37 protein-coding genes (1 of these 37 cut by a window edge) are annotated in these 45,065 nt (G+C 39.3%); 25 read left to right on the top strand and 12 right to left on the bottom strand.

All coding sequences use genetic code 11. From position 1 onward, the window contains the following. Positions 1 to 388: 388 nt before the first annotated feature. From ACF8EG_RS17275 to ACF8EG_RS17250, 6 genes are all read left to right on the top strand, one after another. A complete protein-coding gene (locus tag ACF8EG_RS17275; RefSeq protein WP_392419661.1) occupies positions 389 to 3,817 on the top strand; it encodes a hypothetical protein in 3,429 nt (1,142 codons plus the stop codon). A gap of 156 nt (positions 3,818 to 3,973) precedes the next feature. After that, a complete protein-coding gene (locus ACF8EG_RS17270) occupies positions 3,974 to 5,266 on the top strand; it encodes a ParA family protein (RefSeq protein ID WP_025767588.1) in 1,293 nt (430 codons plus the stop codon). Between the two features lie 3 nt (positions 5,267 to 5,269). Beyond that, positions 5,270 to 6,616 (top strand): hypothetical protein, encoded by a 1,347-nt coding sequence (locus ACF8EG_RS17265; protein WP_086048481.1) that lies wholly within the window; start codon positions 5,270 to 5,272, stop codon positions 6,614 to 6,616. A gap of 446 nt (positions 6,617 to 7,062) precedes the next feature. Further along, positions 7,063 to 7,347: a hypothetical protein gene (locus ACF8EG_RS17260; RefSeq protein ID WP_025767586.1), complete on the top strand. Its 285-nt coding sequence runs from the start codon at positions 7,063 to 7,065 to the stop codon at positions 7,345 to 7,347. A gap of 211 nt (positions 7,348 to 7,558) precedes the next feature. After that, positions 7,559 to 8,950, top strand: coding sequence for a hypothetical protein (locus ACF8EG_RS17255; RefSeq protein ID WP_392419657.1), 1,392 nt, complete (start codon positions 7,559 to 7,561; stop codon positions 8,948 to 8,950). 531 nt (positions 8,951 to 9,481) lie between these two features. Next, positions 9,482 to 11,464 carry a hypothetical protein gene (locus ACF8EG_RS17250; protein WP_180208928.1) on the top strand — a complete coding sequence of 661 codons (1,983 nt, stop codon included), beginning with the start codon at positions 9,482 to 9,484 and terminating at the stop codon, positions 11,462 to 11,464. A gap of 28 nt (positions 11,465 to 11,492) precedes the next feature. Here the strand turns inward: ACF8EG_RS17250 and ACF8EG_RS17245 are convergent, their stop codons facing one another. Both ACF8EG_RS17245 and ACF8EG_RS17240 read right to left on the bottom strand, forming a co-directional pair. After that, positions 11,493 to 12,401: a DNA replication terminus site-binding protein gene (locus ACF8EG_RS17245; RefSeq protein ID WP_138937720.1), complete on the bottom strand. Its 909-nt coding sequence runs from the start codon at positions 12,399 to 12,401 to the stop codon at positions 11,493 to 11,495. Between the two features lie 182 nt (positions 12,402 to 12,583). Beyond that, positions 12,584 to 15,025, bottom strand: a complete 2,442-nt coding sequence (locus tag ACF8EG_RS17240) for a HipA domain-containing protein (protein WP_258486233.1) — start codon at positions 15,023 to 15,025, stop codon at positions 12,584 to 12,586. Between the two features lie 105 nt (positions 15,026 to 15,130). On the opposite strand from ACF8EG_RS17240, the gene ACF8EG_RS17235 reads away from it, so the two are divergent. After that, positions 15,131 to 16,369: a hypothetical protein gene (locus ACF8EG_RS17235; RefSeq protein ID WP_138937722.1), complete on the top strand. Its 1,239-nt coding sequence runs from the start codon at positions 15,131 to 15,133 to the stop codon at positions 16,367 to 16,369. Positions 16,370 to 16,419: 50 nt separating this feature from the next. On the opposite strand, the gene ACF8EG_RS17230 is transcribed toward ACF8EG_RS17235, so the two are convergent. Further along, complete coding sequence (locus tag ACF8EG_RS17230; RefSeq protein WP_180208925.1) at positions 16,420 to 17,181, bottom strand: hypothetical protein; 762 nt, start codon at positions 17,179 to 17,181, stop codon at positions 16,420 to 16,422. 85 nt (positions 17,182 to 17,266) lie between these two features. On the opposite strand from ACF8EG_RS17230, the gene ACF8EG_RS17225 reads away from it, so the two are divergent. The 7 genes from ACF8EG_RS17225 to ACF8EG_RS17195 all read left to right on the top strand — a co-directional run bounded on the left by ACF8EG_RS17225 (position 17,267) and on the right by ACF8EG_RS17195 (position 22,466). Then, positions 17,267 to 19,837 (top strand): ATP-dependent helicase, encoded by a 2,571-nt coding sequence (locus ACF8EG_RS17225; RefSeq protein WP_025767579.1) that lies wholly within the window; start codon positions 17,267 to 17,269, stop codon positions 19,835 to 19,837. Positions 19,838 to 19,854: 17 nt separating this feature from the next. Then, positions 19,855 to 20,367: a hypothetical protein gene (locus ACF8EG_RS17220; protein ID WP_283658515.1), complete on the top strand. Its 513-nt coding sequence runs from the start codon at positions 19,855 to 19,857 to the stop codon at positions 20,365 to 20,367. A gap of 248 nt (positions 20,368 to 20,615) precedes the next feature. Further along, entirely contained in the window at positions 20,616 to 20,849 is a 234-nt protein-coding gene (locus ACF8EG_RS17215) for a hypothetical protein (RefSeq protein WP_180208922.1), read from the top strand. Positions 20,850 to 20,863: 14 nt separating this feature from the next. After that, complete coding sequence (locus ACF8EG_RS17210) at positions 20,864 to 21,304, top strand: hypothetical protein (RefSeq protein WP_392419651.1); 441 nt, start codon at positions 20,864 to 20,866, stop codon at positions 21,302 to 21,304. A gap of 65 nt (positions 21,305 to 21,369) precedes the next feature. Continuing rightward, positions 21,370 to 21,567: a hypothetical protein gene (locus ACF8EG_RS17205; RefSeq protein ID WP_392419649.1), complete on the top strand. Its 198-nt coding sequence runs from the start codon at positions 21,370 to 21,372 to the stop codon at positions 21,565 to 21,567. 8 nt (positions 21,568 to 21,575) lie between these two features. Beyond that, positions 21,576 to 22,034 carry a hypothetical protein gene (locus ACF8EG_RS17200; protein ID WP_392419648.1) on the top strand — a complete coding sequence of 153 codons (459 nt, stop codon included), beginning with the start codon at positions 21,576 to 21,578 and terminating at the stop codon, positions 22,032 to 22,034. 132 nt (positions 22,035 to 22,166) lie between these two features. Then, the gene (locus ACF8EG_RS17195) at positions 22,167 to 22,466 is read left to right on the top strand and encodes a helix-turn-helix domain-containing protein (RefSeq protein WP_392419663.1); all 300 of its coding nucleotides are present in this window, start codon (positions 22,167 to 22,169) and stop codon (positions 22,464 to 22,466) included. 58 nt (positions 22,467 to 22,524) lie between these two features. Here ACF8EG_RS17195 and ACF8EG_RS17190 read toward each other — a convergent pair whose 3' ends face one another. The 5 genes from ACF8EG_RS17190 to ACF8EG_RS17170 all read right to left on the bottom strand — a co-directional run bounded on the left by ACF8EG_RS17190 (position 22,525) and on the right by ACF8EG_RS17170 (position 27,487). Further along, entirely contained in the window at positions 22,525 to 23,154 is a 630-nt protein-coding gene (locus ACF8EG_RS17190; protein WP_392419646.1) for a hypothetical protein, read from the bottom strand. Between the two features lie 189 nt (positions 23,155 to 23,343). Then, the gene (locus ACF8EG_RS17185; protein WP_138937728.1) at positions 23,344 to 24,150 is read right to left on the bottom strand and encodes a hypothetical protein; all 807 of its coding nucleotides are present in this window, start codon (positions 24,148 to 24,150) and stop codon (positions 23,344 to 23,346) included. 22 nt (positions 24,151 to 24,172) lie between these two features. Continuing rightward, positions 24,173 to 25,711: a hypothetical protein gene (locus ACF8EG_RS17180; protein ID WP_180208921.1), complete on the bottom strand. Its 1,539-nt coding sequence runs from the start codon at positions 25,709 to 25,711 to the stop codon at positions 24,173 to 24,175. A gap of 3 nt (positions 25,712 to 25,714) precedes the next feature. After that, on the bottom strand, positions 25,715 to 26,938 hold the full coding sequence (locus ACF8EG_RS17175; RefSeq protein WP_392419644.1) for a hypothetical protein: 1,224 nt from the start codon (positions 26,936 to 26,938) through the stop codon (positions 25,715 to 25,717). Positions 26,939 to 27,037: 99 nt separating this feature from the next. Further along, complete coding sequence (locus ACF8EG_RS17170) at positions 27,038 to 27,487, bottom strand: hypothetical protein (RefSeq protein ID WP_283658509.1); 450 nt, start codon at positions 27,485 to 27,487, stop codon at positions 27,038 to 27,040. 75 nt (positions 27,488 to 27,562) lie between these two features. Between ACF8EG_RS17170 and parM the strand changes: the two genes are divergently transcribed. The 7 genes from parM (at position 27,563) to ACF8EG_RS17135 (ending at position 32,638) form a co-directional block, all read left to right on the top strand. Further along, the gene (gene parM, locus ACF8EG_RS17165; protein ID WP_025767569.1) at positions 27,563 to 28,654 is read left to right on the top strand and encodes a ParM/StbA family protein; all 1,092 of its coding nucleotides are present in this window, start codon (positions 27,563 to 27,565) and stop codon (positions 28,652 to 28,654) included. A gap of 2 nt (positions 28,655 to 28,656) precedes the next feature. Beyond that, a complete protein-coding gene (locus tag ACF8EG_RS17160; protein ID WP_180208918.1) occupies positions 28,657 to 29,199 on the top strand; it encodes a hypothetical protein in 543 nt (180 codons plus the stop codon). 19 nt (positions 29,200 to 29,218) lie between these two features. Then, positions 29,219 to 30,337 carry a hypothetical protein gene (locus tag ACF8EG_RS17155; RefSeq protein WP_392419641.1) on the top strand — a complete coding sequence of 373 codons (1,119 nt, stop codon included), beginning with the start codon at positions 29,219 to 29,221 and terminating at the stop codon, positions 30,335 to 30,337. Beyond that, positions 30,334 to 30,780 (top strand): hypothetical protein, encoded by a 447-nt coding sequence (locus tag ACF8EG_RS17150; protein WP_392419640.1) that lies wholly within the window; start codon positions 30,334 to 30,336, stop codon positions 30,778 to 30,780. Before ACF8EG_RS17155 ends, ACF8EG_RS17150 begins: the two co-directional genes overlap by 4 nt. After that, positions 30,773 to 31,690: a hypothetical protein gene (locus ACF8EG_RS17145; RefSeq protein ID WP_138937734.1), complete on the top strand. Its 918-nt coding sequence runs from the start codon at positions 30,773 to 30,775 to the stop codon at positions 31,688 to 31,690. The genes ACF8EG_RS17150 and ACF8EG_RS17145 overlap by 8 nt, the downstream gene beginning before the upstream one ends. Next, complete coding sequence (locus ACF8EG_RS17140; RefSeq protein ID WP_180208914.1) at positions 31,687 to 32,214, top strand: 3'-5' exonuclease; 528 nt, start codon at positions 31,687 to 31,689, stop codon at positions 32,212 to 32,214. The genes ACF8EG_RS17145 and ACF8EG_RS17140 overlap by 4 nt, the downstream gene beginning before the upstream one ends. Before the next feature lie 106 nt (positions 32,215 to 32,320). After that, positions 32,321 to 32,638 carry a hypothetical protein gene (locus ACF8EG_RS17135; protein ID WP_025767563.1) on the top strand — a complete coding sequence of 106 codons (318 nt, stop codon included), beginning with the start codon at positions 32,321 to 32,323 and terminating at the stop codon, positions 32,636 to 32,638. A 42-nt stretch (positions 32,639 to 32,680) separates the two neighbouring features. On the opposite strand, the gene ACF8EG_RS17130 is transcribed toward ACF8EG_RS17135, so the two are convergent. From ACF8EG_RS17130 to ACF8EG_RS17120, 3 genes are all read right to left on the bottom strand, one after another. After that, positions 32,681 to 34,612 carry a replication initiator protein RctB domain-containing protein gene (locus tag ACF8EG_RS17130; protein ID WP_392419638.1) on the bottom strand — a complete coding sequence of 644 codons (1,932 nt, stop codon included), beginning with the start codon at positions 34,610 to 34,612 and terminating at the stop codon, positions 32,681 to 32,683. 1,274 nt (positions 34,613 to 35,886) lie between these two features. Beyond that, entirely contained in the window at positions 35,887 to 37,635 is a 1,749-nt protein-coding gene (locus tag ACF8EG_RS17125; protein WP_086048471.1) for a hypothetical protein, read from the bottom strand. Positions 37,636 to 37,637: 2 nt separating this feature from the next. Next, a complete protein-coding gene (locus ACF8EG_RS17120; protein WP_392419636.1) occupies positions 37,638 to 38,285 on the bottom strand; it encodes a hypothetical protein in 648 nt (215 codons plus the stop codon). A gap of 108 nt (positions 38,286 to 38,393) precedes the next feature. Between ACF8EG_RS17120 and ACF8EG_RS17115 the strand changes: the two genes are divergently transcribed. The 4 genes from ACF8EG_RS17115 to ACF8EG_RS17100 are packed head-to-tail and all read left to right on the top strand — an operon-like array spanning position 38,394 to position 44,723. Then, entirely contained in the window at positions 38,394 to 39,344 is a 951-nt protein-coding gene (locus ACF8EG_RS17115; protein WP_258486270.1) for a hypothetical protein, read from the top strand. 11 nt (positions 39,345 to 39,355) lie between these two features. After that, positions 39,356 to 41,275 (top strand): hypothetical protein, encoded by a 1,920-nt coding sequence (locus tag ACF8EG_RS17110; RefSeq protein WP_392419634.1) that lies wholly within the window; start codon positions 39,356 to 39,358, stop codon positions 41,273 to 41,275. Between the two features lie 2 nt (positions 41,276 to 41,277). Continuing rightward, on the top strand, positions 41,278 to 43,554 hold the full coding sequence (locus ACF8EG_RS17105) for a hypothetical protein (RefSeq protein WP_392419632.1): 2,277 nt from the start codon (positions 41,278 to 41,280) through the stop codon (positions 43,552 to 43,554). Between the two features lie 17 nt (positions 43,555 to 43,571). Beyond that, the gene (locus ACF8EG_RS17100) at positions 43,572 to 44,723 is read left to right on the top strand and encodes a toprim domain-containing protein (protein ID WP_180208909.1); all 1,152 of its coding nucleotides are present in this window, start codon (positions 43,572 to 43,574) and stop codon (positions 44,721 to 44,723) included. Here ACF8EG_RS17100 and ACF8EG_RS17095 read toward each other — a convergent pair. Then, positions 44,692 to 45,065: the 3' portion of a hypothetical protein gene (locus tag ACF8EG_RS17095; RefSeq protein WP_180208908.1), read on the bottom strand. Its footprint extends 337 nt past the window's final position; only the last 374 of its 711 coding nucleotides appear in the window; the start codon falls outside the window, past its right edge; the stop codon is at positions 44,692 to 44,694. The two genes, ACF8EG_RS17100 and ACF8EG_RS17095, sit on opposite strands and share 32 nt — an antisense overlap.

The raw sequence follows: 45,065 nt of genomic DNA, 5'->3' as shown, positions 1-45,065 counted from the left end.
GACAGAAGTCGCCATTCTCAATGAGAATATCGTGAAGGCGTCAGGACGTAGGTCGCTATTCTCAATGAGAACATCGTGAAGGCGTCAGGACGTAGGTCGCTATTCTCAATGAGAATATCGGGATGTTGTCAGGACAGAGGTCGCCATTCTCAATGAGAACATCGGAATGTTGTCAGGACAGAGATCGCCATTCTCAATGAGAATATCGGGATGTTGTCAGGATGTAGGTCGCTATTCTCAATGAGAACGGCGTTTATGTCTCAGGATATAGGGAGGTATTCTCATCAATGTAGAGCGATGAAATAAATCTACCAATAAGACCTAATTCTTTGAACGATGGAAATTGCTCATATTATCTTTAATGAAGGTTCGATTTAGGAAGCTCTGCATGAAAGACTTATTTAACTTAGCGAAAGCGATTGATAGTTCGGAGATCATCAAAACAGTAAACAGCGAAGTTTTGGAACATCACTATGCACTATACGATCAATTTGAAGAATTGGTTTCAGGTACAATGAAAACCTTAAATCATGCAAGCAAGCCTATGTACCGTTCTGCATTATCAATGGGGAAAGATAGCTTCACTACATTTGCAATTATAATTGAAGCATACCGTCGCTCTATTAAGTTAGGCTTGATTGAGAGAGAAAGACCATTACTGGTGAACTGCGTCGACACAGGCGTTGAATCGCTACCTATGGCTATGTTTTCAAGATATGCAAGTGAGAAGCTAATTGCTTACGCAAAAAAAATTGGCGTTAACGTTTTATTCAAATTTGTTCGACCAAAATTAGCAGATGAATATTTCATTCGCTGGGCTAGTGCATCTAAGATTATCCCGTCACCGACACGCTCGTCTGATTGTACAGTAATACTCAAAGTTGAACCTTCAAATCAATATGAGAAAAACATCATTGAGAACCTTCAAAATGAAAGATATAAACCCAGTCCGATTATATTAGCTTTAGGAAGCCGGAAAGATGAATCAGCTAAGAGAAGCCTAAATATTAAGAAGCGGAACTTAGATAATCGATATTCCGAACTGATGCATCAGTTAGATCAAGGAGAGTCCAAATTACAAGTTGCACCAATCAGTGATTGGTCAACTAAAGATGTTTTTTCATTCTTGGAAATATGTGGACGTGACCCGATTACTAGGACGAAAGGTACTATAAACACGTTTCTCGATAACGGGGCAGTTCTTCTCGAGATTTATGGAGATGGAAGTAATGATGTTTGTGAACTCATTACTGGAAGTGGTCGTCTAGGGTCATCTTGCGGTGGTAAAGCTGCCCGTTACGGTTGTTTTACCTGTACGCTGTCAAAGTATGATGCTTCAGCAAGAGAGAACATAAAAAGGGAAAGATGGCGTGTTCTAGGGTCTGAAAATGCACTTCGAGTGAGAGACTATCTCTTCCGAATTGGTCATGATGGTACTAAGCGAGCATACATGCCAAAAGCCTATGACCCGGTTTGTTTTAATAGAGTATACATGCAGCCAAATTGTTTAAAGGTAGCCTACTTGGAAAAAATGGTTTGGTACGCCAGTCAGCTAGCTATTGATAGTGAAAAAGCTGCAATGGATTTTCGCTCGTATTTAGAGAGAGGCGATATTGAAAATCATCCTGGCTATAAAGAAATTCTAGAAGATATTACACTGAGTTCGAAAGCTAGAGCAGGGATGTTGGAAATGTATCGCTCGCAAGCAGGGAAGCCACTGATTAGATCATTTTCTGAAAAGCACGCTTTAGTTTTATCATTTCAGTGGAGTTTGTACGGTTTGGCTGCTGCGCCATATCGACCATTAGCCATTTGGGAAAAGGTAAAACGTGGTGAAAGAATTGCATACCCTAAGCTATTTGATGAGTATGAATCTCTACATGGGGCATTTGAAATAGACCGTGATTTACCAAACGTTGTTATGATGAAAACTATGAATGAACAAATGCCACTACGAGATTACTTCAAAATGAATGTTGATCTGACGGAGTGTTACCCATTGCCAAGCCACTTGTTAACAATAGATGAAGCCGACCGAAATTGCACGATGGAAAATTATTGTGATGGGGTTGATGCCGTAGCCAAAGTTCATTGTGATTTTTCTATTAATAATGACGACTTGCCATTAGTCCATATCTTCTCGGTACAGACTCCGGATAAGGTAGAGCAAGTGAAATGCCATGTTGATTTATCGATCGATGGTTTAAGCGTCGGTGGGAAAGCTAGACCAGAACTGATTAAGCATGTCGAGAAAGACATACGAGACATAGTTATAAATAAAATTAGTACAGAACTAGATGCACAGGAACACGACTTTATTGGTAAGGTCTATCTCAATTGTCGTGAGGCAATCGAAGAAATAGAACAAGCTCTACTTTCAAAATCAATTAGTACCAAGGTAGTGACTAAAATTCCTAATGTTTCAAAACAGGTGGTAGGTCAAGTTGGTCGAGTTAATGAAATTAAAGTAAAGAATAAGAAGAGATTTACACGTCGCGTTGTTCGGCTTAAGGCTAGTAACTCCGGAAGAGTCTTAAAAGGTGGTAAGCGGTTTTCGGTTGTTCATTCAAATACACGTATTAAGCCATATGCGATAAAGCAGAAATCAAACATGGAAGAACGCTGCTTAAAGGACATTGAACTATATGGCGTTGAATTTGGAACAGAACAACTACCGTTACTTGATACAAAAACAACTAAAACAATGTTTGAGTTTGAATCAGATAATTTAGATGTACTTATCGATGAATTAGACCTAGGTCTGTATCAAGAACAAAAGAAAAAAATGTTAGATGAACATGACTTTTATTTAGGACAGAAAGTGTTGTATGCAAGAAGATATAAGCAGAGCTTGCGTACATCTCAAAGTCCTCTGGTTGCCATATCTCTAGTAAATCAAGGGATCATTCAACTAAATGACAATTACACTAGTACGTTTTTTAAAATAGTTAAACGCACACATGCATTCCATGAGATTGGTTTGCTTGACCTAGCAAATTGTAATTTAAATGTTCTTATTAACCATCCACTAGCAACAACTGCATCAGACTTTAGAACATTTAAAGCTCAATGCCTCATAGAACTTAGGGCGATGATTAATGAAAGTCGGGTAAAAGCAAAGTCGTACATGAACGACTTACATGAAATGAATAAAGAATCTGCAGTGTCACTGTTAGATGCTTATGTAAAATCCCAAATCAATAATGTAATGCACTCACTCGAACATTCGTTTGTAGGTCGAGCAAAATGTGCATTTATTGATGAGCCTATTACTCAAACTCAAAAGGGTAGGGCATACATGTCATGTGCATTATTAAACAGTCATAAAGATCTAACCTCGGCATTGAACTCATTGATTGGTAGAGCACAAACAAATCACCTGATTGAAAATAATGAGCTATTAGCGATCGCAACCAAAGTGTACGAACGAAGTGATCTTACTACGTTAAAAGTGACGTTGTATCATTTTAAAAAGTTAGTAGGTGAGCTTATGGAACTGCAAGATGAGTTGAATTGCGCGTTGGATGAAAGTCAGAAGCAAACAGCACTAGTTTCAGTTAAAGCTAGATGGCAAGCAATCATGGATGAATATCACCCTTACAAGGAGTGCTACCTGGGTTACTCAAGCATCAATAAACAGGGGTATCAGTATTTTAAAGATGCTTTAACCCGTCTCATCGTGAATACTCAAAGTGATATTGAAATGGCACAAGAAGTCGAGGCTAGTCTTAGTAACTTAATTAATACAGCCCTCGATATTGGTGTAAAAAAAGCATCAGCAAAATCTGTCCTAAAACTTTTCTCTCTTGCTAGTTGAGAATTAATATCAAGTCAAACATACCATCTACAGTGTGACACTGCTCAAGGTAATTTTACATTACCTTTTGCAGTTGTAATTTACCTTTTGCAAATGCATGTGCGAAAGGCTATTATCTACTGTAAAACGTCCACCACCACTCTTTAGGGAATAAAGATGAATTTCAAACTTGACCAACTAAAAATGCTACTAGCAAATTTGATTACTAGTGCAGAAAAGATTAAGGCTAAGAAAACACAGTTAATTAGCGATAAGCATAATATCTCTGTTGTTAAACCTACCTTTAAAACTAAAGAACTTGCTAAAATTTTAGATGTTGATGAATCTGCGGTCCTTAGTGCCATCAAAGAAATCAACGATAATAACCCAGATTTCACAATCGAACGTAGTTCGCCTTATAACAAAGCCCCGTATGTGCTTACTTATGAGGACTGCCTTGAAATCACTAAAGAGCTGGGTATTTTATCTCTTCAACAACGTCGAGAAAAAGGTGAAGAAATTGAATGTAAGGTAATTTCTGTTCACAACGGAAAAGGTGGGGTAGGCAAATCTACAACATCAGCAACAGCAGCTACTCATTCTCATTTTGATTTTAAGAATCGCCCAAAGACGTGTTTATTAGACGGTGATCCACAAGGTACATTAAGCCATTTATCTGATGAAGAGATCCGCTCATCAGAAGATACTATTACCACAATTATGGCAGACAACTTTCATGTACCTCGTGATGTTCGTTTGAGCGATGAAAAGCAAAGCGAGTATCGTGCAAAACTTGAAAAACTGATGATCCCTCATAAGCTAGGTTCGATTACTATCCTGCCTTCATTGTCTGTAGATAAGTTTTTTGTTGTCCAATATTGTGAAGCCTTTACGAAGTATGGCGTTCCAGAAGCAACGTTAGAAGGATTGACAGAAGAAGCTCAATCACAAGCACACCAAGACTCGCTTGATAAGGTTAGAAACCAAATAATGACAGTGTTTAAAGACTGTATCATTGAACCTTTAAAGCCTCTTTTTGACCAAATTATTGTTGATACAAACCCAGATACTAATTTAACAACTCTTATGTATCTATATGCTTCAACACACTTAATTGTTCCGGTGACTGGACGTAGTGCAGACATTGATGCTTACAAATCATTCTTTACGGTCTTAGAAATGCTTTCTGAGAACATGATGCCTGATGATTGTGGTTTATTCGAAGTACGTTCATTGATTACTTTAAACCGCCGTCAACCAAAAGAAATTGATGATAACGCAAACAAGATTATGATGAACATGAATTGTTTTAGCGCAAAAATACAATATTCAACAGCATATGAAACCGCATCTGAAAAAGGCGTACCAATTCATTGGCTAGAGCGCAAACGTGGTGGTGCTGTTAGTCCTGCACTCGAGCAAATCACTAAGTTCTACGATGAATACAAGCTATGGTTAGGCTGGGAGTAATAAATGATTTCTAAAAGTTTAAAATCTCGTGCTGTAAGTACAATGGCTAAACACGACAGCTCAAGTGCTAAAACCATTGAAGAAAAGCAAAAAGATGGCAAAAAGAAACAGTTTTTCGAGGAACATGGGAAACGCTTAGACTCTTTAAAGCGATTGATTGAGAATCGTGATGAATCGATACCATTGGATGATGTTTTCTCTGAACTGGGGATTAAAGGCTTCAATGAAATGATGTCCTCGACTCAAGGAGCAAACGGTGCACTATTTACCATTTCCTTTGAAGGAAAAGAATATCGATTACGATACAAAGAGCTTTCAACCCCTGAAGATATTGAAACATATACAACAATATCTGAAGAAAATGGTCGTCGAGGTGGTGTTACCAAAGAGATTTTAGGTGATCTTTATAACCAAGTTGTTTTAACTCGTGGTAATGCGGTTCCTGCATTTGCTATCAAAGGTACGCATGAAGACGGGAAGGATGAAGTTGTTGATGGTCAATGTCGACGTTTCATTTGTAAAGATGCGAACCTAAAGTTCCGCTACTTTGTATCGATTGATGAGATGCCAGCGAGCGTAGCGCGTAAAATTGCGCACATGATCCAGCAATCGGGCAATCAGCATTCGCTATTACAAAAATCTCAACAAATGGTTCGTGTTTTCCGACAAGAGAAGTACACATCTTTTAATGTTTTCCAACAAGAAGAGATGCTTTTCAAGAGTGTTCGAAGCCTCGATATTGCAAAGAAACTGACTCGTTTACCGCAAGATTTGTTTGAATTGCTTAATACATTTCTTGAGAAGGATATTAATACTTGCAACGAAGCTTTCTTCTCGAATGTTGCTAATGCACTCAAGCCATTTTTAGTTCAGGTGTCTGAGTCATCTGAAGTTAAAACAGCGGAGCAAAACAAGCGAGCTGTTGGTACACAGAATGTGACTCATGAACTTGCAGTGGCTGTTGAGGATGCGTACTCGAACTGCAGCAATGAAATGTGGAACAATTACCGAGACGATGTAAAAGGTATTATTGCTGACCATATTAAAAACACTAAATCAGGGAATAGTGATGGTGACTTAAAAGTTGAGCCAACTGAACTTATTAAGTACCTTAAATCAGCAATTAAAACCGTACTTTCTTCCGTTCCAGAAGGTAGTAATGCGTCAGGTTCAAAATCAAACGAACCAATTCTGTTTGATGTCCCTGCCACAGAGACGCGTAAACCTACATACGCAGTTGGTGGTAGCAAGAAGAAGCCAAAGGTAACTCTAACTCTTCCTGGATTTACTGAGGATGAGATTCAGGATGCACTCAAAGCTTTCCAGACTTACCTACTTGGTAAAAAGTAATTCAAAAATCATGCTTTAATAACGCCGCTCCTAGGGAGCGGCTTTGCTATTTCTGGATTGGTAGGGGAGAGTAATAAGCAATGAACATAATTTAAATATCAAAGTTAACTTGGGTGCTCTACGAACTTCCCTCTAATGCCGCTCGATCAAAGTGCGGCATTCCTTTCACTCTTTACTGCTCAAACAATAATTATCAGCGCGGTGCCCACTAGTTCAACCGGAAGCCATACAGGTCGTGTGGTGTTTATGGCAAACGGAATTGATCACTTTTCAAATGCAACAAAGCCCAACTGATGTCGGGCTTTGCGCTTATCTGCCTATACAGAAATCTGCTATTTAGAACTTCAGGTCTGACAAATGCCCCGATAAGACGGAAAAGATACTTTTCGTACCTACTTTGACGTTAAATGATTTCAACGTAACCAGGAAGAGTAAATGAGGATTCCATGTACGCATTAAAAATTCACCGAGTAACCGGTAACTCTCAAGCAGAGCTAGTACCTATCTACGAAGATAAAAAAGTGGAGGTGCATTTTGAAGAAGGTAATAAGTCTGTCGATGTTTTTGCCACTGAAGAATTCGAAGTGCATCAATCAAAGGTTGGAGATGTATTGATGTATAAAAATCGCGAATTAACACTACCAATTGTCGTTGTGTTCCAAGGTGTAGAAGACCGCCGCGATGTAGCAAGATTAGCTGAACAATTTATCAAATCATCTAAGCCGTCATAATCGCCTTACTCACTCGCGTAAGGCGAAGTGAGGAGGCTAAATGGTAGATCATTTATTTACTCTGGTTTTGGACAACGGAGTAACTTTACCAATGCTCTTTTTAGTAGTCCTAGTACTACGGGTTCGGGTTACTGTTGTGTTAACCAGGGGGGCAGACGGTTTAAATTGGACTGTAACATTAACTCTATAACTGACAAAATGGAGTAGTCGTATGCAAAATTTACTTGATATTTGGTTATCAACTTCAGCATTAAGTGAGGAAGATATTAACCATATCAAATCCGTTGTAACGGAAGAAAAGCTAGCGCTAGTAAAATTATTCATGACACCACATGAAGTGAAGTACTGTGCTAGTTTACTCCCGTTCATCTTTGAAACATCGGCTAACCCTTCTTCTAGTTACGAGCTATCAAATGAGCAAATCCTTATTTCTCATCGTGCACGCTGTCATATTCATAATGTGATGGAGCAAGTAAGATTTCTGTCGGAATGCTTTTTTGATACAGAAGCGATTGAATTCAGCAAATTAAACCTTAATACAGAAGATGGTGATGCAATAGAGAAAGCAATGCAGACCCGGAGTCGTTTTGAGTCTGAATTGGAATCGGTTACACCTGAAGTCAAAATTGAGTACTTACCATTATTCAGATCGCTTGAGCATGATGGTTGGGATGTCAACGGAAAGGCAGTTGTACCAGTTGGAAATAAGTTTAGTGTTGGAGAGCAAGCATTTGATAATCTTGAGCTGGCATTTAACTTCGCAGCAAATGGTTCTGACGAGGTATCTGTTGTAGCAGATAATCACGGCGTCATTAGTGAAGTCCCAGACAACCCTCAAGACGCGTTGGCTCAATATACCAACCTAACTAATAATAAAGAAAATGAGCTGGATTTCAGAGATGCAGAGTTTTTAGCTCAACACTTTGATGATCAATTTGCATTAGCTTTGGTTGCAAAACTCAATGGCTATAAGCGAAAAGGCAAGCACTTTAACTCAACCTTGAACAAACTCAGACTCCATGTCGAGCAGCATCTAACCCCACAATTAGAAACTAAAACTGAAGAATACAGCCCAGATGTAACTGTTGATAGCAATGATGAGATCTTCAATATCGATACATCACCGCTTAAATTAGCTTCTTCTCAAGATTTGGTTCTAACTAATACTGAATTTAACTTAACGACAGACCCCAATGATGAAACCTACGCTGAATTGCTGTTTAGTGCTCTTGATGAAGTAAATGAGACACGCGAGGTATCCATCCTTGGCAAGCCACTGGATGTAATGTTGGACGAATCAATTGAAGATGTAGAACGTCGTGCATCTATTTTGATTCAGAACGCTAAAGGGTGTCGTGAGAAGGTGAAAGACATTTGTCAGCGGGTCATGAAGTCCGGAGATCTTGCCTTGATTACCAAAGATATGGAGATAAATTACCCCGACATAGTTGAATCTTTGTATTGTCGGTTTTACCAAAAGGAATTTAACTCTTGTGAAGACGATGCATGTAGTACTAAATCTTTTAGTGAAACAGTACAACGAGTTCCTTTGTCCACCAGCTCGAGCCAGGTAAGTAAAAGAGTATTGGTAGATTTGGTTTGAACTAAAAGAAACGGGCTGCAAAGCAGCCCGTCATGAAGAATCTTGTGTCCACCAAGCCACCGATAAGGTGAATTACTAACAATCGAGAGATTGATCAATAACTTTCTTCGATGGGCAATTTAGCAAGAATGCTGCACGGTTTCAAATAATTTAAAACATGTAAGTTATAGGGTCACTGGTCTGACGTTAGCTCCTGATGTTGATACGACTTCAAGAATTTTCATAAAAGTCCCATTTTTGGTACAAATTAAGACTGAAAAGTGCATAATAACTTCGCCCCCAGATATTGCTGAAATAAGCATCAAAATGTTTGTTGTCATTGCAATACCACATATAAAAAGTACAAATATTTTTGGTTTTATGAATGGAGCGGTGACGTATAACAAGTGTTTATCTATGCAATACTGTCTCGTTTTTGAGAATCGCAAGTGGAAGGTGTGATTTTAATACATAGTTGGCGACTTAATTTAAGATAAACCTCCACGAAATTGTATAATGTAATGCATAACTGGAAAAAGTGAGATTTTGAACATGAACACAGCTCACAGCTTACAAACAATCAATACAGAAAGTGATTTTGCACATCCCGGCGAGATAGTTGCGAATCATGAGTTTTCTTCACTTAAAGTGATGTACCACGGCTTTGATGGTTTGAATTTTGATGACGTGGAATCCTTAGAAGACATTGATGTAGCCACAATTAAATTGGAAAAGGAGTTTGGTGATTTTTCATTAACTCTTAATCTTCTCGATTGGCTGCATGTCGTATCAGCATATGGAATTAATTACAAATTCCTTAGCTTCTCAGACAAGTTCTCTTCTTTGAAAGGCACAAAATTAGAGCAGGTGGCTACTGATCTAGTTTCATGTCTTGATAAGCGAGATATTGACTATATCTTTAAAGGTAAAGTTTTAACTTTGCTTCTTGATGCTCTCGGTCTTGAGCAATCCTCCTTTAGCACATTAACGAAGATTCAGTTCTCTCAGGTGCAAAAAGCTCAGTCTGAAAAAACCGATATTACACCTTACACATATAGAACGATTATTTCCTTATATCGATTCTTAATGAATTTTACCTACGCAAGTAAACCTGTGATTTTCGATGAAACTTACAAGTTATGGGGTAAGTTCGGGAAGTTTAAGCAGAAGAATAACGATGTTCATGACCACATTGATTTCAATAGTTTTTGGTTTAAAGAAGGTGGTCCATTAAGCCATGTTTCACAAACCAAAAATGGATATAAGTTTTCTTACGGTGAGGTCTTCCATTTTGACAAGTCGTTCTTCAAGGAAGATGCACCGAAAGATAAAACACAATTACTAAACGAATACCTTAATGTTCGCCAGTTGAAAGCGGTTCAAAAATACTTTAACAACGAATTGCATACAGATCCTGCATTCGACTTTGAAAGCGCGGATACAGTGGTTATAGATCTGAACTCAATGAGTTTAGAAGGAAAGGTTACTGTAAACCTCAATACTCTATTAACTACAGAGTTAGATGAGTACGCGAATCAGTTGAGTGACATTTACAACATTGGTAGAGACAAGCCCGTAGGTATTAAAACGAAGTTGCTTAAAGCTATGAAGAAAGTTGTTAAGCATTTAAGCAACGATGTTCCTGAGTTTTTGAAACCAATTAACTTAAGTACTGGTGAGTTTGCTTACGATGGTAATGTAAGTATCTTTGAAATTCCAAGAAGCCAAATTGATGTAAATATGATTAGGCTTGAGGTTGCAAAGCTTGTAGCTAAAATTGACTGTAATGATAAACAACAAGTTATCAAAGATGTTTATCAATTGGTTCTTTGCTTACGTGAGGTTGAAGTCCCGGTTCAACCATATGATTTTGAAAATGAGAAAGAGTTTTCTGTAAATGGCAAGATAGTGACGCTCTCAGAAAACGACTTGAATTTGTACTTTGTCGGGTATAGAAAGAAACTTTTGGCAGAGCACGGACTTGAGCAAGCTGATGCTAGTGAGTTCTTTGACAAATTAAGTGCAATTGCTCATGAATATTTCAAAGCCAAAGCGCTTTCGAAAAAAACATTTGGTGTTAAGTCTTTTAATGATGATGCTCCACATCAAATCGTTAAAAAGGTCCACAAGCAAGGTCTATTCAAAGCGAAACCGCTTTTAAAGTCACAAGCTAGTATCGATATTGCTTTAAATCAAAGAAAGACTGTAACTCTTAACGCACTTGATTTAATGGAAATTCATGCTGGCATTAGATTCCCTGTGGTACTAGGCAATCAAGATTATGCTTTAACAGAAGATAACTTCTTCAACATGGATATTATTGCGCAGCAATTTTTCTTACACAGAAAGCTGTATGGCTCAACCTGGTTCGAGTTGATGGATCGTTTAGGTGTTAAACGGTCGATGCTTAAAAACCTAAAGGTTCGCGATCTAGAGTCGTACTACGATACAGAAAACGCTGAAAGGGTCGTTGCCCCTTGGATGTTCTTATCAACGGTGAACGCAATAAGCTTAGCGGTAAACCCATACTACTAATTACAGTTAACTAAAAAAAAGCAGCTATCTAGCTGCTTTTTTTATAAGTGTATAGCGCGTACTTCGGCAGGGCAGGTATAAACTTATCATCAATGGTTTTCATACCTCGTTTGACAACATAGTTTTCGAGTCTATTGCTATTGGTCCCTAATCGAGCGAAAGTGAAAATAGGAGTATGTGCTTTCTTTGGATAGCGCCTAATGACCTTATTCGTTTGGATATTGGCATACGAGATGTTTGCAACGGGGTGAACGCGCTGTGGGAGGAACGTTACCAATTTCTCGTTCGGACAAACGTTGATTGTATTCCAAATCTCAAGACTCTCTGTTTCAGTCTTACCATACCAGATAAGGTGCCCTTGGAATTGACTGAGGTTTTTGATCTCGAAACTCTTGTAACTTTTTTCACTCCAGTTAAATGTAACTGATTTTATATACAGATCTTCATTGGTATTCGAAAATGAAATTTTTCGATGAACTGTATCCATTATTACTCCATACAGTGGTGTACCCGGAGATTGGAGGAACTTCATACGTTCATGCATCTTTTCATAGTGAGTCTTTAAGATTACACCAATATCTGCTTTAGACTGGTTAATTTTCTCAATTATTTGAATAATTTCATTTTCGGTTTCGATAGAGCAATCGATACTAACTACACCAATCAGTCTGGTTGCAGTATGTTGAAATTCGTCTCGTAGTTTAGGTAACAATGCCAGTCTGATCTTGTCGATTAACGTGTCTTTGTCCCTTTCATCAATATGTTGTACCTCATAGAAGTCAATTTTCTTTGCACCTTCCTCGTTTTCATCTCGTTCGATGTGATTTACAAGGGCGAGATTGGCGCTTAGAGGCGTTTTATGAATCATCCTACACAATGTATGGACGTTAGCATTAATATCAATCAGGTGGCTTTTGAGTTGGTCTATATGTTCCACAAAGTGCTCCTATCCAAACATTCTGTCTTGATTAGAGTAGTAACCAGTCTTTGCGGTTAATAGATAACCATTAGAACTGGTGGATAAATATACAGTTATTTTTAGAGGAAATAGACTAAAAGTCAATCAATGACGTGATCAACTGATGGGAGCAATTATATTAAGCAGGGGTTAGAAGTGAGTTAAGGTGTATAGGTTCGCTCTCTTTGTCCTTTGGACCATTCAACGCCGTGTTTAATAATGTGGTTAACATTACGATTCACATACTGTAGACCTTCCTTCAAACGTTCCGTCAATGTTGGGTCGTTATTGAAAATTGTGTCGATGTTGGACTTAAGGGTTTGTACTTCGCTGCGAATACTAAAAATGACATCTCGTACAATAGCTGTTGCGGCTCCTTTATCGAAGTCCAGGTGTTCCACAGCATAATCAATAATATTCGTAATGCTCGGGCGACATGTTCCGTTTATGGGCATGGCTTGTTTGTAATCATATTCATTAATGATTGGTGAAACCATTGGAGCACAAAGCACATCGTAAACAGGAGACAAACCAATATGCACTCCTTGCTCATTGACAGTCGTCAGTAATGAAAGGTTTTTTAGGTGCAAGTCATTATTTGCGATAGCGAGCGAGGCTACGATTAGTCGGAGTAAGTGCTCTTGAGCTTCCTTCAACATTTTCTTGTCAACAATATGGCTCTTAAGGATCGCTGCTACGCCTTCAAAATCGTAGTCATATTTCTTTGAGGACTCTCTTTGTGCCAGGGCACAAAAGTCTTGAGAAATATATTGCGTGTTAGGGTTTACTTGTTCATGAGCTATGTCGAAACGCTCGATAACAATAAATGGTGGATGACTCATTGAGTCTACGGACTCATTGATAACATGGGACTGTATAAACTCATCGAACTCTGTGTCGTTATCGGCTTCAAAGATCTCATTCATTGAAAAAGGTGAGTCTTCGTTTCGCTCTCCTACATCTCCGAGAATCGATCTCATGATATCAGCCTCTCCAACTAAGTTTTCTGAAGCTTCATCATTGTTAGTATGGGTCAAGGAAGGCTGATTTGCAGTTGATCTTACTAATTGAAACTTTGAAGTCTTTAAACCTGCCGCTTTCGTGAGAGTAAGACCAAGCCATTCTGCTACAGCTAAGTTATCAATCCTCCCTAGCATTGGAAATTTAGCAATATGGGTAGATTTGATGTTCCCTCGGGAAACTTGAAGGCGTTGTTCACCAGTTTCTTCAAGTTGGTATAGGTTCATCAATAATTTTGACTGAACCCCACTTATCAGTACACCACCAGCTTCAAGAAAGTCAGACTTAATCTTACCAAGGAAGTGCTTGTCGTTTTTAGGAAGGTCGTCCACTTCACCACCAAATACGTGGTCGCTAGATAATGTTGTTGAGTGGAAATCAATTGTATCAGCGTTAAGTTTGTTACATCGAGGGATATAACTTGCTGTTCGCAATGCAGCGAAGTGATGTTCAAAGTTAGTTGGCTCAAAGGCAAAGCTAGAGATCAGTCTCTGATTCTTTGAGACAAATTCACGAAGGTTAATATCTTCGTTTTCAGACTTAGAATGTTCCGGCAAAAGGTTCTTCACTAGATTTGTCAGTCGTGAATTATGGTTGCTATCGATAGAGCCAAAATCAGGTAGAGCTAGAACCCCTTGTTCATAATGGTTGATCATAAGCGCAACAGGTAAACCGTAATGCTTAACGGTAAATGTATCCAATATTCCATCAATAAATGCTTTACGTGCACCAAGGCGTTTTTCAATTGTGGAAGATTGAACAGTTATCAAATCATCAATTTGTGCAACGTTCTCTCGCGCATCCAATAGCCCATTACTTTCAGTAAAGTAGTACTCAGCCATCTGATAGAGATTTGGAATAAGCTCGCTAATCTTGTCCAACTCAACATCGATATCGAAACGAGTTTGGATGATGGAAAGCAAATCATTTAGGTCATTCTCTGTCTTTAACTCTTTCGCGAAGAGTAGTGCTGTCGCCATGCTCACACTTACATTGAAAAACTTTGAAACCTTAGACTTTATCTTATCAACATCAATAGATTCAGGGATATAATCATATGTCTTGTCGTTAAGTTCGTAGGGAAAGCGAGTATTAGCTGACATTAGATATTTCAGCAATTTAAGAGGTAATTTAGTAACAGTTGCGTTGTAAAGTGTATGCTCAGTACTGCCAATAGTTACACTTAACCTAATGCTGTTCTCGCCTTCTTTAAACTGAGGTGAATGAAAATTCCAAAAGTTATCTCTTACCGGAGTGTTTTTGTTAAGCGATTCTGGTGATGGAAGTAAATTCATCCAATAGGAGAAGGTATCTACTTGTTCGTAGATGGCAGACCGGATATGCATAGCTTGAATGTCGGGTGCAAACTGTTGATGCATGGAAAAGGTTGGTGACTCAATTCCAAGCAAAATGCCGGACTTCTTTTCATTTATATATAGATTTAAAAGGTAAGCCTTATCATCAGCAATGAGTTGCTTAAAGTTTTCAAGCTCAATATTACCCTTTGAACCTAAATCTTTTGCTAAACAAGGAGTTAGAACGGTTGGTTTGCTGCTGATTATGCTTGTATTTTTGGATTTCATACCAATGTAGCACCTTGACTTACAATTTATAGTGTATATTATAAATGTAATTATTAAAATTATACAGTGTTAATACTGTACCTTATTTAAAAAGAGAATGCGACGATGACTGAGATGACAAATCGCCTAGTAAGAGGCAAGCAAAGTATTGATGTCCAAAAACGTCTTGAACGATTTGGCGATGAACGTCCTTTTATTGCCAGAGATGTTCAAGAGTTCTTTGATGACCAAGGACTAAAAACTAAAGACCGTCTAAAAGTTCTAGGTATCAACCAAAATCGATATACACAAGTTACTAAAATTGATGCTGATGGCATCGATATGCGTCACAACCTAACGGTCCCACAAATCGAAATCTTTATTCGATTAATGACCATCTACCCAGAAGCGCAAAACTGGCACAAAGTTACACCTGAAAGCGTAATGAACAAACATGGCTTTTCTGCTTATGAACTAAGTGATGTTTGTTGTAACTCAGAATCTAGCGGTGAACGTTGGGAAATGCAACACAAGTCTGGTAGTGACATCAAAATTAGTGGTTACAACACACTTCTTATTGAAACTCTCTCCCGAATCAATGATCCGAACGCTAGGGAAGTGGTCCTTGAGGTTGCTAAAAAGGTTAAACACCTTCGATACAATTATGACCTCAACGCCCATATTACCCCTGAAACTTATGAAGATACTCAGAATGAAGAATGGTTACTCCCATCGACTCGTTTGGTAAAAGAGCATCGCAGAAATGCAAAAAAAATCTTTGAAGAATTAGATATCAACGTAGATGCGATGAAGGTAGTTGGTGAACTGACAGAGTACGCACGCAATAATCAACAGAACCAACTGCAAGCTCAATACGACAAGATGCTCAAAACCTCACGAAACCCAAATGCAAAAGATTGGGTTCAGTGGTTGCAACTAACTATACAGTGGCTTGCAGCTAAAGAAAGTGTGTTTACTTACTACAGTTGGAAAAACTCACTTATTGATCTCCAAGACTTAACAACCTCAAAAGACATTAATGCGCTTTTCACAGCACTTTGCGATTGCGACAAAGGGGAAGATGCCGACTTACAAATCATTGTCGATTTCCTTAGCAACATACAGAGCATTAAGAAGGGGGTCCGTCGACAGTTAATGGCTGAGACACTTTTGGAAATTGGCGTTTGGTATCGTGAATGCGTTAATGCTGAAATCAAAGCGGTCGAAGGGAAGAGTAAAGAAGAACTGAAAAGCATGGTTACAGTTTCTCGCTTACTAGACACCAAGCTAGAACAAATGAGACTGTTACTTGCTTCTTCGATCGATGGAATTGAGCTTTGTAAAAAGCAGCTTAAAGTCGCTTAGACTTTTGAAGTTCTATGCTAAAGCCACCCAATGTGAGGTGGCTTTTTTTATCAAACTTGGTTTACCCGGTAGCCAAAGAAGTCAACATACGCTGGGATAGGAAAAATATAAGGAGGGAAGAAGTCAATACCTGTGTTATTTAGCTTGAGTACTAACGGTTCATTACCTGTATGGCTAGTTAACTGAAACGTAGTCTCATATGGTTCCACAAATGATGCCCCACTACTTAATACACCATAAAGGCTGCCACCATCATACTCTAAGATGTGAAAACCATATTTTGATATGAATTCTTCATATTTATCATGTGCGATTTCAGCTTCATGAACGATCTGATCATAGTTCCCAGCTCCGGAGCCAGGGCTACATTCATTTATTAAATCTGACTCAAACATCTGGTTGACCGAATCTGCAAATGGTTTTTTGCCGTCTTCCATCTTTTTCAGGTTTTCATGAGAGATGTTTAAATACCATAGGACTTGATATGAGTTCTGACCGACTCGTGAGGTTGTCATAATTAAATCATGCCCCTTTGAAGCCTCTTTAATTCGATCAGACTGAAAGCGAACCATTCTTAGTTCATTGTTCGGTGAGAACTGAAAATGTTTTGTTTGTTCGAATTGGTTTTCTCGAAAGATGAGGCTTGTGGCGAAGAAGAACTTGTCACTTGGTAATGAGAATAATGGAACAGTTCTTTGCTCTGTCTTAATGAAGACATCGGCTCTCTGTCCTGAAACGAGGATCATGGCTGATGGGGCATTAAATGAAATGATTTGTTCAAGGATGTTTTTAACAATACTTTCAGGCGTCATTAGGCTATAATCCAATGTTAGCGAATTTTATTAAAGCATTATAACGTATATACATTAAATTGTAATGTTAAAGGAACGTCTTCCCATGAACGATTTTGAAGCCGCATTACCCGCTAGAGATTATAACGAAGTTATAGGAGCGCTAAACCCCTCCCAAAACGTCGCAGCCACGTCTGCAGAAAAAGTGATCTCTACTATTGCCGGAGCCGGAACAGGTAAAAGTTCGACGATGGTAGCCCGTATCAGGCACCTAATTGAGATTGGTGTTCCTGCCGATTCAATACTCGCACTCTCATTTACAAATGAAAGTGCATCAGAGTTTCAAACTAAGGTCGAAGACCTCTGTGGTTTCAGAGGGCATCAAGTCACTGTCGGTACGTTCCACGCGATCTTTAACAAGCTTCTACGTGTCTATTCAAAACATGAGTTCATGGTAGAAAAGCTAAAGTACGATTCGTTTTTCATTATCGATTCAGATGACCAAAAGAAAATATTCCACGAAGTAACAAAAAGCCTCCGTCCACAAGAACAAGCACTTCAAGAAGCTTGGGGTTTGGAAAGAAAGCAGTTTTTTTCTGAACTATCTCAGCATCGAGCAAGAGCAAAAAACGCCAAAATATACCAAAATAGTATTACAAAAGAGCACCCCAATGCCCTTGCCGAGATGCAGGTATTCTACAAAGAAGTACTTTCACTTGCGCCAGAAGATGTCCATGACTTTGCTAGAAGTAAGCGTTACGAAAGCCCCGCTTTAAGAGAGTTAATGCTTTGTAAGCTTTGGAACTCATATACCAAGCGATGCAAATCTAATAACGCGATGGATTTCGATGATGTCCTCTTAAACACTTACTTTCTACTCAAAGTTAATCCAGATGTTGCCCGTAAGGTTGCTGCCAGATACAAGCATTTACTGGTTGATGAATTTCAAGATAGTAACTTAATTCAATTTTTAATTATCAAGACATTAATGGAAGCGAATCCAGATTTGAATTTGTTCTTCGTTGGCGATCCACGTCAAAGCATTTACGGGTTTAGGGCTAGTGATGTTGCATTAATGCTGAATGCAGAATACTTCTTTGGTGATGTAACAACGCTTGAATTGGATACAAACTACCGCTCTAGTAATGAATTACTCAGCTTTACAAATATGTTTGCTGAAGATATGACGGGTCAGGTTACGTCGGGTCAACTAAAAACAGGCGTATTTCACCCGAATATCATGGGGCACCCGATTGAAATATCTGCACATAGAGATCAGAACGATGAGGCAGAATTCACCCTAAATAAGATCGATGAGTACTTAAATAAAGGTCTTGAACCTAAAGATATCTATGTTTTGTACCGGACTCGGGCAGGGGTTAAAGCGTTTGAAGAATTGCTTAAATCTCGAGGTGTCGCCTACAACATGATTGGTGAGATTAACTTTTGGGAACGCGCTGAAGTAAAAGACATTGCTTCATACATCAGGATTTTAGCTCGACCGAAAGATGTACTCGCATACGCACGAGTTTTGGATGCTGTAAAAATTGGTGTTGCAGATATGTGGCTAAGAGATATGTATCACCAAAATAATGGTGAAATTGCCCCGAGAGATCTTATCTTATCTCGTAAAACGAAATCGAATTCAGCAAAAAACGAAAAAATAGATACGTTCTTTTCTCAAATTGACTTACTCAAGCGCTGTTTTGATGATCAAGAAATTATGGTCGAATTTGTGGATGAAATGTTCCCTGAAGCTTCTGTGGAGCAGATTCAACACTATGTTCAAACGCAATCTGACTACAACCGGGATTTTCAAAACTACAGGCATTCATTTATTGGTGAAGCGGCTCAACATTTATTGGATTCCTACTTAGATATGGTAATGCCCCAATGGGAGAAAGAGGTAGAGAGGACTGAAACTAAAAAAGACAGTGACATACCTCTAGAGGAACGTATCGCGGATAAAATTAGTGCTAAAACTGAACATGTAACAACCGTGGTAGTTAAGCTCGCGGAAAGGCTTATTCTTGGTGACTCCATCGTTGACATTGCTGATGACCTGATGACTCGGGTGTCTGTAAAGCAAGAGTCTGATAAAAATGCAATTAACTTAATGACAGGTCATGCTTCTAAAGGGCTAGAATCAAAAGTTGTCTTTATGTTGGCTAACGAAAATGAGATTTTCCACCCAAATGCTAACGAGATTAACTTTGAAGCTTGTATGTCTCCGGACCTCGATGTGAATGATGAGTTAGCTGAAGCTCAACGCCTTTTCTACGTAATGATGACTAGGGCAACTTCAAACCTCCATTTGTCTTACGCTCAAACGCGTGTAGTAAACGGGATGAGTGGGCGTCGAGAACCATTAACTATGCTTACCAAGCTTGTTGATAAATTTAAGTCAAATGTCCCTCATTGGGAAAGCATCTTAAAAATTGAACATTATCCAATGCGTCAACATCAGCCTTTCTCGCAAGCGCAACATCAATCCACTCCACCAGCTTCAACAGTGCAAAACGGCATACAGACAAAAGGCAATAAAATCACTGATAGGTTGAACAACGTCGACAATAGTGATGGTGGGGACCGTATGCCAAAAAAGCCTCTTGAATACAACAATGAAGTTGAGAGTCAAGCAAATGAAATGATGAAGTCAATGGGCTTTAGTTTATAACTTAAGAGTAATAAATAATGGCTAGTACGCTACATGACGAACTGTGTATACGCGGTAAAACGTGGTTAAAAAATACGTATGGATGCCAAACGGCATTTAAAGAAATCGACACCACAGGGGGCGAACAACCGGATTGTTTTGGAATACGACATGGTTTAACGATCTTAATTGAAGTAAAAACCAGTAAATCTGATTACTTAGCTGATTTTAAGAAACCTTGGCGACAAGAAGGTAAAGGGATGGGGCAGGTTCGATACTACCTTACACCTAAAGGTCTGCTTGATCCCAAAGTAGACTTACCCAAAGGCTGGGGGCTACTAGAGGCAACTGCTAAGCAAATTAAAGTGGTTGCCGGTATCAATCCACGCAAAGATGACCTATACCCAATACATTTACTTAAATCGCATCCAGAGTTCGTCTTTGAGTCTAGAGATACTTTTTCAGAACTGTACTTATTGAACTCGGTAATCCGGCGCATTGAAGTGCGAGTAGGGGACGTACAACAGTTTACGAAGGAGCATCCATATTGATATGAGTAAACAGCATATAACGACCGTATTAGAGCCATTCAACGCTTTGTTACTAACCATTATGGTTTTGATCGGGTGGTGTATAAATTCATCGGTTAGGGACGCATTTGCGCCCTTGCTTAAAAGTAAGCGAAGCAGAAGAGTTAAACTTAGGTTGCTCAGTAAATCGTTTAATAGGGATGTTCCCTGGCTGGCACCTGTTGTTTGTATAATCACTTCAATCTTTTTCGTTCTTTGGAGGTTAATTAATGACTAAAGAAATAAACTCAGAACTGCAGCCTATTCCAAATCATCAGTTAGTTCATGGGGCGATCTACAAATTAAAAGATAGTTCAGGTACAGGGACTGTTGAGGTGAGGTGCAACATCTGTTCTGAAGGCAGTGAAATTTGGTTTACAGATGTAATGGGTAAAGAAAAATGCGGTCACGTTTTTGAGTATTTACGAGCTGAAGATGGTGAATTCGCGAATAATGACCAGTAAGTATTGAGGTCGAAATGATGAACCATATTGACACCGGGTACAAATACTGTCCTTTAAATATTGCTCGCGATCCCTCCCTCCGCACAGTCATTTTTCTTTCTGAAATTGAATTAAGAAATGCTACGTCAGAGTTAACTTTGCTTTGTAATGGTTCTTCAAATCGATTCCCGGCTTGGAAGCACAATCATGGTGGATTTATTGGCGGGTTTTACCCTAGTTTTGCTGATGAAAAGACATTAATTGCGTTCTATGAATCTTTACAGAGAGAAGCGCAGATAATTGGTTACATAGAAACAAGTAAGGGCAAGTGGGGAGCATCAGAAAACCCTTTCCCCAAATCCTTGCAAGGTGGTTTACCGAGGAATGTTTGGGCATATGCTTACGAGGTTGGGAGTTCTTGCCGTAGGTACGAGAGGCGTAGAAAATCCATATTGAAGTTTGCGAATTTAACTTGAATGCACGTTTGTGGCGTGCTAATTTTCATCTAAGTTAGTAAGAATCATCTGTTGGAGAGCATTAGATGTTAAAGCATGAATCAATTCCGTTAGATACTGGTCTATTTTGGTATTTTGAAAATGGTAAAGACTCACCGGAACCTGTTTATCTTGATGCAACAAAACACCCTAGAACAATGAAAGGTTTTAACGGTCGCCGTCAAGATTGGATGCGCGATGGAGAATACTTACTTGGTCCTCAAACTCCACCAGGAACCGAATAGGGCACACCATGAAGGAAATTTACGGATATTTTAAATGCAAAAATGGGGCGTTTTGGACCGTTTACAACGACAGTTCGACAAATTACTGTCATAAATTACAAATTAGTCCCAATGGTCAAACAGTTCTGATATTGGGTGAGATCAATGGTGAACCAGAATCCAATTCTAGCACCTATACAGTAGATGAGTATAAGGTTTGGTTTAGCCTCTTAGACTTATCTGCTCATACCGTAGCCGAGGTTGGAGGAGCATCATTAGAAGAACTTAGAGCTGACTTGATTCATCAACTAAAGATCCCAGATGAACTCGATTGGAGCTATCTATTAGAAACGGCAGCTAGGGCTTTAGTACAAGCTGATAAAACTTCAGTAAATATGAAGTATGGCGATACCTTAAAAATTGGTTATGACAACCGTCCCCAAGAATTTGGCAGTCATTACGCGCCTTTATTGCCTCCAACAACTTGATTGGAAGCCATATCGAAGCGTGTCATTGCGTTCAAAATCACATCATGCTGGTGGCTGCAATTAGAATAGTCATTCCCTATTAAGCGCAACGCAAAGGAAAGATTGTTATCCGATCAAGATATTGAGATTGAAATGATAGAAAAACCAAGTAAAACACAAACCTCGTTTCTTAGACGGTTGCTTGTAGCTTATTTAATTGATACTGGCATAAATACAGTACCTCTACTGATGGAGGCGACCTGTATGCCGAGAAGAACAGCACAGGACACGATCAAAGCACTTCATGAGATTGAGATAAAGGTAGAGCAGTTTAACCGTGGTAAATTTCGAATTAAGGATTGGGGTGCAGTTAATAGAGATTGGATAGAAAGTAATTTATCCCACATCTGCAGTGTTCTTTCTTATCCTAGTATTACAGAACTGAAAATTTAGATCCAAAGCTAGGCGAGGTTAGTTACTCGCCTAGCCCGTTCTGAAGGAGGAAAACCATTTATTTCTTAGCAAATCGCTTAGCCACCTTAATACACTGTTTGCAGGTGATTTTCGCTTTTGCCTCTGCATCCCAGGCATGGTCTGTATAGCCTTGATGCTTACTCTCGTCACGTCCACATAAGAAATCACCGACATCTCTTTTGAACCGACCATCTGAATAGGCTTCTAGTACTCTTACATGTTGTACAGAGCGTTTATTAACTCCACTTCCATTGCTGTTTTCCATCAACCCAGACATTACTACCTTGATATCTGAGCACCAGCGAAAGGGTATGTTTAGCGAAGAGTTAAATAGTTCCGCGTCTTTCTGGATTTTTTTTGCTAATTCTTCAGCATTCGCTCTTTCAGCTTTCAATTTATCTGCACGCTGTTGCTGCAAATCTTGTTTATATTGGTCTTCTTCACTCTGAAGGGTCGCACGGACTCCTGAGCGTGAAACTTCCATTCGTAGCTTAGTTCCCTTTTCCAATGGGTGTACTAACTGATAATTTGTTATTCCCCCACTGGGGAATTCGATTGAAATGTTGTCACCACCCACCAGGAAGATACCCGGAGTTGCATTCATGAAGAATGGATCGATGAAAGGTGAAAGGCTCTTTATCTCTAAGGGGGTTGGTTTATTTATCATTTCACAATTCTCTTTGATTTGGGACTACAGTTACATGTAAAAAATGATTCTTAGGTAATGTTTGATTACAGTAACTTAGTAAGTTCTCTATCTAGAACAACTAAATAACTCTCACATAGTAAGTTATCAAAATCACAGCAGTGATGCTTGCCCAAATCCCTAATTAAGACCGAAATTAAAGTCACAAATCTACTTCATTCGCTGTAGTGGTAATACAAAAATGTTTGTTCCGGTAGATAACTTAAACTTCTTTATTGTGAAAATGTAATTTGGTGCTGAAACTTTAACCTTGATATATGGCTTCTCAAATGTCATTCCGTTTGTGAATGGTTTCCCAGGCTCTGATAGCAGCTCGATAGTTGCATTTTTGGGTGTGGTGTTGATGATTACTTTACCGGATACCCACCTTAATTTATCTGAATGGGCGATAGATTGAGGTGAGTCTGAAGCGAATTCTAGTCGTTCTTGAGTTGATTCAAGCGGCAGAACGAACCTAGTTTTTTCTTCAGCAGTTGAGCTGAGACTATTTAAACTATTCAGATTATGTTTTGGTTTAGGTGAGGGTTTGCGAACAAGAGAGTAATGAACGGCATGGCTACCATTTTCTTTGAACGTGCCTGACATTGATGTGGGTAGGTACTTATCTGAATTAACCGGAAAAAGTGTCACTTCGTAGTTGCCGCTTGGATACGATAACCCCTCAATGTACTTGTATTTCACATTGGTTTGATAGTTGTGCATTAGAACGCTGGCTACTTTTTGATCGTTTGTTTCGGGTATTAGCGACAGCTTTACTAAATCCTTGTCCTGTTTATACGATGTGATTTCTTCCTTTAACCTGAAGATGGGTAATGAGTCAGACAAAGAGCGAATCGTTCGGCGTAGGTAGGGGTGATCATCAATAAATAATGAGCTATTTTGATGTGCCAAGTTAAGTGTGATACATGCAAAAAGTAGCGCAAGGAATATCCAAACATCCAATTTTGTTACTTTCATCAGAAAATCGTCCTTACATCGATTAGATATTTAAGCTACTTAGTGACGTGTAGTAGATTTCACAACGTACCATTTCAGCGTCATCATTAAGCAAAGAAGCACAGTAAGCGGCGCTACAAAGTTTGTATCGACTGTTTATCTCTGCTTTTGAGCTATTGGCGAGTGTTGCACTACCGGTAATGTCTTCCATTCTCATAACTACATCTCTGCGAATGTTCATGTGACTCATCCGTTTTTGGATAACATCAAACTCAAATCGCTCTAATCCTAAAGTTGTACTTTCTCTCAATCGTAAGCACTTAATGATAAATTGGCTCAAGGCAAGGTTCGCATCCATTGGTAGGAGCTTCGTTGTTAACTCACGTTTATAGTTAACACCGTGCTTTAGCATTTGTTCTAAGTTATACCTGTGCGGGATAACATAGCGAAGATTCAGTTTGTTTGTTTTGACGGTAAATGTATACAAAGGGCGCATGTAAGCTACAGGAGTGTCAAAATCGTTGGGTTGAAAGGCAAAGATACCACCGAGTTTTTCTTTAGATGTATTAATAACATCAACACCATTTTCAGCATATTCATTAATGCTCGTTTCTATATGAATCAAACAGTTTGGCTTGTTTTTATCATAAGCGAGTTCAAAGCTAACAATCCCCTGTAGGTTAAATAACTCCACCATCGCGTTCATGTTGCTAACCAATGCGACTTCAATGCGCCGCTTGTAATTATTAGCTTCTTGTGGGAGTGAGACATGGTGGTCCTTTACACTATTGATCATGTGCGCTGGGTCAGTCATTCGTAGTTGGTTCTTTAACCTAAAGTAAAGCGCGACAGGGTTCTTAGTGGTATAAAGATACTCTTTGCACTGTGAAGACCTCATTCGCACTTTCACAGAATCTGCTTTATCAAACGTAACACGTAATCGAATAGTGTTACGACCAGCAGCTAAGGCTTCATCCACTAATTCGAAAAAGACATTATGTTGGTGTTCTGAATGCGTAGAGTGTTCGTTAAATGACTCTTTAAGCACTTGAAATAGTAGCTCTTTCCTACGCTTGTTAGCCTTAATTCTCTGACTTAATATTGGCTTAATCCAGAAGAAACGACAGCGGTCTAGAAATGAGCTGTTTAATTCTTTCAAAATTCGTTCAAGCTGTACAACATCTGGCGATGAGGATAAGTAATACTTACGCTTTGAACTGAAAAGGATATTAAAAAAAATAAGTATTAAGAAGCTTATAACAAATGAGTGCCTTGAAAAAAAAGAACTCGTCGGATTGTAAGGGTAGGAGTTTAGGGCTGTATAAGCTTGGTTGCGCGTTGGTTCAATGGCGCGAAATGAGTCAGATTCTAGCAGTAACAGCTTTGAAGTCAGATGATTTGCCCCGTAGAAAGGCTGTTGATAAGCCACAAGATAACTCTTGTCGTCGCTATAAACCAACGCATCATTGAAAATAATTAGGTCTGACGGTCCAAATAATTGGGCAATGACTAGAGACAACAATAAACAATTGAGGGTTGTTAATACAGTCTTACCCGTTGAGTTCACGTATTGCAATTGCATAAGCTACACCGCAGGTAAGGTTGAATCAGAGACTTCTTTATCTAGATCGGCTTGCTTCGGTAACTTCAGCTTATCTAAACGTGTAAGTTGATAAAATTTGACTAACCCTTTCTGCCTGTCAGTTAAATTGTCCGATTGGAGCTGACTTGGCTTATGTTTCGCGAGAGTTAATAGTAGAAGAAATTCATCTAATAAAACCAAATTAGAGATTAAAGACTCAAACGCCAAAATAGGTTGAACAATATTCTTGTTTGATTTGGAAAGACTGCTCAACTCTGCGTTAACGTTTTCTTCAAAGCTGATCGCGCTTTCTTCAAATATTTCGTACTGGGATGGCAAAGGCATTCCTCTACTTGCTGAGATCGAATGTCTATCATCCGAATAGGCGATACCATCAATACCCACACTCATCAAGTCTGACTGCCATGTTAAGGGGTTGGTAGTCTTTAGATCCTCAATAACGTCATGTGCTAGAGATTCACTGTTATATTTACCGCTAAAGCCGCTTAGCAAATTCATGATCTCAATTTTTTGGTCTGTGACAGAGTTGATGGCTTGCGCTTTAGTTCCATCTTGGTCATTCCATATAGCATTTTCCTTCGCCTCCGTAATCAAATCATCAAACCCATTTGAGAATTTGTCTGGTGAGTTAATGCTTGCAAAAAACAACGAGGCAAATGGAGCGGTAAACATTGTTAGTTTGCCGATCTTTGAGTCCAGTTCATCGATCAAATTCTTTACGGATAACATCTCTTTGTTGGTTAAGGTCAAAAGGTTGTTTAAACGGTTTTGTGTATGAAGAAAGGTATGCTGTCGTAACGGTAGTTGTGTATTTAGAAGGTCGAGGTTGCCACTAATTCGAAATTTCCCAACCTCAAGTGGCGAAGCAGATAATTTACATTCAGCAACGACAAGTCTGTATGGACCAACACAGGCGACAGTTCCCTTCTCGAAGATTGTTTGAGCTACAGGCATTCCATAGTCAGTTAACTTGAATTGTCGTCCGTGCTCGGTATGGGTCGGGGAATGAACAATTATGCTATCAAGGTCTTTAAGAAGTTCGCAGTGACTTTCAAACAGTTCTCTGATTTCGAAAAAGTATCGTTCTCTATCTTCAATCGTTTTGATATCGCGTGCAGAGACTGCCTCTTTCAGTGACTTCAAGAGTTGTTTCGTCTTCAGGTGTAAGGTGTCTAAGCTGACGCTATGCTCCGCATTGACTTCCATTAAGTTTTCAATTGAAGCGTGAAACAGTTTGGAATCCGAAGTGCTAGCATAAACAGGGGAACGTATAATCATGATTCTTTGAAATCCCTTTCAGAAAATTTATAAGTCTGCGATGTAAAAAGATAGGAGAGGTATTGAGTTAAAGAGGAAAGCTCGCTCTTTTGCTTTCAACGCTAATGGCGCTGTTTTGTCGATTTTTGAAATGTCTTGGAGTCCTTGGCAAATGCTAAACCAAGCTGACAGTGCCAATAATTGTCGTTGAGATAACTTTCTTCGGTCCGGAAGTCTCTTGGTGTTGCTTCGAAACTCGTGTTCGAAGCGGCTTCTCTGTTCGAAACTCTGTCGGTAATGATTTGTTTCAACAATATAGTTTGTAGCTCTTGCAATGAAAGCTAGTCGATTTTTGAACTCTTCCAGCATGTCGTGGTAATCAACCTTACCTGAATGCGTTATAGGCTCTGGCATGTTTACCAAAAAAACATGGAATAGCTTGTCAACGGAGTTAAGAATAAATCGACTCTCTGTAGAAATATGATTGTTATCACTCATGTGTCTATCAATTTGCTTTAGTGTTTTATAGTGTATATTCTATAGCAAATTAATCAAAAGAGTAAGAGCTTGGATATGAGCAAAAGTGGATTGGGAGTGTTCGCTAATGATGACGGGCATTTCAACAATAAAGGCGCACGCTTCGTAAATGGTCAAGTCAAAAAGATCATTTCTCCAACAATCATTACCAGATCGAAAGCTGGATTTGATGCATTGGGTAGCTCTAGTGCAAATACCTACAGTACAGAAAATCAAATTGGTGCCCAGGTTAAAGAGCAGTCTTACACTGTTTTAGATGAGATCATCCCCGGACAAAGCAATAGCTTCATTGATACCAATAAAGAGTCATACCAAGTAAGCGCTCCTGCTCGAGTGATGGTTAATCATATGATGCGCCAGCTTGGGTCTACTCCAAGTGACAAAATTATTCTTGTTACCTCGTCTCCAATTGAACGTTTTTATAAAGATGGAACTCGTAACGAGGATTACATCAAAGAACGTGAACTAATGATGAGTAAGCCAGTATACCTTGATGGTCAAAATGAGCCTATGCATCAAATTGTAAAGCACATTGAGATAGCAGAGAGTTTGGGGGCATTTTACAACGATGCTATCAAGTACACTTTCAATAAAAATAAACTCAGGCTGTCTATGGACCAAGCGATAGTCGACCAATCATCTTTGTACATAGACATTGGTGGTCGCACTATTGATACTGGCGTCATTCAAAATAAAGCCATCATCTCTGCTGATTGTCATACATTTGAAGATTCTGGAATGCTTGCGATTCATGACAAAATTCGCATTAGCTTAAAGCCATACCGCCAAAACATCTCCCGACTTGAAATTGACGAAATTATTCGCACAAAGCAATTCATTCCGGACTTACGTGAAGCTCGCTCAATCAACGTCGAAGATATCGTAGTAAAAGCGATTGAAGAAGTATTGGAGAATGCGATAGGAGATATTCTCGACTCATACAACTTCAAAGACTTTAATCGAGTTCGCTTCACTGGTGGCTCTAGTTCTATTCTTGCTCCGTTTATTAAGCGCTATGTATCTGACGTTTCATTTTCAGATACGCCTTTATATGACAACGTATTAGGTATGTTGAAGTTTGGTGAGCTAGAAAGAATCAAACTAGAACGTGAATTAAAAGCGGCGTAGATATGAGTAAAGCTAAATCACCATACAGTAACTTGAGAATAGCAATGACAGTTGATCCAGAACTGCAGGAGCTACTTGTCCGTGGTGGTGCCTTAATTAAATCTAGTGGGAGAGGAAATCAATTTACTTTCTCTCCTGGCTTTAAAGACGCCATAAAAATCATGGCACGCAAGCTTATGGTTGACGCGGCTGCATCCTATGAAAAAGGGGAGAAATTCGACCCTTATGAGCGTGTAATGACGCTATATTCAGGTGCAAGTATTAATGAAGTGTTAGCAATATTGAAAGATGGAGCTTTAAACGGCTCCTTTATGCCAACTGCTATTAGCTCTACTCCCTTTAACCCAAATCATCCTGATACTGATTCTGCCAACCAAAATACTTCTGAAAAATTAGAAACGAGTTCAGAGCCTAAAAAAATCCCAAGTCTTGAAACGAGATTTTCCGATGACAGCGTTAGTACGGACGAATCGATTGCTGGTGATGTTGACGAAGAAGAAGAGGATGATTTTTACGATCATTCTTTGGACTCAATTCCTACATAGTGCCTTTCATGGAAATAAAATGGTTAAATTAGTAAATCGCAAAATACTTACTTTGATTACTGCTATTGCAATGATTTTACCAAATCAGGCTTTAGCGCTAAGTACGGAATTACAAGCGACAGTTCTTAATACGGCAGTTAACTCAGCTCGTGTTGCCAAGGTAGAGTCTCTAAAGGCAAAGGTTTCATACCTCGCCAATACGCTAGATAATCATGAATCCCTAACACTGACTCAGCATCCAGAACTCAAAATAAGCTCCTACATGTTCTTAACCAAGCTATGGGAGCAGAAGCCCTTAAGGGAGCTTTTGTTAATGCGAGGTGTTGATGTAGAAAGACTCGTAGTCAAGGTCGAAGAGGCAGGGTTAGATATTGAATTGTTGGATCTTCCTTTGTACAAATTCGGTAGCAATGCCGTTCCACTTAATCAAAATTGCTCTACGGTGTCCAACCCAATGAGTGCTTCCTCATTAGGAAAGTTGTATCAGCTTCTCCAAATAACTGAAGAATTGCTGGTGGATTCAGACTCTTATGCAGCGGATGCAATGGTGTTCTTCATCCAGCTTTCCACCTTAATAAAACTACATGACCCTATGATGACTCACGCTATGACTACTGAGAAGTGTGTTTCGGACTTAGAAGGGTCGTTAACGTGTGCCGATGGATTTTATGAGACAAAAAGTATTGATGAGAGCCTACTTACTAGTCGGCTAGATGATATAGCAGAAATGGCATCGCAGGATATTGCAATGATAGAAGCGCTTGGTTCTAGCAAAGTCGGCTCATTGCTTGGACGCTGCTACGTGCCAATGCGATTTTATACAAAAACAAACGCAATGATGAATCCTTTCACTGACACTCAAATAATCTCATTGAGTGAGATTCTATATAAGAATAATCAAGTTAGGCTTCATAGCACTCTATCCAAGCTAAACGTGAACGAGGTTTATAAAGAGAACTTCAATGTCCTTGATGTAATTTACAACTTTCCAAGATACGTGCGTGAAAATAATCTTAAAGGCAGTCGAGATGAGCTATTTAGATTACGAAACGATTACTTGAGGCAGAGTATGTTCAAACGCTTAGAAGCAGCAACTCTGAATACAGCCAAACTTATCAATGAAACATCATTACTATGAAAGTTACCACGGATAGCAGACCTCCAATCATAGAATCAGAACGCTTTCTCTTAGCGCAACTGCGCCATGTATATGATCAGTCACCATTAACTAATGAGTTAGGGGTACGGGTCGTGAATAACGACATGTCCCCATTGGATGGTTATGAGACAGCTTTAGTTTGCTTAGCGTTTGAGATTATCTTCAAGGACTACGAAACAAGAGCTATAAAGCGTTTGATGCCGGAATGTAGTTGCTATCTGTTGCGTTGGAGAAAAATCGCTAGGTTCTTTGATGAATGCAAAGAAACAAATTACAAGCGACTAGGCAAAGTTAAATTGAAACCATTTCTCACTGAAAAGGGGATTATTGACTTTGCTTTTCCAACCAAAACCATCTGCATTGAAGATATACACTACGACGTATATAAAATTTTAGGGTGGGAATCGTTTGTTGATGGCTAGGAAATTCCAAATTAAACACGCCCCTTTAAGTGTCACTACTTATGGTATTTTGGTATATCCCGGATTGTCACATTTAAATCTTACAGTTCCAGATTTTGGTTACTCTCCACGTCAACCATTTAAGCACCTAGAGCTAGGAGCATTAGCCACTACTCTTTGTGAAATCGTTAATAAGCCGTTTGACACTCTAGTAGATAACGACATTCGCGCTTACATGAAACTGATTAATCACATGCAAAGTAAAAGTCATACATGTGATGAAGTAAGTAGTGCATTTCTTGCCTTAATAAAGTGTCGACTCTATGAGTTGCAAGACATAATCCAAAACAAAGGGCACTCCTTTAGGCTTGGATCATTGGTTTGCGGCGATTGCGGTATGAGTTCTTTCACACATCACGAACAGGGACTAACCATTAAGTCATTCAAATCGGATGGTTACATAGAGTGTGATAATTGTGGTGCTTATGGGCTGATAAATAACAAATCACTAGTCGGTGTACCAACGAATGAATTCACATGGATTAAGCACCTACAAATTTTAGAAACGATTGCTTCAAATGTACAAAATGCATCTTATACAATGGATGAGCTTACCATTAGTTTGCTCAACATTAGTTCTGAAAACTCGGTATTTGACTTAAATCCAACTAACGGAATGAATGCTCTCTCGTACAAAGAGATGACTAATCACATTTCGAGATTTGGAAGGCGAAGTCAACTCATCAATAATGCCCAATACGCGGTAGATAAGACAATTGCCAAAATCTCACAGGATGGTGGTAACAAGCTACCGGTTATTGAAGACTTCATACTGAAAGCTCAAACACATGAAAAAGCACGATCGAATACAAATATTGAGAACCTTCGAGAGCTGCTTGCTAATCTGAAAATTAAAGGTCAATTGATATGAAAATGGTTGTTATAGACACTGAAATATCTGGTCCGGAACCAACAGATCAAGTTATTGAGATAGGGTGGATAACTTCAGCCTCACATGGCGCTGAGTTATATCGCATCCCAGACTCTTTGGAATTAAATCCTCACAACGCATCAATGACAGGCATTACAAAAGCTATGCTTGATGAGCATGATGAATTTGATGGAATTCCAGACGCTCTAAAAGGGCGAATTTGGTTAAGCTATAACGTCCAACATGATATCAACTGGATAAACCATACTTTGGTTACTTATGGCTTGGAGCCGTTACACCAGGTGCCATCGCTATGTCTTTCAGAATTGACTAAACAATTCTTCGAACTCGACAGATTTATTCCTATGGCTGAAGCCTTGAAGCGTTTGGGTATCAGTGGTGAGGTTAAGCATCGAGCGCTATCAGATGCAAACCACCATAAACTGATTTTTCATTGTATTTATAGTCGAAATCCCGAACTCGTGAGAAGAAGCTTTAAGCGTAGAGATCCACAGGGTGTGTAGTATTTCAAGCCACCAGCTTAGCGAGTTAGTCAATTGTAGCTATTCAAATGACTCCTATTAATATGAATAGGAGCGTTTGACCATTAATTATGCATAGGATTAAACGATGGCAAATTCAGTTCGAACATTAGTAACCGCGCTAGTGTTACTTAACTTAGGATGTTCTGACGTTACCTCCAAAGAAAATTCGGCTGTCAGTGATGGTCATAACGACGTAAAGTCGACTTTACCTGTCAATACGATAAAGATGGGAACTGTAGGTCCGGGCAGACTCAGTGAAGTAAAGTGCGAAAAGGAAGGTGATATTGGGACGGTGCTACTTAACGATGAAGGATACCCATATTTCTGTGTTTCAAATGATGGCAAAGTGTTTTGGGCGACACCACGAATGAAAGAGTTAGAAGTTATATCGGCTCCCTCTTAGTGGTTCCTACATTTCAGCTTTAAATCCCAATAAGCATATCTCCTAGTTAACAGTCTGCAGTTTATCAAGAATGAATGAGCCAATTTCCCTAAAGTCGTTTTCCTTCCATTGGCTTATTTTTCGATAGCGGAAGTTTTTTGCAATTTCAAGAAGTTCTAACTTACTCACTTTGAAACCTAGCTCACTCTTAAGGTATGAACGCAGAGATTCAAAATCTCGTTTTTCAACTTCTAACTCCCCATAAGCAATTGGTTTTAAATGTTTTTGAATCCTAACTAAGACATCAAACACATCTGACTCATTGAAACCAGCGTGAGTACTAAACGCTGATGCAATGGTGGCTAAGCTTGATTTAGAGTCATAGTAGGTAAGCAATAGATCATTTTCAGAAACGTTGAACAGTCGATAGTTGACCCTTCTAACTGTAGATGGTTCTGTAAACTGATTGAGTATTATCTTTTCGAGTGAGTCTAGCGCGGCTTCTCGTTTCATATCTACATAGGGTGAAAAAGGATGAGGGATAGTTGGTGCATTTCTCTCTCCCTTATTTGGATCGTAATAGGCACCTGCTTCTGTAATCATTTCTTCTAAATCACAGACAACCCTCAAGCAATGCTTACCAGTCGAGTTTTTACAGAACTTCAGATAATAACCGTGTAAGTTATAGTCAAATTCTTCGTCGTTGTGGATAAGCGTTTGTGAAGCGCCGTATTGCTGGTCAAGCTTGGTCTTTAATTGCTTGAACAAATTAGCTTCTGTACCAGATAAGTACATTAAACGATTAAGTACAGTTAGTTCGATGTCCTCAAGGTCGGCTTTTTTGTCTCTTAAGCATATGTAAAGAGAGAGTAGGAGTGGGTCGCCGTTGACTATTCTTTCAGGAAATACAAACAGCTTATCGTTGCGTGTTAAGTTCTCAATAATTTGATCACTTAAAGTTATGAAATAGGCACTTGGTAAGGTCGTCGTAGAACCGTCAAGTTTCACGAGTTCATTGTTTCGGCGTAATTTAGCTATAAAAATGAAATCTTCCTCTTGAGAGTACAACCCATCAAGATGTTTTGATTCTTGAGCTAACGGGCTACCAGAAAATAAATATCTAGCAAATTGTAGTTCCGATAGGTGGTCATCGATGTTCTTTCTGTTTGGTCCTGATTCAATGACTCCTTTAACCTGGACTATCTGACTCATCCGGCACGGAAATTCTTTCTTCTCGAATGGCTCACTAAATATGCCCTGAGAAAGCATCTTAGAGTTATATGCAAGGGCTAGTTTAACTAAAGCAACATAGGTTTTAAGTGCTGCTTTTGTAGGCACTTGGTCGTGAGCCTTAACAGTTATCTTGTACTTGATTTCTGACCGTCCTGTCCCGTATTTAAACTCCTTTTCGGTAAAGTTAATAGCGTTGCGTCTGACTGGCGCTAATGATAAAAATTCTTGCGGTAAGAACTGTCGAGAGTACGGGTAACTGCTGATCTCATGGCTCTTAGTGTTAAATGAATCGGCAGAATATCCTGTGATTTGGAGTGCTTTTTGAAATGATTCAGAGTGTTCTTTGGTGAAACGGGTTTTATTCCTGTTACCAACCGGAAGGTTTTCAACCAATTCTGATTTTGTCGCAAAAACATAGCAATACACAGAGTTTGACGGTACGCCATTAACTGTTACCTCAGCTCTTTTAACGATCCCTTTCATGACGAGGTCGCGGATATTCCTTGATGTTGTTTTGGCAGGAATTTTAAAGCTATCTTCAAGAAACGAGGTTAATTCTTTTACTGTCACCACTTTGTTGTTGACCGAAGACCCTAATCTAAGAATGGTCTTTACAAGATTCACCTGAGTATCGTTTAGGTCTTGCTCTATAAAATTGAAATGGCTAGGTTCCAAGCAATGGTCATCAAGGAGAAATAACGAGAACTTCCTCTTTAGGTTGATGTTTTCTGGTAAATCTAAGCTTAAAATTTCAATATTCATAGCAGTTCAGTACTCGATCACATTACCCAGATAGTAACAGCTTAGTAAAAACCTACAAATCAAGCAGCTAGCGAACTTATACACAGAATTAAAATTGGGAATGATCTTAATGATCTTTTTTTGATTTTAAATGATTTCTAATGATTGGCAGTCATGTGTCAAGCTCAAGCGCTTTAGAGTGATATCGAAATATCTGAAATAAATTCAATGAGATATGCTCAATGTTGTTTTCAACTGGCAATTTTCAATATCGGTATGGTGACAGGATCGCACTAAGCTAGATGATAGATCGAACTAACTCCTTATTTAGACCGCACTAACTCACCCTTTGGATCTCACAAAACGAATGATTAGATCGCACAAACTTTGTTCACATAAAACTCGGAGTTACTAACAGTAATTGACCTAAAGCTTAATAGATCGCACTAACTTTCATGGGATTTGTTTATTAGTTTTTGTTAAAAATTTCAGTTGGTTAGGCTTGATTTATAGGAAGGCTGCTTAATTATTCTAAATGTGATTTTAGTCACTCACTATTTTTTAGATCAAGCCTGATGGAGCGCTCTAGTTGATTTTTCAAGTGTCACTAATCTTTGATAGGGATGACTGCAAGGTTTGTTACTTGTAGAGCTGCGCATGAGTTTTTGAGCACTTTAATCTGGCAACATTGGCAAACTTTGACATTTGACATCATTCAATGCCTAGTTCTATGCCTGTAGCCTTTGTTATTACAGTTATCGCGAGTGAGTTTTTGAAAGAGTTGCGTATCGTAGCCTATGGGCACAAGATGGTTGAAGGCGTTGTTATTTCATTTCAACCAAATGAGTTATTGATTCGCTCTTTAATGGGATAGTTAAGATGATTGTTAGGTTTGTTATCCAAATCTCAAGTAATGAGTTATTGACCTAAGTTACTGAAATGAGTGAGGCAAATAACCCTGTAACTTTACTGATTGTTCATTGTTACCGGTTACTACAAACCACATAGCCATTGGATCGCACTAAGTGTGCGTTCTCACGCGCCTCATTTTAAAGAATACATATTGGATCGCACTAACTACCGCCATATTAATTAATGGATCGTACAAACATCGTATTTGAGTTTGATGGTCAGCATCTAATAGATCGCACTAACTCATAGTAAAGACAGGATAACTAACATGGGGAGGAATGGTACTGGAATTAAAATTCAGCATGTTGAAATAACTGAGACTGATTTGCGAAAGCACTATGTACAGTTAAGTCTAAGCTCTAAGAGCTTAGACTTGATCATACCTAAGTAACAATACCTAGCTTAGCGGCTTCTTCAGCAATTTTTTCTGACTCATTGACTGCGCTGAGCGGGTCAATTAAGCACGTTTCTAAAGCAGTAACTTTCTTACCCTTGACTTGATTGACAACAGTCATAGCTTCACCGGATTTATAACTCTTGTCGAATTTACTTGCCACCTCAACAAGACCTTTAAAGAAGGCTTTGGAAGCAATAGGTTGCTTATTCGAATCAAGAGTACCAAACATCGATGTCTTTGCACCTGCAATATTATTGGATTTTTCGATTAACTCAGTGGTTAATGCTACGAATGCATTCATAACAAGGTTTTGCTTACCCTTGTTAATCATTCCAACACCAAAACAAGCTTCACAAAATGCATGTAGAGATTTAGCCGCGTTAGTTTTCCCTTCGGAGACTAGACGTTTTTCCGAGACTTCATCTAAATCAGGATTAACTGCTCTTTGTGCTGGTGGGATAATCCCTTGCATTCCATAAAAAATGTCATTAGCTACACGAGACTGTAATTGCCTTAATAGTCCAAGACAAAGCCTTTCAACTTTGACATCGTCGCTGCTAGCTAGCGCATTCTGAAACTTTGCTCTAGTTTGTTCGGATAGTGTCCCATGCTCTAAAAGCTCATTTGCTACTGGTCTTGCTAGAGTCAAAAGGTCTTGAACATATGGTAAGAATTTATTGGTGAACGTTTTCCCCACGTATTGAGGTACGATCCGTTCAAATCGCATAAAAATTGGTTCCGTTCTAGCACCAGCTTTTAGAGCTGCGTCATGGTCATTCATTTCATCGCGAAGACCACGAATGAGCTTTTCTAGAGAGCGAGATGAAGTATGAGGTCCATTCTTCTTCTTATCGACACCTTCATAAAAGAGAAGAGGGTTTCGTTCTACATTGTCTACAAGAAATTCAATAATGAACCCTGTACCAAAGTTATCATCACGACCTTCTACATAAGTACGATGTGCGCGTTCACAGAAGTCCCCAGGGGTATCACCTGTAACCATCGATCTAGCACGGTTTGTAAGAGCAGAAGATTGCTTGTTTACGTTTGTACCATCAATAGCGCCAAGGTTGCCTGTAAATGCAGTATAGGCAGTTTCGCCAATGTAAGTTGAGCGGAAGTGGCGAGTTTCAATTAGGTCCATCATGGCATTTTGTATGTGACTATGAGCATTTAATAAGTCATCAACCACGATAACGGAAAACCGATTATCTTCCAGTTTGGCAAGATACTCGGGTGGAGCAAATCTTGTAACATCTTTTTCAACACCAACGGTTGGTGATATTTGTGGTACACCTGAGACAACAGTATTTGATACTTCACCTGCCATTATGATTGTTCTAAAGACGATATCGTCCTTATCAACTTTGACATACTCTCCTGGGTTAATAAGTACTCGATTCTCCATCGCTTTCCCAATCCGCTTAATCGCTGATGAAAAAACAGATGTTTTACCTTGCCCCGGTGGACCCAAGATACCAAGAGGTGTCATGTCATCGTCTGGGTTAGCATTGTTAAAGCCATAATTGAAAATTTCAGTCCAAGCTTTCTCTACCTGAACGTCAGCTTCTTTGTCTATTCCATTAGTATGCCAAGAGCGCAATAGGCTTTGAACAATGACTACTTCAAGATCAGCAACAGAACTGAACTCAAAGCCAGCTTCAGTCGACATATCAAGTACTACCTGGCTAGGTTGCGCAATCGCTTCGAATTCTGGTTTGGAGTAATACTTCATATTTAGCTCGCCTCCTTGATTTCAAGTTGATCGACGAATACCAGCGGTAATAAATCCACTGTGTTTAAAGAGATGTAGTCGAACTCTGGATGGGACAAGTCGTACTGTGAAGTAAAGATAGTGAAGATGTTTGAGTTGTTTTGAATTGCGAATGACGCATTGTGAATTACGTTCTTTGATTCACATCCTGCTATGTCCAATAGCAAGATAGTCGGAGCATCAATAAGGGTGATTCGCTCGACTAGTCCATCAATGTCAATATCGTTCGATAAACGAATACTCTGTACATCTAACTTATCAAGGAGAGGGACTAAATTTCTATACTCTGTAGGTGAGTTTTGTCTCACCTGCCTTAACAATTGGATATGACTTTCAACAACAGGCTTTAACTCAACATTTGAAAAAATTAGTTCAAATTCTGGTCTATTGAACCCAGTAGATTCTTGCTCATTGAACCCTGTTGGATGAGTCAACTCATAGCCAGTCAGGTCATGATGAAGCATTGATGTCTCTTTACTATCGTTACTTAAAAGCGACAAATAATGAAAGATCTTTCTGGATATAGTGAGGGTGTGAAATGGAGAGTTAACAACAGGCAAACTCGTTTGTGCCCGAAGCTCACTGACCATATCAATAGGTACATTACGCATTGGATAAAATCCTTTGTGATTTGGTGTTAATTAATTTTACAACTGATTTTACTAAAACGCTATATATGATACTATTTATGCTGTAATGGATTAATCTATGGTGGCTTCGTGAAGCAAAAAACAATTTTGAATGTTCCGGTCTTTAGCAAAGCGTGCTATCAACAAAACGCCGATAAGAATCAGACTCAGAGCATAGAAGCTTCATCAAAGTTACGTCTTCAGCAGTTAAGAAACATGTTTAACTCATTAGAGGATAAAGATAGGTTCTCTCAGCAACTGTTAGCTGTAGCTAAACAAGCTGTAAGCAAAAATGCCATGCCAACTCTTGATTCGATCCCTATCACTGATATAGCCCTTTATTCTTACAAGCGAAGAACTTCACAGTCAGCATCTCGAGCTTTTAATGATGCATTGTCAATCATGGCGTCACACAAAGAGTTTACGACAATACCTTCATTTATAAGTGCGACTATATCTCCTGATGGAGTGCGTCACTTACCCTCATTCGGAGAAATGGTGATTCAAGCATCGCTGATTAATCATGACCCATATTTGGATAGAAGAGGGTTATCTGCAGATTCGACCATTGACAAGAAGCCGATGTTTGCAAGTGATTTATTAAGCAATGTCATGGAGGGTCTAAAGGAGCTAAACGTAGAGTTCAAAAATAACTTTCATTTGGCTCGGGCATTTATGCGAGAAGTTGATTACCTACCTTCGGCAATCAGCTCATTCAAAGCAAAAGATCAATCTAACGGGTTTTCTGAACAGACCATTGCTCAAGCCGTAATTTATGCGCTGTCTAATGATACCTTTGAAATGAGTAGCCGCCAGTTAGCACGAGCAATTGAGGTAGCATATTTGAATAACGTTGACTTAAACAGCATTGTCGTTTGTGGAACGGAATCGTTAGAGGACACTGTTGACTTGATCGACGATGAAACAGTACGTAAAGCTCACAGCTTGTATTCGAAGAAACAAATTGTTGATGACATTACCGAAAAAAACGCTCATAAGCTTGATGAAAGCTATGACCCAATGTCTCATTTTGACTTATAGCGAACGATATTATGGCAGCAATTAAACACCCTGCAGGTAAGCTTTGTTCTGACCCGCTCACTCAACAAAAGGTTGCACGACTTCGTGATGTCATCATTAATCAAAAAAAGAAGTCTGGATTCCCTGTATTTGAGGAATATGCATTTTTGGCAAAGAGAATGCCATTTTATGCTTATGACCACCCAGAATTCCTTAAAATCTGTGACACTGCATTCACCGATGGTAGGGCAATTTATTTTGCTAAGGATTTTATAGAAGCTTGCTTTTCTCATGATGTGGAGATGAAAGGGAAAGGTATCAAAAGCCATTCAGCACTCTTTTTAGCATTACACGAACTTAAGCATAATTTCGAACAAGATTTCGTCAGATTAGTAAATGGTAAAATTCCGGCTGACATATTAAATATCGGTCAGGACATTCATAATAACCTGCAATTATATTTCAATTTCAAAATACCCCTTCACGACTCGTCACCACTGTTCAATGGTTATGGTTTGACCAAGGAAGAACTAGAAAAGTATGGCGGTTTAACAAGTGATTCGATTTGTTTGGATCTTTACCGTGAAGCTGTAAACCAACTTAAAGAACAGCTTCAGCAACAGAACCAATCTGGACAACAGCAGCAGAGTTCGTCTCAACAATCGAGCCAATCTGGTCAACAACAGCAGAATTCATCTCAGCAGTCGAGCCAATCTGGTCAACAACAGCAGAGTTCATCTCAGCAGTCGAGCCAATCTGGTCAACAACAGCAGAATTCATCTCAGCAATCGAGCAAATCTGGTCAACAACAGCAGAGTTCGTCTCAGCAACAAAACCAAACAGGTAATCAACAGCAGAGCAGTCCATCTCAACAGACTAATGAAGATGGTACGCAAAATCCTGATGTACAAGATAAGCCGACCACTGTAGCAGGAGAACTCGCTAAACAAGGGATCGATGGTTACAGCGACCTAGCAGATAAATTGCGTAACAAAGGACAAACCGAGCAACATGTAGTTGACCCACAGAAAGTTAAAGACGCAGCAGATGCAGCGGAATTAAGCGACATGGCAAAAGATAGGCTTGGGTTAAGATCTGAATTGGACCTGAAACAAATTGAAGCCGAAAGTAAAGCCACAATCCAGCAAGCTGTAATGGAAGCCGATAAAGCTCATTCTCAATTAAGTGATGCAGAGAAGAAGGAAACGTCAATTGGTACTGGTAAAGGAACTTACTCTCAAAAGCTAAATTTGGATGGTGACACTCAAATGTCTTGGGAAACTTATGCAAGAGAAGTTGCATATCTAGGTGGGGGTAACAAGTTCGCTTATACCGAGGATGTTATCAATGATGCTTTCTTTAGTGACCCTACCCAATATGAAGGGATTATTGTTCCTGAAAAGCGAAAAGAGGGTATCGGGATATGCATTATGGACACTTCTGGTTCGATGAATCGAAGTTTTATGGCTCGAGGATTCAATGAAACTCTAGAAGCTATTGAATCAGGTGGAGTCGAAGAGTTTCTTGTCTTTCCAGCGGATGTTGATATCAGCGAATACTGGATATGTGATCGTGGCAATATTAATCAAGTACGTGATCAAGTTCTTGCTCTTGGTGGGGGCGGTACGGACTACACGATCCCTTTAAAAAATGCACATCAAGTTGCTGCAGAACTAGACAAAGAAGTTCTTTTCACAGTCTTCTTTACCGATTTAGACGGTCATGTACCCGCATTTGAGTACATTATGACGGAACTGGAAGTTGATGAGTTACCACCTACCATTTTTGTCACTGATTGCTCGGATAAGGCACGAATCCAAACGTATGACAAAGCTCTTGGGGAGTATGGGGTTTGTTTTGAGTACGCCAAAGGGTTGGAAGTCAATTTACAAGAAATTGAGCAGGAATTAGAAGAAGTTTCCGAAACAGGATACAAGCTAGGAATTTACTAACGATGAACAAATCATTTCCATTAATTATCTGTGCAATTGTCCTTACTGGTTGTTTACCAGAAACGAAAGTAACAGATAAAAATGAAACAAAGCCAACGCCTGATCCAACCCCTGCAGCATTTGAGGTGATTCCGTACTTTGACTATGGATCTGTTGTAGGGGGACAAGTCTACCTAGACTTGGATAATGACAATATTGCAGAAGAAGACGAATTTTACGGTTCGACAGATAAAAATGGTGTCTTTACATCTTCATCCTTCAGTGAAGCCGTAGAGCGTTACCCTGTAGCATCTGTAATGGTTAAATTGATCAAGGATGTAACTCTGGTCAAAAGCGAGGTAGCTGGCGACTATTACATCGATGAGTCTAAGTGGCTAAGTTATGATCTTAAACAGCTAGGGGTCAGTACTAAATCATCTTCAGTCAGCAATACGCCAATTCATGTAAACGCATTAACCACTTGGGTTCAGGCATTAATGAACTCAAGTGAAGAACCTAAAACGCTTAGTGAAGCTACCTCACTGCTTAATGACACGTTAAAGTACGCTGAAGACGTTCAATTCGATGAGCCAGATTACGACGAGTATCATCTGAAAAGTTATATAAATGGTTTGGAGGTCGGCGCAGTCAAATCGAACGAATTTTGTTGTGTAACAATTTCAATACCAGCATTTGAAATCGTAGGCTCTAAAATTACGTGGTCGTATGATGAAATATACGAGCGCGGTGGAGAGCCTGATCCATATGAGCCACCAGTATTTGAATATGATGCCGATGGAGATATGGTCATTCACATCCCTTCTGATCCGTCTAACCCTACCGACCCTAATACGGGGAGTTACGATGGTTACTACCCTGCAGATGGGCAATTTGCTCTAGGGGAGGGGATTATTGCTTCAGGTAAGACCGCAACCTTCCAATTAGGAAATCGTGATAACTCAAGTAGCGATTATGGGTTTTCAGTTGTAAATGGAAATTTAGCTGTTGCCTATACAAGAAAACAAGATGGAATACCCTCAGTTAGTGAGTTAGCCATCGACTTCTTAGGAAACTCTGTTGCGGAAGAAAAACATCATTATTTCAAGTCGGCTGGGTCAGTTCGATATTGCAATGAGTCAGAAAGGGCTGGTGGTCAGTGCACAACGTATACGCAATTTCCGGGAAGAACAAGAAATGTTCTGGCGTTCAACTCATGGGGTGATGAGTCAATAGTAAGTTTTGATGGTCCCACGAGAGGATTCTACTCATACAAAAATAATACATGGTCTAATTGGTCAGACACAAATAAGGTCACAATTTGGAAGGAATGTGTTACTGGGAGAGAAGGTCCAGTATGTACCCCACACGACAGCTATTACAACTACGTAGATACCCTTTTCGATAACGCAGCATATGGTCCGTCAGGCTTCGTTAACTATCTTAAATACGGCACAACAGTAGACGACCGACTCACGTTCAGAAATGCAATTCGATACCAAGCAGGAAGCGACATCCGAGTAGGAAGTGAAGGTGATTTTGAGATGCTTGGCGGGATGCCTGTTAATGTCATGTCTACCTTCAGAATGAGAGGTGATACCGGTCAATATCTATTTGGCTGGTTTAACGAACGAGATGATAGTGTTAGAGGCATCGCGATCAAAAAGGATGGAGTGTGGAATGCACTTGGTGACAATGATTACGATAAAATTAACTCTCTTTATTCAGCACAATATTTAAAACCTAAAGCAAGCATTACTTCAATAGAAGGTGACGTTCAAAATTTCTTTGTTGGAGCAATTGAGTTAGACCCTCAATTTGATCGAAACCTCAATGTTACCGGTTGGACTTTAAATTTACGAAAGTACGAAACTTCATTCGGTATGTGGTCTACTTCATGGATAAAATTTCCAGCAGAAGAACAAATCAAAAGTATGGACGTAACTGCGTTTAACGATGGTAGTGTGCTGGGGGCATTCTGTAGTGCTGAAGGTAAAATGTCGCTGTTACGATGGTCCAGCTCACTGTCTGTTCCTGGAATTGGTGTGTTAGAGCAACATGATTCAGACGAAGTGTGTGAAGAATTGTATTTCCTAGAAGCATCACCTATGTCTGGCGGTAAAGAGGGCATAGTTCTTGTGAATGGTCCAACTATATACGGGGTATCTAGCGATGGTGGATACATCAAGTTGGTAGAAGATAACCCTATTTCTGGAAATCTAAAGTTCTTCAGTTCGGATGAAGGATGGGTTCTGACAGGTTCGAATAAAACCATCCTACTGATTGCAAACGACCCAACTTAGAGTTACTAGGTGATTAGATGATCGAAGAACGAATTAAGGCAATTTGCAAGATTCTATTAGAGTCATTTGAATGGGCAATTAGGGAGCACAAGGATTCTCCTGTCGTTATAGACTTTGCGGAAAAGCGTGGATTCATAATGAGTGATTTCGAGCGGTTTCGGTATGGATACTGTTATCGCTCAATTCAAAAAACATTTGAGCATAAGTCGAACATCAATAAGTTGCTTCCGTTTTACCAAGCACACAAATTCCAATCACCGCAAGAGATAAGAGATCTAATTCATCGTGATTTGAAAAGAATGGGAATCCTAAAGGAGTCAACGAGAGATGACAGTCTGTACTGTCCTTTGGCTGGCAGGTTCATTATCCCGATTTTCAATCAAGAAGGTGAAGTAGTTAGTTTTGCTGGGCGAAAAATTAATGATGATAATCCTAAATCGCCAAAGTACATCAACGGAGATACAACTGCAGCTTATGAAAAGTCAAAGATTCTCTATGGTGCTCATCAATTCAATAGTAGTAACAAGAAGCTCCCTTTTATCATCATTAATGAAGGATATTTTGACACATCCTCTTTAGCTAGGATTGGCTACTTCAACAATGTGGCATTAAGTGGTGTCGCTTGTTCTCCTGAACAGTTCAAAATGTTATTTAGCAAATCAGATAACTTATTATTCAATCTTGATGGCGATGAAGCAGGGTATAACAGTGCAATAAAGTCTGTATTGAACTCATTACCATTACTTAGTGAAAATAGAAGTATCAGAGTGCTATTTAACGAGCCAGGTGAAGATCCCGACAGTATTACAACAAAATCATTTGGGGATAAACTTGATATGGCTTATGCACAAGGCTTGGATTTGACACCAGAACTTGAAAAATCGATTGCCACTGAAGTACGTGAAGAATATAGCCAAATTTTAAGAAACAACTCTAAATGTATAACTCATGTTCTGAAATACGCAGTTGAACGTGAGTTTCCCAATAACCCAGATAAGCAGAAAATTAGGTTAATGCAGTTTGCTTGTAAGGCTCCTTTTGGCTCGAAAACAAGGGGGCAAATAGTTAAGCAAGCAATGTTAATGGACAATGCCCCGAAAAAGGCTGTAGAGCACGCGGCATCTCATGTTGGTGAGATTAACCGCCAAACTCAGTCAATGAGTGTTTAATTAACTCCCACTCAGTTTCGAGATCGGATACCGCGCTACTTTCAGTGAGGGATAAGTACTTTTCACAACCGGGCAATGATTCGAGCTGACTTATTTTGTTAGTCATTTCTGATGAAAATCTAAGTCCGTTGGTATAGCCAAAGATGGTGAAAGCAGCAAGATCTCCACATGAACTGACATCCGTGGAGTTTAGGTTAAACGGAAAAAATTGAGCCACAGTTTGGACTTGGTCATTCTTAACTAGTAGCCAATTTTCCTTTTTGTACAAAGTTTCGAGAAGCTGCCTCTTTGAAGGCGAAGCGCTGTAATCATAGTAACGGGATATCGATTGATGATTCCATA

The sequence above is a fragment of the Vibrio sp. YQ_11 genome, assembly GCF_043103065.1.
Lineage (GTDB): Bacteria > Pseudomonadota > Gammaproteobacteria > Enterobacterales > Vibrionaceae > Vibrio > Vibrio parahaemolyticus.
Note: the sequence above shows the minus strand (reverse complement) of the source record. Positions and strands in the feature narration are given on the sequence as shown.

Coding starts and splice junctions, on each gene's coding strand:
- parM (WP_025767569.1), top strand. CDS start 27,563: ATGAGCAAAAGTGGATTGGGAGTGTTCGCTAATGATGACGGGCATTTC.
- ACF8EG_RS17145 (WP_138937734.1), top strand. CDS start 30,773: ATGGCTAGGAAATTCCAAATTAAACACGCCCCTTTAAGTGTCACTACT.
- ACF8EG_RS17125 (WP_086048471.1), bottom strand. CDS start 37,635: ATGAAGTATTACTCCAAACCAGAATTCGAAGCGATTGCGCAACCTAGC.
- ACF8EG_RS17235 (WP_138937722.1), top strand. CDS start 15,131: ATGACTGAGATGACAAATCGCCTAGTAAGAGGCAAGCAAAGTATTGAT.
- ACF8EG_RS17250 (WP_180208928.1), top strand. CDS start 9,482: ATGAACACAGCTCACAGCTTACAAACAATCAATACAGAAAGTGATTTT.
- ACF8EG_RS17140 (WP_180208914.1), top strand. CDS start 31,687: ATGAAAATGGTTGTTATAGACACTGAAATATCTGGTCCGGAACCAACA.
- ACF8EG_RS17210 (WP_392419651.1), top strand. CDS start 20,864: ATGATGAACCATATTGACACCGGGTACAAATACTGTCCTTTAAATATT.
- ACF8EG_RS17160 (WP_180208918.1), top strand. CDS start 28,657: ATGAGTAAAGCTAAATCACCATACAGTAACTTGAGAATAGCAATGACA.
- ACF8EG_RS17100 (WP_180208909.1), top strand. CDS start 43,572: ATGATCGAAGAACGAATTAAGGCAATTTGCAAGATTCTATTAGAGTCA.
- ACF8EG_RS17215 (WP_180208922.1), top strand. CDS start 20,616: ATGACTAAAGAAATAAACTCAGAACTGCAGCCTATTCCAAATCATCAG.
- ACF8EG_RS17230 (WP_180208925.1), bottom strand. CDS start 17,181: ATGACGCCTGAAAGTATTGTTAAAAACATCCTTGAACAAATCATTTCA.
- ACF8EG_RS17240 (WP_258486233.1), bottom strand. CDS start 15,025: ATGAAATCCAAAAATACAAGCATAATCAGCAGCAAACCAACCGTTCTA.
- ACF8EG_RS17180 (WP_180208921.1), bottom strand. CDS start 25,711: ATGCAATTGCAATACGTGAACTCAACGGGTAAGACTGTATTAACAACC.
- ACF8EG_RS17195 (WP_392419663.1), top strand. CDS start 22,167: ATGATAGAAAAACCAAGTAAAACACAAACCTCGTTTCTTAGACGGTTG.
- ACF8EG_RS17175 (WP_392419644.1), bottom strand. CDS start 26,938: ATGGAAGTCAATGCGGAGCATAGCGTCAGCTTAGACACCTTACACCTG.
- ACF8EG_RS17120 (WP_392419636.1), bottom strand. CDS start 38,285: ATGCGTAATGTACCTATTGATATGGTCAGTGAGCTTCGGGCACAAACG.
- ACF8EG_RS17170 (WP_283658509.1), bottom strand. CDS start 27,487: ATGAGTGATAACAATCATATTTCTACAGAGAGTCGATTTATTCTTAAC.
- ACF8EG_RS17275 (WP_392419661.1), top strand. CDS start 389: ATGAAAGACTTATTTAACTTAGCGAAAGCGATTGATAGTTCGGAGATC.
- ACF8EG_RS17135 (WP_025767563.1), top strand. CDS start 32,321: ATGGCAAATTCAGTTCGAACATTAGTAACCGCGCTAGTGTTACTTAAC.
- ACF8EG_RS17225 (WP_025767579.1), top strand. CDS start 17,267: ATGAACGATTTTGAAGCCGCATTACCCGCTAGAGATTATAACGAAGTT.
- ACF8EG_RS17200 (WP_392419648.1), top strand. CDS start 21,576: ATGAAGGAAATTTACGGATATTTTAAATGCAAAAATGGGGCGTTTTGG.
- ACF8EG_RS17205 (WP_392419649.1), top strand. CDS start 21,370: ATGTTAAAGCATGAATCAATTCCGTTAGATACTGGTCTATTTTGGTAT.
- ACF8EG_RS17260 (WP_025767586.1), top strand. CDS start 7,063: ATGTACGCATTAAAAATTCACCGAGTAACCGGTAACTCTCAAGCAGAG.
- ACF8EG_RS17130 (WP_392419638.1), bottom strand. CDS start 34,612: ATGAATATTGAAATTTTAAGCTTAGATTTACCAGAAAACATCAACCTA.
- ACF8EG_RS17190 (WP_392419646.1), bottom strand. CDS start 23,154: ATGATAAATAAACCAACCCCCTTAGAGATAAAGAGCCTTTCACCTTTC.
- ACF8EG_RS17185 (WP_138937728.1), bottom strand. CDS start 24,150: ATGAAAGTAACAAAATTGGATGTTTGGATATTCCTTGCGCTACTTTTT.
- ACF8EG_RS17270 (WP_025767588.1), top strand. CDS start 3,974: ATGAATTTCAAACTTGACCAACTAAAAATGCTACTAGCAAATTTGATT.
- ACF8EG_RS17220 (WP_283658515.1), top strand. CDS start 19,855: ATGGCTAGTACGCTACATGACGAACTGTGTATACGCGGTAAAACGTGG.
- ACF8EG_RS17265 (WP_086048481.1), top strand. CDS start 5,270: ATGATTTCTAAAAGTTTAAAATCTCGTGCTGTAAGTACAATGGCTAAA.
- ACF8EG_RS17105 (WP_392419632.1), top strand. CDS start 41,278: ATGAACAAATCATTTCCATTAATTATCTGTGCAATTGTCCTTACTGGT.
- ACF8EG_RS17110 (WP_392419634.1), top strand. CDS start 39,356: ATGGCAGCAATTAAACACCCTGCAGGTAAGCTTTGTTCTGACCCGCTC.
- ACF8EG_RS17255 (WP_392419657.1), top strand. CDS start 7,559: ATGCAAAATTTACTTGATATTTGGTTATCAACTTCAGCATTAAGTGAG.
- ACF8EG_RS17155 (WP_392419641.1), top strand. CDS start 29,219: ATGGTTAAATTAGTAAATCGCAAAATACTTACTTTGATTACTGCTATT.
- ACF8EG_RS17150 (WP_392419640.1), top strand. CDS start 30,334: ATGAAAGTTACCACGGATAGCAGACCTCCAATCATAGAATCAGAACGC.